Source organism: Salmonella sp. 741265073_HBA, assembly GCF_046569105.1.
Classification (GTDB): Bacteria; Pseudomonadota; Gammaproteobacteria; order Enterobacterales; family Enterobacteriaceae; genus Salmonella; species Salmonella enterica.
In genome coordinates this window covers 57216-114886 of record NZ_JBKFRY010000005.1, presented here as the reverse complement: position 1 = coordinate 114886, position 57671 = coordinate 57216, and the positions used below count along the sequence as shown (strand labels likewise).

Below are 57671 nucleotides of genomic sequence, written 5' to 3'. Positions count from 1 at the left end.
GTACTCATCAATTTGCGCTGCAATCCGTACGGCGCAATACCTTTCCCTACCATTGCCAATGCCAGCAACATCAACTCACCGTCCGCCGCCATAATCGGGTAGTACGCGGCGAAGCGGTTTATCGTTGCGTTCACTGCGGCGAACCACTGGTCGCCGGGTAGTTCCCGAAACGTCCGGGAACTTTCCTGAGCGGACTGATTGCATACAGACACAACTTTCGTTACGTTGCGGGCTCGTTTTGCTATGGAGTGTGCAATGTACCGTAATTTTTCTTTTGCCGCTGCGTTGCTGGCCGCAGCGTTTTCAGGCCAGGCCCTGGCCGACGGCATTAACAATTTTTCTCAGGCCAAAGCGGCGAGCGTCAAAGTCAATGCCGACGCGCCCGGCAGCTTTTACTGCGGGTGCCAAATCCGCTGGCAGGGTAAAAAAGGCGTCGTAGACCTGGAGTCCTGCGGCTATAAGGTGCGTAAAAACGAGAATCGCGCCAGACGCATTGAGTGGGAGCACGTTGTCCCCGCCTGGCAATTCGGTCATCAGCGCCAGTGCTGGCAGGACGGCGGGCGAAAAAACTGCGCTAAAGATCCGGTCTACCGCAAAATGGAAAGCGATATGCATAACCTGCAGCCCGCGATTGGCGAAGTGAATGGCGATCGCGGCAACTTTATGTATAGCCAGTGGAACGGCGGCGAAGGTCAGTACGGGCAATGCGCCATGAAAGTGGATTTTAAAGCGAAAATCGCCGAGCCGCCCGCCCGCGCCCGTGGCGCAATCGCCCGCACTTATTTTTATATGCGCGACCAATACCAACTGAAACTTTCCCGCCAACAAACGCAGCTTTTTAACGTCTGGGATAAGCAGTACCCCGTTACCGCCTGGGAGTGCGAGCGCGATGCGCGTATCGCGAAGGTCCAGGGTAATCATAATCCCTATGTGCAACGCGCTTGCCAGGCGCGAAAGAGCTAACCTACACTAGCGGGATTCTTGTTAACCCATGCCCTGGATAGCCAAACGCCGGGGCCATGACGCGGATTTTTTTATTATGCGTATTCCCCGCATTTATCACCCTGAATTGTTGACGTCCGGTACGCAGATTTCGTTATGCGAAGATGCGGCCAACCATATTGGTCGTGTACTGCGCATGGGACCGGGACAAGCGTTACAGCTGTTTGACGGCAGTAATCAGGTATTCGATGCTGAAATCATTAGCGCCAGTAAGAAAAGCGTTGAAGTGCAAGTGATGAAAGGCGAAATTGACGATCGTGAATCGCCGCTGCATATCCATCTGGGCCAGGTGATGTCGCGCGGTGAAAAAATGGAATTTACTATCCAGAAATCGATCGAACTGGGTGTAAGCCTCATTACGCCACTGTTCTCTGAGCGCTGCGGCGTTAAACTGGATAATGAACGTCTGAACAAAAAGCGCCAGCAGTGGCAAAAGATCGCCATCGCCGCCTGCGAACAATGCGGGCGTAACCGGGTGCCGGAAATTCGCCCGCCGATGGCGCTGGAGGCCTGGTGCGCCGAGCAAGATTCCGGGCTGAAGCTCAATCTTCATCCGCGCGCCCATGCCAGCATCAACACTCTGCCGCTGCCGGTTGAACGCGTCCGACTGCTGATCGGCCCGGAAGGCGGGCTGTCGGCGGACGAAATCGCGATGACCGCGCGCTATCAGTTTACTGATATTCTGTTAGGACCTCGCGTTCTGCGTACTGAGACAACCGCGCTCACCGCCATTACTGCGCTACAGGTGCGTTTTGGCGACTTAGGATGAAGCGTTAACGGAGAAAATAATGATCAAGCTCGGCATCGTGATGGACCCCATCGCACACATCAACATCAAGAAAGACACCAGTTTCGCTATGCTGCTGGAAGCCCAACGTCGTGGTTATGAACTTCATTATATGGAGATGGCCGACCTTTATCTGATTAACGGCGAAGCCCGCGCCCGCACGCGAACGTTGAGCGTGGAGCAAAATTACGATAAATGGTACGAGTTCGGCAGCGAGCAGGAGATTAAACTCGCCGATCTGGACGTCATTTTGATGCGCAAAGATCCGCCGTTTGATACCGAGTTTATTTATGCGACCTATATTCTGGAACGCGCTGAAGAGGAAGGGACGCTTATCGTCAACAAACCGCAAAGCCTGCGCGACTGTAATGAAAAACTGTATACTGCCTGGTTTGCCGACCTGACCCCGGAAACGCTGGTAACGCGCAATAAAGCGCAGCTCAAAGCGTTTTGGGAAAAGCATGGCGATATCATTATGAAACCGCTGGACGGTATGGGCGGCGCGTCCATTTTCCGCGTTAAGGAAGGCGATCCTAACATAGGCGTTATTGCCGAAACGCTGACCGAGCTGGGCAACCGCTACTGCATGGCGCAGAACTATTTGCCCGCGATCAAAGATGGCGATAAGCGCGTCCTGGTCGTCGACGGCGAGCCGGTGCCTTACTGCCTGGCGCGTATTCCGCAGGGCGGCGAAACCCGCGGCAACCTGGCGGCTGGTGGTCGCGGCGAACCCCGTCCGTTGAGCGAAAGCGACTGGGAAATCGCCCGCCGCGTTGGGCCGACGCTTAAAGCCAAAGGGCTTATTTTCGTCGGTCTGGATATTATCGGCGACCGCTTAACGGAAATTAACGTGACCAGCCCAACCTGCGTGCGTGAAATTGAAGCGGAATATCCGATCTCTATCACCGGGATGTTGATGGACGCCATCGAAGCGCGTCTGGCGAAGTAAAGGTTTATTGCCCGGTGGCGTGCGCTTACCGGGCCTGAGCAATCACGCCGCCCCGGTCGGATAAGGCGGCGCATCAGCATCGCCATCCGGCAGTCTATTGCCCGATAAGGCAGCCGTTCTTTGGCAAAAGACGGCTTATATGAGTGACAACCGTCCGCTTTCCCCACATACTGAACGCTGTCGTTTTTTTGAACCAGGAAACAGAACCTCTGACAATGAATTTACAGCATCACTTTCTTATTGCCATGCCTGCGCTCCAGGACCCGATTTTCCGCCGTTCCGTGGTGTATATTTGCGAGCACAACCAGGACGGCGCTATGGGGATTATTGTTAATAAGCCTTTGGAAAATCTGCAAATTGAAGGGATTCTGGAAAAACTAAAAATTACGCCGGAACCGCGCGATTCGGCAATTCGTCTTGATAAAGCCGTGATGCTCGGCGGCCCGCTGGCGGAAGATCGCGGATTTATTCTCCATACTCCGCCGTCACGTTTCGCCTCCAGCATTCGTATCTCAGACAATACCGTGATTACCACTTCCCGCGATGTGCTGGAAACGTTAGGTACCCAACAACAGCCTTCCGATGTGCTGGTCGCGCTGGGCTACGCCTCCTGGGATAAAGGCCAGCTTGAACAAGAGTTGCTTGATAACGCCTGGCTTACCGCGCCCGCCGATCTCAATATTTTGTTCAAAACGCCCATTGCCGAGCGCTGGCGCGAAGCGGCAAAACTTATTGGCATTGATATTCTGACCATGCCTGGCGTTGCGGGGCACGCCTGATGAGCGACACCTTACTGGCCTTTGACTTCGGCACAAAAAGCATTGGCGTTGCAATAGGACAACGCATTACCGGCACCGCCCGTCCGCTTCCGGCAATCAAAGCACAGGACGGCACGCCCGACTGGACGCTCATTGAACGTTTGCTGAAAGAGTGGCAGCCGGACGAAATTATTGTCGGGCTACCGCTCAATATGGATGGCACTGAACAACCGCTGACGGCGCGCGCACGTAAATTCGCTAACCGTATTCATGGGCGTTTCGGGGTAACTGTCACGCTGCACGATGAACGACTCAGCACCGTTGAAGCACGCTCCGGTCTGTTTGAACGAGGTGGGTATCGCGCGCTGAACAAAGGCAAAGTGGACTCGGCCTCCGCCGTGATTATCCTCGAAAGCTATTTTGAACAGGGGTATTAAAGCCGTTTTTGTCAGCAGGCGGATAACGCGGTCACGGTTGCCAGGCTTACTGGGCAATACGCTGGTTTAGTGCCTTCAGCGCCTGTAAACGCGCAGCCGCCTCCGCCTCATCAATCCGCCACATTCCCGCAAAGGCCAGCGCTGCGGCGTGCTTGTCTAGCGGTTGCGCCATAGAAACTTCACCATCAGCGTGATGCCACAGCACGTATCCCCGCTGGCGCTGCTGCGCCACATGCGGCGCCAGATTACGCCACTGCTCCGGAGTAAAACGCTGCATTAGCGCCTCATCGCTTTCTGCCGCCAGTAACGCCACTCCTGTTACCGACTGCCAGGCCGGGCACATGCGAAACCCCGCCAGCGCCTGACTTCCCTGCGACCCCGGCGTAGAGTGATAAATATAGATAATCTGGTCCTCCCATAGCACGCCTAATGCCACCACGATGTCTTTGGGCGCATGGCGCTCAAGGATAGGCAACGCATGGGAGAACAGCGCTGAACCGCGAATCGCCTGCGCCGCCAAAGCATGAATGCCTGGCCCGGGTAAATAGCGTCGGTGCTCATCCTGCATCGTGAGTCCAATAGAGGCCATCGTCATTAACAGGCGATTAACGCGCGTGGTATTAATATCCATCAGCCGGGCAAGCTCGCGACATCCGATAGCACGGTCGCTGGAGACCAGATATTGCAGACAGCGAATGCCATCTATCAGGCTTTGATTCGGTTGTGATGACATCGTTAAATGGCTTCGCTGTGGTTTTAACAAAGCTGCGATTTTAACGCCGGTTCGCCAGGATACAAGCCTGTATGCCGTTCAATCCACCGCGCCAGTCAACACTTTACCCCCCACTACGCCGCCATCTTCGCTACAGCCGTCCCTGCGCCTGACGCCATTGCGCGCTCTGGGCGAATGTCATCATCCCCTGCTGCTGCCCGGTTTGTATCACGTGGGCCAACTGATGGAGTTTGCCTTCACGGATCAAATTCCCTGTGGCTGGCGTATTAATCAGTAATTCAAACAACGCCACGCGCCCCTCCTGCCTGTCGGCCTCCAGTTTTTGCGATAGTACGGCGCGCAGACTACCCGCCAGTTGACTGCGTACCGGTTCTTTTTCCTGCGCCGGAAAACTATCCACTAATCTTTCCACCGCCTGCGCCGCACCGCGAGTATGCAGGGTTGCCAGTACCAGATGCCCCGTTTCCGCCGCCGTCAGCGCCAGGCGAATGGTCTCGCTGTCACGCAGCTCTCCCAGCAAAATGACATCGGGATCTTCACGCAACGCCGCGCGCAGCCCGGCGGCAAAAGTGGCGCAATGCTGGCCGATTTCCCGCTGCTGTATCAGGCAACGCTTGCTGGTGTAACGGTACTCAATAGGATCTTCCAGCGTCAGGATGTGTTTATCGGCATGTTGATTAAGATATCCCACCATCGCCGCCAGCGTGGTGGACTTCCCGCAGCCAGTAGCGCCAGTGACCAGAATCAGTCCGTTCTCGCTGGCAAGCAGTGCGGGTACTATCGGCGGCGTCTGGATTTCCGCCAGATCAGGACAACGCTCGGGCAATAGCCGTAGCGCCAGCGACGTTCCCTGTTGATGTGTGAACGCACTGGCGCGCAGGCGCCGCGTGCCAGACAGCGAGACGGCGAAATCAAGCTGGCCGTGCGTTCGCCACTGATATTGTTGCGCGTCATTAAGCCAATCAAGCAGAAGCCTGTCGACATCTGGCGCGGTAAAAGGCGCGATCTCCATGCGTCCTTGTTTGCGCCATCGCGCAGGCCAGGCGTTACACAGGTGTAGATCCGAGACGTTATGCTTTACACTAAGCGTCACAATTTCTTCCATATTCATATAAACATCCTCGGAAAATGAACGATATCGCGCATAACCTGGCACACATCCGGGACAAAATCTCCGCCGCGGCGACGCGTTGCGGCCGCTCTTCAGAAGAAGTTACGTTGCTTGCAGTGAGTAAAACCAAACCTGCGAGCGACATCGCAGAAGCCATTGCCGCCGGACAACGGGCATTTGGTGAAAATTATGTACAAGAGGGGGTGGAAAAAATCCGCCACTTTCAGGAAGCGAAAGTGGAAGGCCTGCACTGGCACTTTATTGGCCCTTTACAGTCCAACAAAAGTCGGCTGGTGGCCGAGCATTTTGACTGGTGTCATACCATCGATCGCCTGCGTATCGCCTCGCGGCTGAGCGAACAGCGTCCGGATAATCTGCCGGCGCTAAATGTTCTGATCCAAATTAATATCAGCGATGAAAACAGCAAATCAGGCATTCCGCTGGCGGAACTGGATGAGCTGGCCGCGGCGGTGGCTACACTGCCGCGTCTGCGGCTTCGCGGACTGATGGCGATCCCGGCCCCAGAGTCAGATTATGTAAGGCAGTTTGAAGTCGCACGTCAAATGGCTGTAGCATTTGCCGGGCTGAAAGCGCGCTACCCTGACGTTGATACCTTATCTCTGGGTATGAGCGACGATATGGAAGCCGCGATTGCGGCAGGTAGCACAATGGTGCGCATCGGCACCGCTATCTTTGGTGCTCGTGATTACACAAAAAATTAAGGAAAACTGAGGAACGCCATGAATACGTTGACCTTCCTGCTCTCAACGGTAATTGAGCTGTATACCATGGTGCTATTATTGCGCGTGTGGATGCAGTGGGCCCGCTGTGACTTTTACAACCCTTTCTCCCAGTTCGTGGTGAAAATTACGCAGCCCATCATCGGACCGCTGCGTCGTATTATCCCGCCAATGGGGCCGATCGACAGCGCTTCCCTGCTGGTGGCGTTTATTCTTAGCGTTATTAAGGCGATAGTGCTGTTTAAGGTCATTACGTTTCAGGCGATTATCTGGATTGCCGCGGTGCTTATCTTACTTAAAACAATCGGTCTGCTGATCTTCTGGGTGCTGCTGGTCATGGCTATCATGAGCTGGGTGAGCCAGGGTCGTAGCCCGATTGAATATGTATTGATTCAGCTTGCCGAGCCGCTGCTCAGCCCGATTCGCCGTATACTGCCTGCGATGGGCGGCATCGACTTCTCGCCGATGGTTCTGGTGCTGCTGCTGTATGTCGTTAATATGGGAATCGCTGAAGTCTTACAAGCGACAGGCAACATGTTGCTGCCGGGGCTGTGGATGGCGTTATGAGTGCTGTGACTCGCTGCGAAGACGGTCTGGTGTTACGGCTTTATATTCAGCCGAAAGCCAGCCGCGACAGTATTGTGGGCTTACATGGCGACGAGGTGAAAGTCGCCATTACTGCCCCGCCGGTTGACGGTCAGGCAAACAGCCATCTGATCAAGTTTCTCGGTAAACAGTTTCGCGTGGCGAAAAGTCAGATCGTCATCGAAAAAGGCGAGCTGGGCCGTCACAAACAGGTAAAAATTATTCACCCGCAACAGATCCCGCCGGAAATTGCGGCGTTAACTGAGTAGGTATTCCATGCAAAAAGTTGTTCTCGCAACCGGCAACGCCGGTAAAGTGCGCGAGCTCGCGTCGCTGTTAAGCGATTTTGGGCTTGATGTGGTAGCGCAAACGGAACTGGGCGTTGACTCCGCGGAAGAAACCGGCCTGACGTTTATTGAAAACGCGATTCTCAAAGCGCGCCATGCCGCTAAAATGACCGGTCTGCCCGCCATTGCCGATGACTCCGGTCTGGCCGTTGACGTTTTAGGCGGCGCGCCGGGTATCTATTCCGCGCGCTATTCTGGCGAAAACGCGACAGATCAGCAAAATCTGGAAAAACTGCTGCATACTCTACGGGATGTTCCGGACGACAAACGCCAGGCGCGATTCCATTGTGTGCTGGTTTATTTGCGTCATGCCGAAGATCCCACACCGATAGTCTGTCACGGTAGCTGGCCTGGCGTCATTACTCGCCAGGCGGTCGGAAATGGCGGATTTGGCTATGATCCCATTTTCTTCGTACCGTCTGAAGGCAAAACCGCCGCAGAACTGACCCGTGAAGAAAAAAGCGCGATTTCCCACCGTGGACAAGCGCTCAAGCTGCTGCTGGATGCGTTACGCAATGGCTAAACTACCGCCGCTCAGTCTTTATATTCATATTCCCTGGTGTGTACAAAAATGTCCATATTGCGACTTCAATTCCCATGCGTTGAAGGGCGAGGTGCCGCATGACGACTACGTCCAGCATCTGTTAAGCGATCTGGACGCCGATGTCGCCTGGGCGCAAGGGCGTGAAGTAAAGACCATTTTTATTGGCGGCGGTACGCCAAGCCTGCTTTCCGGGCCGGCGATGCAAACGCTGCTGGACGGCGTGCGTGCGCGCCTGAATCTGGCGGCGGATGCGGAAATTACCATGGAAGCGAACCCCGGCACGGTCGAAGCCGACCGCTTCATCGACTATCAGCGCGCCGGCGTAAACCGGATCTCCATTGGCGTGCAGAGCTTTAGTGAGCCTAAGCTGAAACGTCTTGGCCGTATTCACGGTCCACAAGAGGCGATGCGGGCAGCAATACTGGCAAATGGGCTTGGGCTACGCAGCTTTAACCTCGACTTGATGCATGGATTGCCGGATCAAACGCTGGAAGAGGCGCTGAATGATTTGCGACAGGCGATTGCGCTTAATCCGCCGCATCTCTCATGGTATCAATTGACGATTGAACCCAACACTCTGTTCGGTTCGCGTCCGCCGGTTTTACCGGACGATGACGCACTGTGGGATATCTTTGAGCAGGGCCACCAGTTATTAACCGCTGCTGGCTATCAGCAATACGAAACGTCGGCCTATGCCAAACCCGGTTATCAGTGCCAGCATAATCTGAACTACTGGCGCTTTGGCGACTATCTGGGGATTGGCTGCGGCGCCCACGGTAAAGTCACCTTCCCGGGCGGCAGGATCCTGCGCACCACCAAAACCCGTCACCCACGCGGTTATATGCAGGGACGTTACCTGGAAAGCCAGCGTGACGTGAGTGATGACGATAAACCCTTTGAGTTCTTTATGAATCGTTTTCGGTTGCTGGAGCGCGCGCCTCGCGCCGAATTTGTCGACTATACCGGGCTTACGGAAGCGGTTATTCGTCAGCCAATCGACGAGGCTATTGCCCAGGGCTATCTGACCGAATGCGAGCAATACTGGCAGATTACCCGGCACGGTAAACTGTTTTTAAACTCTCTTCTTGAGTTGTTTCTCGCGGAATAACAAGGAATAAGCCTGTCGCGCCAGCGGGTAAAATACCTGATGGCGCGACGCTTACCGACCTGTGGCGGTTAATGCGCCGCCGGCAAGCGCATTATTTAATAACGCCTTTACGACGTAAATCGTCCGTATCTTTTTTCCAGCGCTCGTAACCGTCATTAATATCCATGATTTTCATGCGGATATCACTCTGTTGCATCTGAAGTTTCTGTACCGCTATATTCAGCGGATATTGTCCTTTCTCTAACGTTATCCAGTCATTCTGCGCTTTTCGACGCAGCTCTTCTGATTTCAAAAATACCTGCCGCCGTTGCTCGTGTATGTCTAAATCTCTTTTCTGCTGAATAGCCGCTTCATTGCACGGCTCACTCTGCTTACGGCACGCGTCTAATGCCGGTTGATAGACCTCTTTTTCGTATTTCTCGGCATATACGCTGCTATCGTTGGCTTTTACATAATCATCGCGCTCTTTTAACGTCTTTTTAAACGCCTCGGCGCGGGTCAACGGTTTCCCATCAGCGCCTTTTCCCCAATATGCGTCCGCTTCTTTTTTAGCTACCGCTATTTTCTTATCCAGGGCAGAGAGTTGTTCTTCAAGACCGGGGATCGACGCTTTCTGCGCACGCCAGGAGGCTTCAATGTTGCCAAACCGATAGTTAAAGTCATCACTGTTGACGATCAGGTATTTATCATTCGTTTTAATGTCGTCAATAGCCCGGCCCTGATCGCTGGCTGCCATTTGTAATGAGTAATAGTTCACCGTCCAGCCAGAGGCTGGCGTCCCTTTACTGGTTAACATGGCAGAAAATTTAACGGGACGCTCTTTGGTCCAGGTTTTTTCAACAAAATAATAATCCGCCGCCATACCAACGCCGGTATACATATCTTCACGGGAAGAAATATCCCCTTCGGCAGACCAGGTGGCCTGATTGCCCGTCGAATCAAGATTTTTTAAGGTAATGGAATCCAGTTTAAGTATGCCGTGGTACTGCTTACTAAACTGTTCTTTTAAGATGTTATCGGAGGGTTGAGCAACCTCTGCCCAACTATAGCCTGAAATCAGGGCAAACAGCGCTGCGCCAGCAATCCATTGTCGAACCACTTGTGGACCTCCCGTCCAGAGACATGACGCCCACGATTATCATAACCAGGATGATAATTAGCAAGATAATAGTGTTGGTTGTGCGAGAGGTCTTCCAAAGATGGCCCCGGCCTTCCGACCGGGGCATTATCTTTAATACTGATTGAACATCGTCTGGATCTGTTTTGGATCTTTAGTCTGGGTTAACGCCAGTTGCAGTAAGACACGCGCTTTTTGCGGGTTCAGCGTGCCGGAAGCGACAAAGCCGTATTTTGCATCGTCAACTTCCGCATCCTGCGTGGTTGCGCCCGTCGGCACACGTGAAGAACGCACCACTACCGTACCGTTGTGCGCGGCGGTCGCCAGGGTATCAAAGACCGTTTTATACAGGTTGCCGTTACCCACGCCTGCGCTCACGATCCCGTCATAACCCGCGTCTACCAGCGCTTTTGCCGGCAGATCGGACGCATTCGCATAGTTATAAACGATACCGACTTTCGGCAACGCGGTCAGCTTCGACACGTCGAACGGGGTGGAGGTGGTATGTTTACGCTCTGGTGTACGCTGGTAGTCAATTTTACCGTTGTGGATATAACCCAGCGGGCCATAGTTAACCGCTTTAAACGTCGCCACGTCAGTCGTATTGGTCTTAGTGACGTCGCGTCCGTCCATGACGGTATCATTCATTACCACCAGCACGCCGCGGTTGGCAGACTGTTTATCAGCCGCTGTTACTACCGCATTATAGAGGTTGAACGGGCCATCTGCGCTCATTGACGTGGAGGGACGCATCGCGCCGACCAGTACCACCGGTTTATTGCATTTCACGGTCAGATCGAGGAAATAAGCGGTCTCTTCCATCGTATCAGTACCGTGGGTGATCACGAAACCGTCGGTGCTGTCGCACTCGGTGTTGATTTTTTTCGCCAGCGTGAGCCAGACTTCATCGTTCATATCCTGCGAGCCAATGTTAACGACCTGCTCGCCTTTCACTACCGCAATGTCCTTCAATTGAGGAACGGCATCCACCAGATTTTCGACACCGACTTTACCTGCCGTATAATTTGATTTTGTTGCTGAATCACCGCCGCCAGCGATCGTTCCGCCGGTCGCTAAGATGGTGATATTCGGTAAAGCGAACGCTGCGCCGCTGAAACCCATTACCAGAGCAGCTAATGCCGTTTTCCTGAAAAACTCCATGTTATATCTCCAGTTATGTCAACTGGTCGCATTATCCCTATATTGCAGACGAATAATGTGACGCCATACGATTAACCAGCGATATATATCCAACAGAGAGTATTTTTTAGAGATGGATAACAAAATGCAGGAAAAAACAGAATAAAAAGGCGCAGATACGATCTACGCCATTGTTTAAAAAGGAAAGATTACTTCAGGCTGCCAACCAGCGCTTTGCGGCTATCTTCTAAGGTTACTACGCGGCTACAGACATCTTTGCCAAACTGCTGGAAATCTTTCTCCTGATTTTTCCATTCGTTCTGGATAGCGGTTTGCAAACCACCGAGGCTGCCCATCACGCCCTGTAAAGGATTGCCGCCGCCTTTAAGCACCGCTTTGGCGCCCATTTCGTTAATGCTGTCCTGCAAAATACCGCCCATCGCCTGATTCACCAACTGCTGACCGTCGGCACGCACCTGGTCGATAGCCTTATAGTGGAACGTCAGGCCGTCCGTACGATGTTCAATAATGCGGTTCATTTGCGCTTTTAATTGCGCATCAAGCTTCGTCAGACGGCTACGCATGTTGCTGCTTTCGCCCACCTCTTTAGCGATGATTTTATCCAGCGCCACGCGGCCTTTTTCGACGCGCGATCGGGCGCCCTCATCAATCCACGGCAGCGCGCTTCGCAGCTCCGCCTGGTAATCTTTCGCCTGCTCGCGCTGCGCGGCGCTAAGGGTGTACTGCTTACCGTTGTACATCACATTGCCGTCCGGCGTGATCACCAGGTTGCCGTTTTCACCTTTCACCTGCACCGTTTGTGGACTCAGGATCACATCGTCACGCGGCGTGACGCTGCATTTGTAATCTGCATGAGCGGCCATCGCCGTAAACGTTAGCACTGCCGCCAGCAGCGTTTTGCGCATCATAACTTTCCCTCAAGACAAAGCGGGCCGGCATTTGCCGACCCTGTACTTATTAGTCCCACCAAACGTCGAAAAGTTCGCTGGTTCGGACTTCCTCAAGGTTGCGCGCTTCCAGCCACTTACGCACAATCGCCTGATGTTCTTCGGTACATTTACCGATTTCCTGCATACAAATCAGCCCTTCCCAGGCCAGGTAGCCGCTGCCGTCAAACGCCAGTTTATTAGGCTCAATAACGTCATTAATAAAGTCATCGACAGTCTTATCGATCTGCTCTTCAGATGTACCTTCCGGAAAACGCCATGCCACCGAAAATCCTAATTCCTGGAATTCGTCAATGTGCATTTTTTTACGCAGACGACGACTACGGTTCTTTGCCATTATTTCACCCTCTCGAACATTAAGTCCCATACGCCATGACCAAGACGATGGCCACGTTGTTCAAATTTCGTTACCGGGCGCGATTCCGGGCGCGGTACATAATCATTGCTCTCTGACAGATTTTTGTACCCGTCGATAGAAGACATGACTTCAAGCATGTGTTCCGCATACGCTTCCCAGTCGGTCGCCATATGGAAAACGCCGCCCAATTTCAGCTTGCTCAATACCAGTTCAGCAAACGGCACCTGAACGATACGGCGTTTATTATGACGCGCTTTATGCCACGGGTCAGGGAAAAAGAGCTGAACCATCGATAAAGAATTGTCAGGAATCATTTTATGCAACACTTCTACCGCGTCGTGGCACATGACGCGCAGGTTTTCAACGCCCTCTTCATGAGCGGACGCCAGACACGCGCCGACGCCGGGCGAATGCACTTCAATACCGAGGAAATTCTGCTCCGGGCGCGCTTTCGCCATCGCCACGAGAGACGCCCCCATGCCAAAACCAATCTCCAGCGTCACCGGCGCTTCGCGACCAAACAACGTGGCGAAATCTACCGGCGCCTCGCTGAACTCGACGCCCATCACCGGCCAGTAGTTTTCCAGCGCGTGCTCTTGCCCCTTTGTCAGTCGCCCCTGGCGACGAACAAAACTACGAATACGGCGCAGCGGGCGACCGTTTTCATCAAATTCCGGTGAAATGACGTCGTTTTTCATAAAAGTGTAGTCTGCTGTGTTTGAGTTCTGAAAACGGGCATTATCCAAAGTTAGTTGCCGGATGCAAGCATGAAGCGCACTGCGGAAAGTTCCGGTTTACACCCTGCGGCCTCTGTGCTGCAATCTTGCCCCCGGCAATAATGAATGAGTTTCCATGCAAGCGTCTCAATTTTCAGCCCAGGTTCTGGACTGGTACGACAAATACGGGCGGAAAACGCTGCCCTGGCAAATTAACAAGACGCCTTACAAAGTATGGCTCTCGGAAGTCATGTTGCAACAAACGCAGGTGACGACGGTGATTCCTTACTTTGAGCGATTTATGGCGCGCTTTCCGACGGTAACGGATTTAGCGAATGCGCCGCTGGATGAAGTACTCCATTTATGGACCGGGCTCGGCTATTACGCCCGCGCACGTAATTTGCATAAAGCGGCGCAACAGGTGGCGACGCTTCACGGTGGAGAATTCCCGCAAACTTTTGCCGAAATCGCCGCGCTCCCCGGCGTCGGACGTTCAACCGCCGGCGCAATTCTCTCCCTCGCGTTAGGTAAACATTATCCGATTCTTGATGGAAACGTTAAACGTGTGCTGGCTCGCTGTTATGCTGTTAGCGGCTGGCCTAGAAAAAAAGAGGTGGAGAATACGCTGTGGACGTTGAGCGAGCAAGTGACGCCCGCACGCGGCGTGGAGCGTTTTAATCAGGCGATGATGGATCTGGGCGCGATGGTTTGTACGCGTTCAAAGCCAAAGTGCACCCTGTGTCCGCTGCAAAACGGTTGTATCGCCGCTGCGCATGAAAGCTGGTCACGCTATCCGGGCAAGAAACCGAAACAGACGTTGCCGGAGCGGACGGGTTACTTTTTATTGTTACAGCATAATCAGGAGATTTTCCTGGCGCAGCGCCCTCCCAGCGGTTTATGGGGCGGACTCTACTGCTTCCCGCAGTTCGCCAGCGAAGATGAATTACGTGAATGGCTGGCGCAACGGCATGTTAACGCTGATAATTTGACCCAGCTTAACGCGTTTCGCCACACATTTAGCCATTTCCACCTGGATATTGTGCCTATGTGGCTTCCCGTGTCGTCACTGGACGCCTGCATGGATGAAGGCAGCGCGCTCTGGTATAACTTAGCGCAACCGCCGTCAGTCGGACTGGCGGCCCCCGTGGAGCGCTTGTTACAGCAGTTACGTACCGGAGCGCCAGTTTAACGCCCCGGTCGATGAAGAGGATGACTTATGAGCAGAACGATTTTTTGTACTTACCTGCAACGCGACGCTGAAGGGCAAGATTTTCAGCTCTACCCTGGCGAACTGGGAAAACGTATCTATAACGAGATCTCTAAGGACGCGTGGGCGCAGTGGCAGCATAAGCAGACCATGTTGATTAACGAGAAAAAGCTCAACATGATGAACGCCGAGCACCGTAAGCTGCTGGAACAGGAGATGGTGAGCTTCCTGTTCGAAGGCAAAGACGTTCATATCGAAGGTTATACGCCAGAAGATAAAAAATAGGCCCGTTGCTGAATGACGCTGCGCTTATTCGGCCTGTGAGTTATGCCGGATAAGCCCTTAGCGCCGCTGCCCGGCAACATGGCATAACGACAACACAACATGCACTCCCGGAATGATGAAAAAATTACTCGCGCTTGCTGTTATTGCGCCGTTGCTCATCTCCTGCTCCAGTTCGACCAAAAAAGGCGAGACGTATAATGAAGCCTGGGTCAAGGATACCAACGGCTTTGATATTTTGATGGGGCAATTTGCCAACAATATTGAAAATCTGTGGGGATATAAGGAAGTCCTGATCGCCGGGCCGAAAGACTACGTCAAATATACCGATCAGTTCCAGACCCGCAGCCACATCAACTTTGATGATGGGACCATTACCGTTGAAACCATCGCCGGGACGGAACCTACCGCACATCTGCGCCGGGCCATTATTAAAACGTTGCTCATGGGTGACGACCCAACCTCCGTCGATCTTTACTCCGATGTCGATGACATAAAAATTTCTAAAGAACCCTTCCTGTATGGTCAGGTCCTCGACAATACCGGCCAGCCTATTCGCTGGGAAGGCCGCGCCACGACATTCGCGGGTTACTTGCTGAAAACGCGGCTCAAAAGCCGCAGTAACGGCCTGCGTATTATTTACAGCGTCACCATTAATCTGGTGCCGAACCACCTTGATAAACGCGCGCATAAATATATTGGCATGGTACGCCAGGCCTCCCGTAAATACGGCGTTGACGAGTCGCTGATTCTGGCGATTATGCAAACGGAGTCCTCGTTTAACCCGTATGCGGTCAGCCACGCGGATGCGCTGGGCCTGATGCAGGTGGTGCAACACAGCGCCGGGAAAGATGTTTTCCGTTCTCAGGGTAAGTCCGGCACGCCAAGCCGTAACTTCCTGTTCGACCCCGCCAGCAATATCGATACCGGCACAGCGTATCTGGCGATGTTGAATAATGTCTATCTGAGCGGTATTGAGAATCCGACGTCGCGGCGCTATGCGGTCATTACTGCCTATAATGGCGGCGCAGGCAGCGTATTACGCGTATTCTCGAACGATAAGATTCAGGCCGCGAATATGATTAACCGCATGTCGCCGGGGGATGTGTACCAGATATTAACCACCCGACATCCATCTGCGGAGTCGCGCCGCTATCTGTATAAGGTGAATTCCGCCCAGCGATCGTATCGCCGCCGATAAACCATCGCATCCCGCCTCTGGCCGACAAATGACAGAGGCGGGAAAGGCAAAAGTGTTAACTCCGTCACCATTTTGCTTTGCAATCAGAAATTGTTTGCAAATATTTGTCACAGGTAACAAAAAAAGCCCGCCTCTCATTGATAGAATCACACCAAATCACAACGGCAAATGTGCCTTTTAAAACATTCATCCGCTCTCAGGTGTGAGGAAATTAACATGAATCTTAAGCTGCAGCTTAAAATACTCTCTTTTCTGCAGTTCTGTCTGTGGGGAAGCTGGCTCACTACCCTGGGCTCGTATATGTTCGTCACCTTAAAATTTGACGGCGCATCTATTGGCGCAGTTTATAGTTCACTGGGGATTGCCGCCGTCTTTATGCCGACCTTGCTAGGCATTGTGGCTGACAAATGGCTGAGCGCGAAATGGGTCTATGCCCTGTGTCATGTTGTCGGCGCCATCACGCTATTCATGGCCGCGGAAGTCACTACGCCTGGGGCGATGTTCTTTGTGATCCTGCTTAACTCGTTGGCCTATATGCCGACGTTGGGCTTGATCAATACCATATCGTATTACCGCCTGCAGTCTGCCGGCATGGATATTGTGACTGACTTCCCGCCTATCCGTATCTGGGGCACCATTGGCTTTATTCTGGCGATGTGGGGCGTGAGTTTCTCCGGTTTCGAGCTGAGCCATATGCAGCTTTATATCGGCGCGACGCTTTCCGTTCTGCTGGTACTGTTTACCTTTACCCTGCCGCACATTCCGGTGGCGAACCAACAGAAAAACCAGAGCTGGACATCAATGCTGGGCCTTGACGCTTTTGCGCTGTTTAAAAATAAGCGGATGGCGATTTTCTTCATCTTCTCCATGATGCTGGGCGCGGAACTGCAGATCACCAACATGTTTGGCAACACCTTCCTGCATAGCTTTGATAAAGATCCGCTATTCGCCAGTAGCTTTATCGTGCAGCACGCCTCGGTGATGATGTCGATTTCGCAGATTTCTGAAACGTTATTCATCCTGACCATTCCGTTCTTCCTGAGCCGTTATGGTATTAAGAACGTTATGCTTATCAGTATTGTGGCGTGGATGCTGCGTTTCGGCCTGTTCGCTTATGGCGACCCGACGCCGTTCGGTACCGTTCTGCTGGTACTGTCGATGATTGTGTACGGCTGCGCCTTCGATTTCTTCAACATTTCTGGCTCGGTGTTTGTCGAAAAAGAAGTACGCCCGGAAATCCGCGCCAGCGCGCAGGGGATGTTCCTGATGATGACCAACGGCTTCGGCTGTATCCTGGGCGGCATTGTGAGCGGTAAAGTGGTGGAGTATTACACTCAAAACGGCATTACCGACTGGCAGACCGTGTGGCTCATCTTCGCAGGCTACTCGCTGGTGCTGGCCTTTGCGTTCGTAGCCTTGTTCAAATACAAACACGTTCGCGTTCCGGCAAGTTCGCAACCCGTTGCACATTAATTCTTGCCCTGTTTCGCAGGTCGGATAAGGCGTAAATGCCTTATCCGGCCTGCAGGCAACGTTACTTTAAAACATATCCGTACAAGCGTTGAATTCCATCGGCATCAGTCTCGCTATATACCCCCTGCAATTCAGGCGAAAAACCGGGCAACAGATTGATGCCCTCTTCCAGCGCCAAAAAATAACGCTGCGCCGCGCCGCCCCAAATCTCCCCCGGCACCACGCACAGTACGCCCGGCGGGTATGGCAATGCCCCCTCGGCAGCAATACGCCCGCCCGCTTCGCTGATACGCACCAGCTCTACATCGCCGCGAATAAAGGCGCTGTTGGCGTCCTGTGGGTTCATCGCCACATGCGGCAGGCTTTCTTTGCGGAACATCGCTTTTTGCAGATCCTTAACGTCAAAGCTAACGTACAGGTTGTGCATCTCCTGACATAGCTCACGCAGGGTGTAATCGCGGTAGCGCACCGGGTATTTCTGAAAAACCGTCGGCAATACATCCGCAAGCGGCGTATCGTCTTCAATGTGTCGTTCAAATTGCGCCAGCATCGCGACCAGCCGCGCCAGTTTCTCTTCGCTCTCGGCGGGTGTCAGCAAGAACAGAATCGAGTTGAGATCGCACTTCTCAGGCACAATACCGTTCTCACGCAGATAGTGGGCGAGAATGGTCGCCGGGATGCCGAATTCGGTGTACCGACCACTATCGGCATCAATACCTGGCGTGGTCAGTAACAGTTTACAAGGATCGACAAAATACTGGTCATCCGCATAACCCTCAAAACCATGCCATTTCGCCCCAGGTTCAAAACTGAAGAAACGACGATTGCTGGCAATGGTCTCCGTCGGATATGCCTGCCACGGCTTGCCGTCAACCACCAGTGGGATAAAGGGCTGAAGCAGTTTGCAACGGGCGAGAATGGCTTTACGTGCGTCAATGCCCAGCGCAACGCACTCCGCCCACAGGCGGCGACCGCTCTCCCCTTCGTGGATTTTGGCATTGATATCCAGCGCCGCAAACAGCGGGTAGAACGGACTGGTCGAGGCGTGCAACATGAAGGCGTTGTTCAGGCGTTTGTGCGGGCAAAAACGCGCCTGGCCGCGAATATGGTTATCTTTTTTGTGGATCTGCGAGGTTTGTGAGAACCCCGCCTGTTGCTTATGTACCGATTGGGTCACAAAGATCCCAGGGTCGTTTTCATTAAGCTCCAGCCGCAATGGCGAGGTATCCGCCATCATATTGATAAACTGCTCATAGCCTACCCACGCGGAGTCAAACAGAATGTAATCGCAGAGATGTCCGATTTTATCCACCACCTGACGGGCGTTGTAAATAGTGCCGTCATAGGTACCCAGCTGAATGATCGCCAGGCGGAACGGACGCGACGCATCGGCGCTTTCCGGCATCACGTCACGAATCTGGTCGCGCAGGTACGTTTCATCAAAACAGTGCGCATCAATACCACCGATAAAACCAAACGGGTTACGCGCCGCTTCAAGATAGACCGGCGTCGCCCCGGCCTGAATCAGGGCACCGTGGTGGTTGGATTTGTGATTATTACGATCAAACAGCACCAGATCGCCGCGCGTCAGCAGGGCGTTGGTGACCACTTTATTCGCCGCCGAAGTTCCATTCAGCACAAAGTAGGTTTTATCCGCATTAAACACTTTTGCCGCAAATTTCTGCGCGTGTTTGGCAGAACCTTCATGTATTAGCAGATCGCCAAGTTTCACATCGGCGTTACACATATCCGCACGAAACAGGTTTTCACCAAAAAAGTCATAAAAATGACGGCCTGCGGGATGTTTTCTAAAAAACTCGCCATGCTGGTGCCCCGGGCAAGCAAAGGTACTATTCCCCATGTCGACATACTGGGTCAGGGTGCCATAAAAGGGCGGCAGAAGTTCCGCTTCGTAGCGACAGGCTGCGTTTTCCAGCTCCAGCCATTCCTGCGCGTTCCCGCCTATTACCGCCGTAACGCCGGCAGGCGCGCTGACGGGTTCATCCGCAAGCATAAACACCGGCAGGTGAAAACCGGTGCGTTTAAGCAACGCCAGAATACCGCTACGGCTGTCGGCAGTGGTAATGACGACTGCGGCCACATCGGTAAAGTCGGTACTGTCCAGCGCCACTACGTTTCGGTGGGTGGAGAGACGGGGGATGAGTTCACCGCTGGCGGCAATATTCATTGATTTCATAAGCGCAAATACCCGTTTCGGGAGTAGAGTAACCCCGGACAAGGCCGATGCCTTGCCCAACGAGATGCCGGGTCAAACTGGATACCAGCTCCGACCGCCAGACATCAGTAAAAACAGACTGTTTCTGATTTTACTGTTGTCCTGCAGTGAGCGTGCGCTGCCCTCACCGCATAGCGAGGATGACAAAAAAAAGGAAAGAAAGGGGCAAACCTCGCGCAGTCAGGCGACAGTGAAGACAATATAAAGGCGCTATGTTCATCCCGGCGAGCCCCATGCTGGCAGGAGAAATTTCGCGCAATCATGGCACCTTTCACCAGACGGCGCAAGGTAAAATCAGCGCTCTATACGTCACAGATAGTCAAGCTATTAACAGCTTAATCGCGTGATAATAAGGCAATTTGAAAGACAAATAACAGGAGTCATTGTGGTAATTGGACCTTTTATTAACGCTGGCGCAATTTTATTCGGCGGCGTTATTGGCGCGCTGTTAAGTCAGCGTCTGCCAGAACGGATTCGCGTCTCAATGACGTCTATTTTTGGTCTATGCTCTCTGGGAATTGGCATTCTGCTGGTGATGAAATGCGCTAATCTTCCGGTGATGGTGCTGGCGACGCTGGTCGGCGCGCTTATCGGCGAGTTTTGTTTGCTGGAAAAAGGCATTAATGGCGCAGTCGCGAAAATCCAACAATTATTTATGGCATCGGGTAAGAAGCCGACACACGACTCATTTATTCAAAGTTACGTCGCTATCATTGTACTTTTTTGCGCCAGCGGCACCGGTATTTTCGGCGCGATGCATGAAGGGATGACTGGCGATCCAAACATTTTGATCGCTAAATCTTTTCTGGATTTTTTCACTGCCATTATTTTCGCCTGTTCGCTTGGCATCGCCGTTTCGGCGATTTGCGCGCCGATGTTGATTATCCAGTTAACGCTTGCCGCCTGCGCCACCCTCATTCTTCCACTGACCACGCCGGCAATGATGGGCGACTTTAGCGCTGTAGGCGGACTGCTGCTGGTGGCGACCGGCTTGCGTGTATGTGGAATCAAAATGTTTCCGGTAGTGAATATGCTCCCGGCGCTGTTGCTGGCGATGCCGATTTCCGCCGCATGGACGATGTTTTTTGCCTGATTCTGCGTGCAATAGCAACAAAGTGGTGATAGATTGTGCAGTCTACGTTGATTTGAAGAAATTTCGTTGACGAAGCGAGGCGATTACGGTTTAATGCGCCTCGTTGCCCGGATAGCTCAGTCGGTAGAGCAGGGGATTGAAAATCCCCGTGTCCTTGGTTCGATTCCGAGTCCGGGCACCACCTTTCCTTTTTATGCTTCCTGATAAATCCCCTTGTGTTTTTAATTCAATGAGTTAGCGTGGAAATCTTTTCAGGTGCGTTTTGATTTATCCCTACGTATCCGGAAAATTGTGGGTCAGATTAAGGGTTCATTCACTTCGATGAACGGAGAGACCCTCATGTTAACTGATAGCAAGATCTGCGCCGCGCCCCTCGAAAAACCCTACAAAAATCACCGATTCACAAATTCTGTACCTGACGGCTCTAAGCTATGGTATTTCCGCTATCGCTTCGGCGGTAAAGAAAATCGTCTGACTTTCGGCCCCTATCCGCAGGTTACGCTGGCAAAAGCCCGCGAAAAGCGCAATGCCGCGCGTAAGCTGCTGGTATCGGGTATCTGCCCTTCTCTGATGCCAGTGAGCGTCAAGGAGCGCAACGGCGTGCGGGCGGCGTATGTACATGGAGGCGCGTATGGAGATGATGCAGTGGTGGTCAGATTATCTGGACGTGAGCCGCGAGGGGGACGTTGCGCCCTATATTTATGCCCGGCAACATAGCGTATATTTAAGACTTATGAACTGATTGCAGAATGTCTAAGCCGGGATTATCTGCCACAGTCATGTTTGGTCATTTGTTACAACAACACGGCGACAGTTTTCTGCCGCTATGAATTAACCTTTTTAATGTCCTGAATTTAGTTTCTCCTGCCGCATGGTTAACTCGTCCATAAAATAGCGTGCAACTGCGGGCATTCCTTTGTTCGCTGGGAATAGTGCATAAATCTGTCTTGGCTGGCCAGACCACTCGGGGAAAAGTTGTACCAGTCCCCCGTTTTGCAATTCTTCCTTGCAGGCCGGAAACGGTAACAAAGCCACACCATTGCCGCCAGCAACTGCCTGTAACAGAACCCGCAGATTATTGGAATACAAACGGGGGGAAAGTGACAGGGTGATTTCCTGACTCCCATTGATTAAATGCCACGGTTGCATACGGCCGTCGGCCAGTCTCACCATTGCCGGAGCCCTGTGAAGATCTCCAATGGTCTTTAAATCAGGATATTGCTCGACCCACTGGGGGCTGGCAACCAGAATATCGTATAGCGTATTGATTTTTTTATAGTGCAACGAAGAATCAGGCAATGCCCCTGAACTTACTGATAGCGCAATATCAATACCTTCTGCAATCATATCCACCGGGCGATTGACAGCAAGGAGCTGCACATTTGCCAGCGGCCAACGGGCAATAAATTCGTTGATGAGTGCTCCCAGCCACGTTTCTGCCATGAATACCGGCGCACTGATCCGTAATGTCCCCTGTGGATACTCCTGCACCGCCTGAACAACAGCGCGGGCTCGCTCACTTTGATTTACCAGCTTCTGACACTCCTGCGCAAATTGCTCGCCGACTTTGGTCAGCGCAAGGCGTCGGGTTGTCCGCTGAATCAGATGTACACCAAGCTGTTCCTCTAATGCCGACATCCGCCGACTTAGCACCGATTTGGACACTTTCGCACGTATTGCCGCCCGGCTGTAGCTTCCTTCTTCTGCAATCAGGGCAAAATACCAGTAATCATTCCAGTCAATCATGATTGTTCTTTTATCGCAACAATGAAGTTCAATTTCGTCTATTTAAACATCATTTTAAGAACGGTTAAACTAGCCACACGTTTTAAATGAGACGAACACCATGAAGATCCTCCACATTGACAGCAGCCCTATGCTCTGCAACTCCAGCTCACGAAAGCTGAGCCTGGCGCTGACAAAAGCTATCTGCCAGCGCTTTCCGAATGCCAGCGTGACATACCGCGATCTCGGACGGACACCGCCACCCCACTTACGCGAAGAGACATTTCTGGTGCTTGGGGGAAAGTTAATGTCTACAGACGCACAAACGCAAAGTGAAGTGGAGGGTATCAGAAACGCGATCGCGGAGTTGAGCCTCTGCGATATATTAGTAATAGGTGCACCGATGATTAACCACTCTGTCTCTTCGGGTCTGAAAACCTGGATAGATCAGGTTTGCCAGGCTGGTCTGACATTTCGTTTTACCTCTACGGGTGCAACGGGGTTACTGGTCGACAGGCCAGCATTTATTGTCTCCACGCGAGGTGGAATTTATTCAGATACCAGGCATCGGGAATTGGATCATCAGGAAAGCTATCTGCGGTCAACGTTAAATTTGATGGGGATCACTAACGTTCATATATTGCCCACCGAAGGAGTGGATAAAACCGTACCAGGCAGATCTCTGGCAGAAAAAAACTCGCTGGCGCAAATTCCCTGTATGCTGGCTCATGCTTTTAATCGATAAGTTTATTAATATGAAAGGAATTCTTATGAATATCAGTAAAAAAATTGTCACCTCTTTTTTCTTACTCTCTTTATTTGGGCAGACATCCATTGCTGCAACAGAAATTAGTCATCCAGAAACAGACATGAAAGAAATTGCTCATGTTAGTGTATCATCCATAAATACAAATCCTGAAAGCATCATACAACTCCTTCAGAATAAAACTGAAGCGTCAGGTGCTCATTATTATCGAATCACTTCATTTCATATCGATAATCAATCACACGCCACCGCTATTCTTTATAAATAATCACAATTACAATCAATCGTAATTATTATCCAGGACACGGGTAATTGCCCGTGCCTGCTAAAAAACAGGCCATTATGAAAATAACGTATTTTGTGAGTAGCTTAACATTACTCACAGCAAGTCTTATTTTTGTCTTATCAGGTGAAATATTCCACGCTGAAACATCTAAAATCTTTTGGCTGTTTCGGCAAAACTTTCTATTTTTTAGTGGGTGCGTCGCATGGTGTTTTATGACATTAGCTATGTGTCTGATTTTGCGTTCACCCTGGTTGAATCGAATTCTGAAAGGTCTGGATAAATCGTGGGGTTTACACAAACAAGCTGGTATTATCGCGACAGTCTTTACGCTGGCGCACTGGCTGGACGAAAAAATACCTCACTGGCTGGTGCAAAATGGCTGGCTTGCTCATCCAGGATCACTGGGAAGTGTTCAGATAAGCTCATGGCAATCTCAACTGATCTATGCAGGATTGTTAGCTGCTGAATGGTCTACATACCTGATGATAGGGTTGGTGCTGGTTTCTCTTGTAAAAAAAATCCCTTATAACATTTTCCATTTTATACATCGTCTGTTTCCTGTTTTTTACCTGGCTACTGCTTTCCATATTTTTACCGTTCTATTTAAAACATATTGGTGGAATTCACCTTCGGGCATTCTGCTGGTAATTGTGAGTATTCCAGGTGTTTATGCTGCTGGCCTTTCACTATTTAATATGATTGCTTATAAAAACAAACGCGTTGCGATCATCACAAACATCGACTATTACCCAAATGATATTATAGAAATAACTCTACATACTGACACTCCTCTATTGCATACACCTGGGCAGTTTTCATTTTTAACATTTCAACATGATGCAGAGGCACACCCATTCACTATAGCCTCTTATTACCAGGATAAAAAACACTTGCGTTTTGCCATTAAAGCATTAGGGGATCATACACATTCACTAAAGAAAGAATTAAAAACTGGACAGGACGTGATTGTTGAGGGCCCTTGGGGTTATTTAGACTTTAATATTCAATCTGAGCGTCAGGTCTGGGTTGCGGGAGGGATCGGTATCACTCCTTTTATATCTCAGCTGGAATATTTAAAAAACTCAGACCACCAACTCTGCCCTATTGATTTATGGTATTGCGTTGGTCAGCATGATGATTTGCAGTACCCTGTAAATCTCGATTTATTATGTACAGCAGCAGGTGTGACTTTACACCGTATCGATGCCGGGAAGAAACTGGAAGCCAAACATATTATGATGGAAAGCGATAATAGCCAAAACGTTCACGTCTGGTTTTGCGGGCCAGCAGGTTTTGCGAAAAGTCTACTATCCGGACTACAAAAGTACGGGATATCAGAGAAAGCCTTCCATTATGATCGTTTTAATATGCGTTAATTATTGATGAGAAAATTCATATACATATTTTTCGCAGGCCACCTCGGCATTGGTTTACAACAAATCGAAGAAACTGAATCTCAGAAATAGCACTGTAATTCATTTTCCGGACTACTGGCACAATGCGCTCCGGATGTTGAGATAAGTAAAGAAGTTCATGAGTGGGTTAATACTCCTCTGGTCAGAAAAGGGATTATGTAAATAATTAAGGGACGCCACTGCGGCGTCCCTTAGATATGAAAAAGAGGTGCGCCCCTCCACACCGTTTCCATTACTACGTCATGATGGTTAAATAGGGGTTATCTTCCGGTACATTGCTACTAAATATATCCTCTGGCTTATCCAGAAGATAGCCTTTTACCTGACGAATTTTACGTGGCCCTTTGACCTCACAGTTAAAAATATTAATCCCGTCGTCGCCCCGTATATGCAGACCCAGCCGCTGAAAGCTCAGCTGTACTTTTTTCCACTCCGTCCCAGTCTCACCCGTAACCGACTGAACATATAGCTGAAAAATACCAGGCGATACCAGAAACACTTTTCCCTGAACCATATGCACGCGAGCCATCACGTCATTCGTCACAATTTTTCGTGCCTGCACCACCTGACACAACCAGTCGTAAAAATGTTGCCCGGAGTGTTATTTTGCTGTCTGCCTGCGATACTACCGGACGGGACGGTGGAGGCGATGGATAATCGGGACTATCAATATCACCGGATAATGCCGCAGCCGCTTTTTCCGGTACAGCGGCAGGCAAAACAGGACGGTTATCTTCACAGGGTATTTCCGGCTGGAAAGTATGGGCTGCTGGCGCGGCAGTTTCCTGTGGGGCAAACAGCGAAAAAGCCAGATCGGTTAATTCTTTTTCTGGTGCAGGTAATGACGGTACAGATTGCTCACTGCCCACATTAAGCATCTCTGACGGATTATTCGTCACAGGCACCACGCTTCCTGTAAACGGTGCTGGGCGTTCTCCTGCGGTGCTCCAGAACCGTGATGGTGATCATTTTCTTGCCCCGGAAGGTACGATGGCGATCGTCCTGCCGCACGGCGTTCTGTTTCGCGGCGGCGCGGAAGAGCGTATTCGTCGTAAGCGGCTCGAAGACGGCAATATCGATACCGTCATTGGCCTGCCCGCCAACCTGTTTTTCTCAACCGGTATTCCGGTGTGTATTCTGGTATTGAAAAAGTGCAAAAAGCCGGATGACGTGCTGTTTATTAACGCCAGTGAATACTTCGAGAAAGGTAAGCGGCAGAACCGTCTGAATAAAGAGCACATCAGCAAGATTGTCGATACTTACCAGTTCCGCAAAGAGGAAGATCGCTATTCCCGCCGCGTACCGCTGGAGGAAATCAAGGCTAACGAAATCTGAATATTTCCCGCTATATCAGCACCGCCGTGCCGGAGGAGAAAATCGATCTGGCAGCAGTCAATAGCCAGCTAGTCGAGTTAGAGCAGGAAATAGCGAAAGCGCGAGATACGCATAACGCCTTTCTTAAAGAGCTTGGTCTGCCGCCACTGCCCTGAATCACACTTATAAATCTGCCCCTGCGCTAACAGGGGCGGTTTGCTCTAATGGTTTATTTTTTATCGCTAAAGTCGATTTAAAAACGACATGAATACCAAAAGATAAACCAGATTGAGGATCACAAATCAGGAATAAACCCTTCTTCCCGCAGCACCTTAATCACCCCACGTATCAGATACGAGTTAGAAAACTTCGCCGTATAGGTACGCGCCCCCTCTTCTACTGGTTGAAGCAATCCCCGCTCAATCAACTTACCAAGCTGATAAGTCACCTGCGTCGGTTTCAGATCAGGCAAAACGGTACGTAGATCGCCCGCTTTGATCGTCCCCAACTCGACGGCGCGTTTCAGTACCTTCGATTCCAGCGGATTTATCAACCCTCGCTCCGACGAAAAATCGATAGCCGGATACAGGATCTTTTCGCTCAGAAAAGCGTGGCTTGTCAGTTGATCGACTTTCTTCAGCTCAGAGGAGATCCCCGAAAGCACATATAAGCACCATTCTTCCAGCCCCTGCTCAGTGCCTTTATCGGCTAACGAAAGCATGGCGTAATAGCGCTCACGATCATTACAGAATACCGCAGTCGGATTGAGAACCCGCCCACCAGCCTGAACATTAAAACCATACTTGATAAGCAACGCATAGGTCAGCAGTCTGACCGTTCGGCCATTACCGTTGCCAAAGGGATGTATCCAGCCAAAGCGGTGGTGCACCAGCGCAATCTTCATCAGATCGTACTTTGGCTTATCGGCACGGTTAATAAAGGCGGTTAGTTCCGCCATATAATCAGCAACGCGAATGTGGTCCGGCGGCAAATGGTCAGACTGAGCAATGCTGACATTATGTTGTCGATATGCGTCGGGCGTTCTGTCGCCTTCCTGTTGCAGCCCGGCTACCGCCAGACTATGCAACTCGCGGATAAAATATTCCGTTATCTCATCACCATCGCTCAGGTATTCGTCGATGTACTCCATCGCGGCTTCAATATTGTTGATTTCTTTGAGCTGATCCGTCGAACTCTGCGTTCCTTCAACCTTGCTTTCAACATAGTCGGCAAGCGTGGTGTGATTTCCCTCAATTCTTGCAGAGCCAAGACTCTCCAGCATGTGGAAAACGGCCTTCAACTGCGCAAATAGGATAGGGTGAACATCGGTTTCCAGCCGCAGGTGCCGGAATAACTCCAGCTCCGTCAGCGCATCGACCAAAGGGGAGTCAAAGCTGGGGTTCAGAAGCGAGAGTTCAAAGTGATTAAATTGAGCCATGATGTTTAGTTATCTCAACTGGTGCATGAAGGCATCTCAAAAGTATAGAAAAAATACTAATAGAATCTATAAATTAGAAAACACACCAATTTTTATTATCTCAAAAACCTTTGTTCCAACATATCAAATGTAAGTTTGAAAGATGTTCAATGCGAAGAGGGATGAAGTTTTGCCTGCGTAATGCAGCATGGATTTTTTAGCGCCGCTATGTGTGGACCCCGAACCATTATGTGTGGAATTCCATCTGCTATATGTGGACCTCAGACCGTTATGTGTGGACCTGACTCCACACATAACGAAGCCCCATTAGCTAAATAACGATTTTTCGTGATAACCATCACAAAAACAAAGTGATTTTTTATGGGGGCCTTCGTGGGGGCGCTATTTGAGAGAAACACCAACAAAACCAATAACAAACAGCATATTAATCGTGGATACGATTCCGAGTCCGCCACCTTTCCTTTTTTACGCTTTCTTATGAATTCCTCGATGTCTTCAAGTCAATAAGTTTGAACATAGACTCTTTCCTGAAATTATTGTCATATGATCTCCATTAGACCAATATAAACAGATGCGTGATCATAATAAAGGCAGTAATAGTAAGTTTTAACATTAAACATACTGCGAAATTTCAATTAAGTTTCCATCAGGGTCTCTGATGTAGATAGACATTATCTCGCCTGTGGCTCCAGTTCTCTCAACCGGGCCTTCAACAATGGGAATGCCTGCCTGTAAGATCTCAGACACAACATCATTTATCGGTGTCGATGTAATAAAACATAAATCGGCAGATCCCGGCGTTGGTCTACTCGCTTTTGGTTCGAACTCCATTTCTTGCTGATGGAGGTTAATTTTTTGCGCTCCAAATATTAACGCTTTTCTATTTTGTTTAAATGTTACCGCAGAAAAACCAAGTACCTCTTCGTAGAATCTTATTGTGGTTGATATATCAGATACCGTTAATACAAGGTGATCAATTCTGTCAATTATCATTTGAATAGACTCATGATGTTTATATTTTGGGGATGCTACATTAAAAAATAGCATTAACCTACTTTTAAATCAGATGCATTTTTTTTGCATCTACTCTAAGTTGCTGCCGAAAATTGGGATGCGCCAATTCAATGATCCTGAGCGCACGCTCGGTTGAAGAGAGCCCCTTCAGGTTTACGGAGCCAAATTCAGTGACTATCCAGTGCGTATCCGTTCGTGGGGTTGTTACAGGCCCCTCAAGGCGGGGAACAATACGAGAAATCGTATCATTCGCGGCCGTTGAGCGTGTCGTAATAATGGAACGACCTCCTTTAGATGCATATGCGCCTCTGACAAAATCCAATTGCCCTCCTGAAGCGCTGTACTGGTGTCCAAGCAAATGTTCAGAGTTACAGGCACCAGTGAGATCGATTTGTAAGGTAGCGTTAATGGAGACAACATTCTCATTTTGCGCAATGATCCCCGGATCGTTAACATAATCGACAGGCCGACTAAAAAAAGAGGGGTTGTCGTTGAGATAGTCATACATATCCTTTTGTCCCATAGCAAAAGTAAATACAGACATTCCCCGGTCGATATTTTTACGCTGGTTGGTAACGACGCCTTGTTGAATCAAACTTACCAACCCCGGATTCAGCGCCTCTGTATGGACCCCCAGATCATTATGTTCCTTGAGCGCATTACAGATGAGCTCCGGTAATGCGCCGATCCCCATCTGGAGACAAGCGCCATCTGGCACAAGAGAGGCGATAATCTGACTGATAGCAATATCTTCAGCTACGGCAGTACGTATTGGTAATTCAATTAAAGGGACATGGTTTTCAACAATGGCGTCAATTTCTGAAATATGGATTGCAGCACCTTCTCCATGAACGCGCGGCATATATTTGTTAACTTCGACAATAAGCTTTTTAGCTGTCCTCGCAATCCGGGTGGAATAATCGTTTCCAGTTCCAAAATTAAAATAGCCATACTTATCCATAGGGGACACGGTGTGAATAAAAGTATCAATACCAATATCATCAGCCAGTAATCGCGTCGCCTGATGAAAATTTGAAGGAACATAGTTAACTATTTTTCGCCCGGAACTCTCAATCCCCTGACGTATTAAAGCCCGTTCAATACCGGTAATAAACATACTGTAGAGATGAATATAGTCACTTAGCTCATAACGGAAAATAGTGTTCCCGGCAATGCTGGCTGTTTCATAACAGTAAACCCGCAGATCGTTGATTTCTCCCCTTTTCGCTCGCTTTGCCAGCGCATTCAGCAAAGCTGGAGGCTCTGCTGCAAACATTCCCATAGAGAGGTGACTGCCGGAGGTAATTAAAGTAACCGCCTCGTCAGGCGTCACGCATTTTTCGGCATACGCTGCATTAACATTCATCATGACTCTAAACCTCAGGGCGATTTCTCAATAAGCGGCGTCTTCTTCAGGCGAACATCCACAGCAATAAACTAACATTGTTCGTTCGAAGCGCATGACCTCTACACCATTCTGGTTAATACCACATGTCCGAACGGTAACGATGCCTTGTCCCGGGCGACTATTTGACAGGCGTTTGCTGAGTACAGTGCTTTCAGCATAAAGTGTATCCCCTGCGAAAACCGGGTGGACGGCTTGTACCTTATCCCAGCCAAGATTGGCCACGACCCTGGCGCTGACAGTACGCACGCTCATACCGGTTAAAAGCGCCAGAGTGAACGTTGAATCAACCAGTAACTTTTTCCATTCCGTTTTGCTGGCGTAAGCCGCATCGAAATGGACCGGCTGCACATTGAGAGTGAGCAGGGTAAACCACACATTATCGGCGTCCAGAACCGTCCGGCCGGGACGATGTTCAAAAACATCACCGGGATGAAAATCCTCCCAGTAAAGACCCGAAATTTCTCGGTAGCGCCCCTCGCTAATGGTTTTATAAGCGGGTAATAACGTGTTCATAATCAATTCCTCTGTTAATAAAATCAGGAAAAGATCCCTGCCCGGGCGAGTAATCTCCGGGCCTGACGGGCAACGGCTGCATCTATCATCATGCCGCTAACGATCCCGACGCCTTTGGCATTCTCTGTCAGTACTGCACGAGCATGATTAATTTCTGCCGTTGTAGGAGTAAATGCGGCGTTGATTACACTAATCTGAGCGGGGTGAATAGCCGATTTTGCAGAAAAACCAAAACTGAGCGCCTGCAGCGTTTCCTCTTTCAGACCTGAAAAATCGCCTATATCAAAGAAGGGAGCATCTATTGCAAGAAGCCCTTTCATAGCGCAGGCAGCCACTATTCTGGCCCGCGCCAGCGCAAGAGGCTCCCAGGCGGGTGTGGCGCCAATGTCAGCCGCCATATCTGCGGCGCCAAACATCAACCCGCAGAGTCTGGGGGTGGCGTCCGCAATAGACTCTACGGCATTAAGCCCGACAACTGACTCAATAATGCCAATAAGGCGAGTATCAGAACCAGCCATCATGATAAGACTATCCACGATTTGCAGGTGCGCGGCTGACTCTGTTTTCGGAAGAATAATGTAATCAGGAAAAAAACGGCATTCCAGTAACATATGCAGGTCTTCAATGCCAGCATGAGTATTCATTCCATTAATTCTTAATGCTATTTTCAGCGATGAGTTTGGTCGGGATGAAAGGAACTGCATCGCAATTTTCCGGGCCTGCGTCTTGTCATTCGGGGTGACGGAATCTTCAAGATCGATAATAGAAATGTCCGCCGCACTTTCAACTGCGTTTATGAAACGTTCTGGTTGAATTGCTGGAGTAAAAAGCCAGCTACGTGTCGGTGTATGAGAAATATCGGGCATATTGCACCTCCTGTTAACCTCACTATGCGCTCGCCGGTTTCATTCTTACAATATATGATAGTGCCATTCTTAATTGCTTTTGGAGATGAGGATGGAACTGCGCCATATTCGCTATTTTCTCGCCGTCGCTGAAGAGCGGCATTTCACGCGGGCTGCGACAAAAGTAGGCATAGGTCAGCCGCCGCTAAGCCAACAGATTAAGGATCTGGAAAGAGAGCTGGGAGCGCAGCTATTCCGGAGAGTGCCTCATGGCGCGGAATTAACCGAGGCTGGAAAAGCATTTTATGATGTTGTTAAAGGGATGCCTGCTACCGCGACAAGAGCCGCGCTGGCGGCGCAGCGTGTTGCCAGGGGGGAGTCGGGCGTGTTAAGGGTAGGTTTTACTGCCTCTGCGGCATTTAACAGTGTGGTGCCCGGCGCAATCCGTACTTTCAAGCGGGCTTATCCTGACGTTCGTTTGCAGCTTGAGGAAGGAAATACAACCCAACTGGCTGATGAATTGAATGAAGGATCGCTGGATGTTGCCTTTCTGAGACCCGGTTTTACAGGCAATGAACGGTTCCAGCTTAGGTTACTGTCTGAAGAGCCGATGGTTATTGTGCTGGCAGAAACGCATCCTGCTGCGGCGTGTAAACAGATTGCACTCTCGATTCTCAAAGATGAGTTTTTTTTACTCTTCCCACGTGAAATCGGCCTGTCGCTTTATGACGCAGTGATCGAGGCCTGCGGTAAAGCGGGCTTTGAACCGAAAATTGGTCAACTCGTGCCGCAAATTTCGTCAGTCATTAACCTTGTGTCGGCAGAGATGGGTGTGTCGATGGTTCCAGATTCAATGAGACAGGTTAATGTCAAGGGAGTAGTATACCGCCCCGTTGCAGACCAGATGCCCGTCGCAAAGCTGGCTCTGGCATACCGGCGCGGCGATACATCGCCAACGCTGAGAAACTTCATCCTGAAAGTCACTGGCTGAATGCGGTTATGTGAGCGTTGAATAATCATTTGAAACGTAACCAATAATTATTGGTCCGATTTTGTGTCTAAAGGAATCGCTAACGGAGCAGGAACTGGCTGCAATGTCTGTGGATCGACAGCCAGATAACGCCCGGTTTTACTGTCGATACCCACATAATCGATAAGCTTGCCTTTGGCATAAAGCACCATTGTCTGTTTTGCAAATGCCTCATATGCACTGCTCAGTATTTTCACTTTATCCACATAATCTGCTGCGAGATTATGCGTTTCCAGGGGGTCTCGTTGCAGGTTGAATAATTCCCATGGCGCATTACCCGCCTGTGGGAATACTGTGACAAGACGACGCAATTTCCATTCCCCATCTATCCAGGCCGCCTGATTATGGAGTTCAACACCATATTGTGTGCGAGGCGCGTGCAGACTTTCACCGGTCAGATAGCGTTTAAAACTCACGCCGATCATTGGCAGTGTCGGTCTTTCAGATAATGATTTACTGACATCAATACCTGCAAATTCATAGAGCGTGGGCGCGACATCATACGCCGCCATTGTGGCGTTATCTATGGTGCCATTATGGATGATACCAGGACCGGAAATCATAAAACTGGTATTAATTCCCCCCTGACCGCTGGTCGTTTTGTGATAGCGACCATAAGGCGCATTGCTGACATCAGCCCAGTGGGGACCATAAGAGATAAATGAATTTTTACGACCAATATTTTCGTAACGATTATCGAATTGCTTCCAAAAATCCGGTTCAGATTCATAGTGAAAGCCCTCTGCCGGATTCACCCCATTATCACTTAAGAAGACCAGAATCGTGTTTTTATCGCGCCCGGTCTTTTTTAACGTCTCAATAACGGTACCAATCTGTGCATCCATATTGGCGATCATAGCAGCGTAAACCTGCATCACCTTCGCCGTATATTTCTGCTGTTCCGGGGTCATCGCCTGCCATTCTTTATCAAGTTCCAGTCCTGGCAGAGGTATATCATCACGCAGGAAACCCAGTTTCTTCAAACGAGCAATACGCTGACGATAGACGTCTGCATAGCCCTGTTCATACTGACTTTTAAAACGACTAATCCATTCATCCGGCGCCTGCAGAGGATCATGTGGCGCAGTAAAGGCCAACCACGCGAAGATAGGTTGTTCCCGTGGCGTCTCGCTGATCCAGCGATTAATCTGGCTGGCATAGGCTTCGCTGGAGTAAAAACTGGAGGGCAGTGAAATGCGCTGATTGTCACGGGTATAATAGGTATGAAATATCTCCACGGTTCCCAGCGGCACGGCATCATCAAAGTGACTGGCGCCTCCCCCCATCAAGGCGAAAGAATGACGAAAGCCCCGATCTTTTGGCGTCGAGCCTGGCGTAAAACCAAGATGCCATTTACCCGCCATCAGCGTATTGTAACCAGCATCTTTAAAGCGTTCAGCCATGGTCGTCACCCGATCAGTCAGGCGCAATTCATAGCCTTCCTTACCTATGGTATTTTCATACCACCACATACCGCCTATACCCGCTTGCTGACTGGTGTTCCCGGTTAATAGCATCGCACGGGCGGGAGCAGACATGGGAGACGTGTAATATTGACTCATCCGCACACCGTTCTCAGCCATCGCCTGCAAATTAGGCGTTGGGATTTCCCCACCGAAGGGAGTGATATCAGAATATCCCATATCATCAGCGATAATCACGATAATATCAGGACGTTCGTTTTGCGTACTGTGCGCCGTACCGGAGAAGATAATGCTGAGTGTGGCAAGTGTTACTTGTTTTTTCACGGCTTATTCCCCATTTCAGACTACGGATGTTGTACAAGAGCGGCGGGCAAATGCGGCAAGAGGGACCATCAGCCCGAAAATCTACCCATAACGTCAGCACGCCAGGCTTTCAGTCCATTCAGATTCCGGGGCCAGGCGCGTAGCGGAGCCAGAATCTCCGTGAAAAAAGAGTAATAGCCGCTACAAAGTCGGTTGTAGCCGGCACTGTTGATATGTGCGGGGCAGCCTCCCTGGCAGACTATTTTCACAGAACACCGTTGACACTCCCGGCGCTGGCTTTTCTTAATACCAAAGGGAAGCCGGGTTGCGGTATCTACGGCTGGCGCTAACGTATTATTAGCAAGCTGTCCCAGGTAATGCTGGCTATTAATCAGATGATCGCAGGCATAGAGTTTGCCGTCCGGCTCCATGACCAGATTCGTTCCGCAGCGGGCGGAATGGACACAGGTGGCGCTGATATGCGTAAAATATTGTGCCCATGCCTGTTCAATGTTGATCACAAAAACCCGTCCCATATCGCCGCGTTTGCGCCATTGACGCCAGATATCAATCATGAAACGCCCCCAGTTATCCGCACTCAATTGGTAATTTTGCTGTAGGGCGTTGCCTTCGTTCATCAGTGGCTGAAATTGCAGATAACGAGCGCCAAGGCTAACAACATGATCGTAGATGGCTGCCGCATGGCGAGCCATGTCATCATGCACGACAATCAGTACGTTAAAATCGACTCGATAGTGTTGTAACAATGTGATTCCCCGCAACACCGCCGGATAACTGGACTCGCCGCGTTTGCCCGGACGATGGTAATTTTGCAAGTCTTCACTGCCCTCAAGACTGATGCCAATAGTAAAATTATTGTCGCGAAACAGACGACACCAGGCATCGTTTAACAACGTCGCGTTCGTTTGCAGACTATTACTGATCGTCACGCCGTCAGGCGCATATCGTTGTTGAAGCGCTATTACCTTTTTATAAAAACCGATTCCGGCTAAAAGCGGTTCACCGCCTTGCCAGACAAAATTAATTTCACGCGCACTGGCAGGTTGCGCCGCAATATAGCGACAAATAAAAACCTCCAGCGTTGATTCATTCATTTTTTCTACGGGCGTTTCGCCCTGTGGGTAATAACAATAACGGCAGGCCAGATTACACGCAGGGCCTATGGGTTTTGCCAGAATATGAAAGGGTATCTGCGCGCGATATTCAGTCATTACGGGGATTTGTTGTTGCCGTAATGTGTTGAGATTCAACATTATTCTGTCCTGTAATTATCATTTCTGATGCGGAGACATGACTCACATTTCGCAATAGCGTCCGTCTGGTGCTGCGGGCAGAATGCCGAAAGCGGGCTGTATCTATTGATACACCGGTTTTCTGCATAGCGCATGACGCTATTGAAACGTTATTTAGCAAATCCTGTCTGAACCAGAAATTAAGTCTCTGTTAACCTGCGCTATTACAGAAAATCATAGAACAGGCATCTCAAAAGAATATCGTCCTGAAGGACGAGAACCCACGGCATTTTCAGGAGATGAGTCAACCGCGACAGAAAAAATTATATTAATAATTTTAAATTATTTTTTAGAAAACCAAACAGGATTTAAATTAAAACTGTTTTATTTCAAATAGTTATAAAAAATACCGTAACACGCGTCACATTATTAACATGTGAATGATTGTGTTAATCAAATGTAAATTGTATGTTTCAACATACCACTATTTTACTGCGTCCCGGCGCGCTCATCCGGATGGAAGGAGATAACATGTCAGCCTTATCAACTACTGGCCATAATGACGGGATCACTCTCCATTGCTTACAGAGCATTGCGCAACTCATTCCTCTGTCGTCGGCGGTTTTTTATCGTGTTAATGCTTATTTAAAGCCGGAAGCCTATGTTTTACATAACATTTCTAATAGCACACACCAACAATATCTGGAGCATTTTCAACCATTAGACCCGCTATCGCCTTCCCGGTTCGGCCAGCAGGTTATTACCGTAGCGACGATGACGCCCGGTATCTGTGCCCGTCATCGCCATTATTATCATGAATTTATGCTACCTAATCATGTGTGCGACATGATTGAGATCTTTATTCGTCGGGGCCATCGTATTATCGCGGGCATTTCATTAATGCGCGATATACCTTTTTCCAGCGAAGAGCGTTTGCGAGCCCAGGCAGTACAACCATTACTGGGACTGGCAATTCATGATTCTCTTCAGGAAGACAACAATCTGGCGTCAATATTGACCGCAAAAGAGCGTGAAATTGTGGGAATGGTCTGCGAAGGGGCCAGTAACAAATTGATTGCCCGTCAGTTGAATATATCTCTCTCAACAGTGAAAACGCATTTACGTAATATTTTTGCTAAAACAGAAGTGATAAATCGCACGGAACTGGTTTCCCGAACCAGAATGTCCTCGATACAACATTCACAGCATATGTGAAAGCGTGCTTTTTACCCCGCGTCAATTGCGGGTCTTTTCCCCATGTGTCATATATGCCTGAATTAATACCACTCTCTGAGCTGATGCCTCAATAAAATGTCATATTATCTGGCGTCGGTATCCTGTTGCAGCCATTGATTCATGGCCTGATTGATCATATTTATCACACTAAGCAGAAGAACACGCTGGTGCCGCTCAAGCCGCAGATAACGGCGCAGCGGCGGCATTTTACAAACCACTTCGCTCGCAGCCCATAGCTCAATGCTGCAATACCATTCCTTATGATGTAAAACCAGCGTGAACCGACGATAATCCAGTTCACTCAGTGCCTGTTGTAAATTGGGGAAACGATTAAGATAGTTAATCAGCCCGGCGGTACTTTTGCTGCCAGTAAAAATGACGGGATAACGTTTCAGCCATCCGGGCTGATGAACGCGAATTTTGCCCTGCAAAGGATAATTGATTGTGCCTTTCACCCTGAATTCACAACTGTGAATACTGGCCATGAATAATCGTTTTTGCTGAACATGGCAGATAACCTGGGTAAATGCATTCAGATGCAGCACGGCGCTATGTTCGGTCAATTTTTCACAACGCCAGCCGCTCAAATCACGTAACACCATGTTCATTAATGTGCTCTTAAACCAGGGGACGGAGGACATCTGGCGTCATCTCTTCATTGTTTCGCTTTTCATAATTGCCCATCGCCCGTTCCACGACCTCTTCTACCGGAAGTGGGAGGAAAGGATTAACCCGTTGCACACATAATGTCCAGAATAAGGCATAGGCGGCAGTCAATCCAAGCATAATACCGAATGGTATAAGTACATCCCGACTGTTCATTCCTGGAGGCGCGATATTAATAATGGCGATAATAATACCCACGCTCGAAATAATCTGAGGTAAGGGAAACCAGGGGGCCCGGTAAGCGCGTGGCAAATCGGGGCGCCGAATACGTAAGATAACGACCGATAACGTTACCAGCAGATAAGCTACTCCCCAGGCGCAGACCGCAGCGAGGATCAGCGGAACAATGTGGTCGATATCACCATTCAGATACCAGGCATGTAAACAGGGAATCGCAACACCGAATGCGATGGCGATGACCGGTGTTTTAAAGCGGGGGTGCAACCAGGTTAGAAACCGCGGCAAAGCGCCGTCCAGCGCCATGCCGTATATAATACGCGGTACTGCCGCCATCAGCGTATTAATTGTCGCACATCCCGCTAACAACAACCCCACGCCCAGCCAGTATTGCCCGACATGTCCCATGACACGATTGGCAAAGGCGGGAATAGCCATCGGCGTATCCAGTAAAAAGATATGGTTTGCCGCATCGACAACCACATTATTTACCTGCCGGTTAATCGCAGCGCCATAGAGGAACATACAACCTGCCACCGCTAAAAGGCCAAGCGCCATCGCTCTGGGAATCGTACGATGCGCTTTTTTAATTTCCGGCGCCATTGGCGTTACCAGTTCACAACCGACGAACATAAACATCGCCATGCCAATATAACCAAACAGGCCAGAAAGATTACTGACATCAAGCGGTGCGCCAAACCACCCAGAATGATGAGTGACCGGGGATAACAGGATCCCGCATAAACCGAAGATGGTCAGGGTAGTCCACATACCGAAAGTAAGAAATACTTCCACCTTGCCAAATACTTCAACACCAATGGCATTCAGTAACCCGAAAACCACTACCATGCCAACGCCAACCATCCAGGTATTGTGCTGCATGGCCACGTGTTCGCTAACAGACTCAAAGTTCACCAGCGCCATGACGCCAGCGAGAATCGTTTCTGCCGTGCCGGCAAAAATGTGTACGATCAGATAAGCGCAAAGCGCACCGGTGATAGCGAAAAAACGCCCCATCCCGCAGGAAATATAGTCGTAGACGGAGCCAGTCGTGGGAATGAGCGTTGCCGCTTCGGCAAAGGTGGTAATCTGCGCTTGCATCATAATAAATGCCAGTAATACCGCAAGAGCAAAGGTATCTCCCCCTGAGCCAAAACCACTGGTCACGGTCAGGATCACCGGGCTTGCCATAATCAGCCCGACGGAGCTGGCAAGCGTCGTGGGGAAACCAATAACGCCACGTTCAAGATGGCTGGCAAGTCTGTTTTTAAACATGGTCAACCTCTTCACTATTATTACAACAATAAATTACCGCTCCGGAATAACGCTTATTTATGGCAGGCAGCGCATCTAACAGGTATCGTCCTGAAGAGGGATAACGGTAAATAACGTTGTGACGCCGTCCCCCGCATGCGCTAATAGCAAGTGGGGAGAGCGCTATTCTCCCCAGTGATGCCAACGCTACTGACGAACAATTAAAGGATTCAACCCTGTTTGTGGCTTTCAACGTTTGCCAGATAATGTTTTACAAAACGGGGCGTTAAAACTTTCCATGCCACTTCGGTTCCCTGTTCAACAAACCAACTATCGCCCGGTGAAAAACGTATCGGTTCCTGACCCGCGACAGTGAGTTCCACTTCCCCTTCCAGCACGGTTGCGTGCTCAGTAAAGGGATAAATCATAGTGAAACCGCCGCGGGTCGATGAAAACAGTCCACAGGTAAATACGTCCTCAGGTTTACCGTAAATCATCGCAACGGCGACCTGGGGATCGCCTTCTGTTGGCAACGCCCCTAACAGGCTGACACTCCCGACTGGCTGTAATTCAGGAACAGGTTGATTGAGTTTAAAAGCGTGCATTAATGTTCTCCTGGTTAATTCCGGCCTTTCCAGAAACCGGCTGTTTGATGTATCAGTTTTCCCGCACTGACCAGCAATAGACGTAGACTGTCGCGACCATAAATTGTCGCGTGGGGAATGCTACTCATCAGACGATACCGCTCGGAACCGCCATTTATTCCTTCGGCCAGGATTTTGCATACAATATGGGAAGGCGTGACGCCAAATCCGGAATAACCCTGAACATAAAAAACATTATTGTGTTCACGAAGCGTGCCAATCTGCGGAAACAGATTCGCGCTACAGGCCATCGGTCCGCCCCAGGCAAAATCGATTTTAACGTCTTTCAAATAAGGGAAGACCTCCGTCAACAGAGTGCGGTTCCAGGCAGCAAAATCGTGCGGGGTATATTCAAGAAACCTTGTGGCGCTGCCAAACAGCAGACGGTTTTCTTTTGTGAGACGGTAGTAATTTATCACCGGGCGGATATCACTAAAAGCCCCGCGCAAGGGACTGATCCGCTCAACAAGCTCGCTGGAGAGAGGTTCTGTAGAGACCTGATAAGAATAAGTAACCAGCGTTTTCTTATAAATTTCTGGTTCCAGATTATTGAGAAAACTATCACAGGCCCACAGCAATTTGGCTGCTTTTACGCTGCCCATCGCAGTACGTACCCGCACAGTTTTACCGTAACTGACCTCAACCACAGGTGAATATTCGAATATCTTCACCCCCAGCGAATTCGCAGCCTGAGCGGAGCCCAGCAATAAATTCAGCGAGTGGACATGCCCTCCCCCCATATGCTTGAGAACACCGCAGTAGACGTCGGAACCGATAACCTGCTGCACGTCTTTACCGGTATAGAGTTCAATATCGTCTTCCGGCGTAGCGGCTTTGAATTCTTTTTCCCATTGTTGCAGCGTTTTTAACTGCCGCTGGTTGTAGGCCAGATAACCATATCCGGGGACAAAATCAGCATCAATATGGTATTTACGAATTCGCTCCCGAATAATGCCTGCGCCGAGGTTCGAGATTTTAAACAGCGTCTCCATTCCCGCTGCGCCTACATATTTTTTAACGGCTTCGATGTCGTGACCTATACCGGCCATTACCTGACCGCCGTTTCGTCCGGTGCCGCCATACCCAAGATGACGGGCTTCCAGAACGACAACATTAGTGATCCCCTGCTCCGCCAGTTCCAGCGCGGTATTGATGCCTGAAAAGCCACCGCCAATGATCACCACATCGGCATCAATATCCTCTTGCAGAGCAGGAAAATGCAACGGGTATTTTTTCGTCGCGCCGTAGTAATTCAACGCATCGATTTTTGTATTCATCGCGTTACCTTGTCATCACGCTTGACTAAGACCGCTATCACAGCACGGTAACGTTTTACAAAATATCGTCCGGAAGAATGACGTTCTTTGGAACGATATTCAGCTCCGAAAAAGTATGTTGGGATGGAAAAACGTACATTCCTGACCTACAGGCACTTCTGATGAGCGATGTGACATTACTTGCCGAAGTAACGACTTTTTTACGCCAACGACACGGACAATTTATTGCAGGTGAACGTCAGGCCGGAAACGGCACGAACTTTTCGGTCACTACCCCAGCCACCGGCAAAATCATCGCCGACGTTGTGTCGGCAACCCCTGCGCAGGCAGAAGAGGCCATGCAGAGCGCCAGACGGGCGTTTGATGTCTGGCGTAAAATGCCAACGTTACAACGCGGCGCATTACTGCTGAAACTGGCTGATACTCTTGCCGCTCATCGTGAAGAGTTAGCTCAACTGGAAAGCGTCTGTTCAGGTAAAACGATTATGCTGTCGCGCGGTCTTGAACTCGATCAGTCAGTGGCCTTCCTGCGTTACTTTGCCGGTTGGGCAGGAAAAATAACCGGTGAAACGCTGAATGTCTCCCTGCCATCAATGGGAGAAGAGAGATACACAGCGTTTACCCAACGCCAACCCATTGGTGTGGTCGTCGGTATTGTGCCGTGGAATTTCTCAATTATGATTGCTATCTGGAAGCTGGCCGCAGCGCTGGTATGTGGCTGCACCATCGTCATTAAACCAAGTGAATATACCCCGCTGACACTGCTGCGAGTCGCTGAACTGGCTAAAGAGGCAGGTTTCCCTGATGGCGTGATTAACGTGGTAAACGGTGCTGGCGGTGAGATAGCGCAACAGCTGATCGCGCATCCAGATTGCGCCAAAGTGAGTTTCACCGGGTCAGTTGCGACAGGTGAGAAAGTCCGGCGTTCGGCAACATCGTCAGGAAAACGCGTTACCCTCGAACTGGGAGGGAAAAATGCGGCGCTGTTTCTCAATGATCTCACGGCACAAGCCATGGTCAACGGTATTCTTGAAGCCGGTTATCTGAATCAAGGACAGATTTGTGCTGCCGCAGAGCGTTTTTATCTGCCCCAGGAAAAACTGGATACGGTCATGACGCTCCTCAGGCAACGGTTATCGGAGATCGTGCCCGGCTCGCCTTTAGATGAAAAAACGGTGATGGGCCCGCTGGCGAATCAGGTTCAGCTTGAAAAAGTGCTGCGTCTGATTCAACGCGCACGGGAAGAAGGGGATACCATTGTTTACGGCGGTGAAACTTTACCCGGCGAAGGGTACTTTTTACAGCCGACAGCGGTAAAAGTGCGTAATAAAAACAGTACGCTGATGCACGAGGAGACCTTTGGCCCTGTCTGTAGCTTTATCGGTTATCAGAATGAAAAAGAGGCGCTTTCGCATATCAACGATTCGCCATTCGGCCTTGCTGCAAGTGTGTGGTCGGAAAATATGTCTAAGGCATTACGCTACGCTGAAGATATTGATGCTGGCATGGTGTGGGTCAATATGCATACCTTCCTCGATCCCGCGGTACCCTTTGGAGGGATGAAAGGATCGGGCATTGGTCGTGAATTTGGCAGCGCGTTTATTGATGACTATACCGAACTTAAATCTGTCATGGTCCGTTATTAACCATCCTGAAAATGATGCAGGCAGATCAACCATACCGAAAGGTGGACTGCCTGCCTGATTATCAGGTTCTTTCGCTGCGTTTTATTGCTTGTGGGTAATGTTAAACGCCCGGCCCGGCGTTCCTTCCTGCATTACTAGCGCCATCTACCGTTAGAGTAGGCTATCTCCAGTCTTAACGGTTCAGACTCATCCTGTAACATCACTTCCAAAGACAACGCCAGCGTCTGATGATAGGCATCTTTTACACTGACTTTCAGCATGTTGATGCTCGGTTCATAACGTAAAATAGCAGCGCGAAGCTCACGGCAAAACCAATTGAGAACCCGTTTGTCACCCACATTCACCTCGTGCCATTCCGGCATACCCCGAGTGAGCAGCGGCGGTAATGTCTCGCCACCTGGCACGGCGCAAGAGTTGAATAAACACATTAACTTGCGGCGTACCAATTCATGTGGGCTTATCCCCTCAACCAAGAGCCTGTCGAATAGCGCGACCGGAATGGTTGGCGTCATCATCATTTCCCTATCTGGTCCATCGCCAGATCCCATACTGACGTTCTGGACTCCTGTTGAGCGCCGTCTGATTTCTCGGCAGTGATTTGCCATTCGATTTTCGTGAAGTTCAGCGACATCGTTTCCACCGGCTTACCGCCGGCGCCGCCGCTAACACTGAGTTGTGATATCAGCACGTTTGTCAGGGTATAAACGATAAGCGACCGCATTTTGCCGTCGTCATTGCGGCACAACGTCAGCACCGCTGTTCTAATTAGCCTCCCGCTACAGCAGTACTCATTGAGCACAGGCGTGGCGAGGTCGACAAATTTGGTGAGCGACATTTCACCAACATGCGCACGCCCGGAAGTCCGCTCAGTGAGGCTAACATCGTTATTTACCTGCATTGCCACATTGTGGCTATAAGACATGATCTCTATCTGATCTTCAAAGCCTTCAACCTGGCTTTCGCCTTTGATATTGTCGAGCTTTAAAAAAATCGCATCCATGATTTATCTCCTTGTTGATCAGGTGGCAGTTCAGCAGCCAGACGAATACCGGCGGCCAACGCTTGTGACTCTTATTAAAAGCGCAACTACCAAAAAACACAGCGTGAAAAGCGCCAGGTTTGCAGGGATTTTGCCAACGTTTACCCGCGTCTGATGAACGTTATTCCGCTGGTTGCAATGCAATAGAGGGTTTTGGCCCGCTGTGGCCAAATACAATTGAGGTTATACTGAACGCTCTCTGCCATATTCAATCCCTTTTATCGCAAAGTATCCCTGGTGCCGGTATCACAGCGTCGTTATTCAAAAATTGACATTTCAGAATAATAATCAGCTATATATAAAAAACACATCAAAAAGCAAATATCAACTTAATTTTTACTTATTTAATAAAAAACCCCAAATTGATTTACATCAATTAACACATACAAAAACACTAAAAATCAAAGCGTTAAATAAAAATTAATCACTATGGAAATTTTATTTTTCTTAATACTCACATTATAAATGTTATTTGCTTATTTTCCTGTGAACACTAAAAAATGATTTAAATCAAAAAACAAACTATTCTCGTTGATTAACGTTTTGACCGAAATAAAAAAGATTTTATACGTCCCGGGATAGTCTCCCTTTCTGATGGACAATATGCATTACCGAGCGGGCAAACAGGTAACTTCTGCCCGGGTAATCCGTTACCCGACTGATATTAACATTGTCATGAGGTGATATCATTTGCCTGGCCAGCCATAATCATCCGGAACCGGCGCTACGCCACGAACATCAGGACGGAGCATTTTTTGTCGATCCTCTTCGTCATCCACCCAGACACTGGCTATCTCTTCACAGGTTGCAAACCATACGCCATCATGCCCTTTAATATGTTCAATCAAACGTGACAACATCATCATATGATGCCCATGACCGATTATCTGCGGATGAAGGGCCATCGCATATAAACCGTTTTCCTGATGGTTATAAGCATAGGTAAAAATATCCTTCCAGCGTCGCAGAACACCGTCAGTATCGCTCATCCCCTCCTGGTTGCCGGTATACGCCAGTGCGGGAAAATCATCCAGATACCAGCTAACAGGAATTTCCAGAATCGCGCTGGCCGGGCCTGCGATATTTCCCGTCTCCCAATTCACCTGCCAACGTTGAGGATGGTAAGGCACAAGATCTCTCGCCATCAGGCTACTGTCATAGAGAAAACCGGCTTCCTCCAGAAGATCCAGCGTATTCTCGCTATAATCCCAATAGGGAGAACGGTATCCCACAGGACGTATGCCGAAATGTCTTTTATAACAGGCGAACGCCAGATCCATAAGTCGGCGCTCTGTATCACGATTCACCAGCGTCGGATTTTCATGATAGTAGCCATGGTGAGCGATTTCATGCCCGGCATCAAAAATCGCTTTACTGATTTCCGGGAAGGTGTCTACAGTGTGTCCGGGAATAAAAAAGGTGGTTTTGATATTATTTTCTTTGAACAATTTCAGAAGCCTTGGTACGCCAACTTGTGCACCAAACTCTCCTCGTGACATAAAGGATGGCGACGGTCGATTAAATCCGCCCAGCCATAAAGACTGAGCATCTACATCGACACCAAGATTGACCGCAATCCTTTTACCCTCAGGTAATTTTAAATATCCCATAACGACCTCCAGCTAATACATAGAAGGGACACATTCTGTTATTTAATGTGTGATGGCCAGATATTATATATGCCTGCTTTTCTGCGTCTGTCCTTGAACGTTGTTGCTGCCCCCCCAAGTCTATTTTCATATAGAACATCGAGGTTAATTTCTCCTGAAATGACATCCTCTTGATTGACGTGCGCCTCTGCGATAATACCTTGTGGATTTTTCCACACGACATCACAGGGGCTTAAAATTGAACTTCGGGCCCAGCAGCCTGGCAGTGGTCCACCCGGGTTTCCGCCCAGGCAACAGTGAACAAGATAAATTTGATTTTCAATACAACGTGCGTGGCAACAATGCCTGACTCGCCAAAATCCCTGTTCAGTAAACGTAGCGGAAGGCGTTAAAATTAACTCCACACCCTGTTCCACCAGCGTCGCGGCACACTCCGGTATTTCTGCTTCATAACAAATATTAAAACCCACCTTTGCAAATGGCAGTTGAAAAACAGCCATTTTATCGCCTTCCTGAGTATACCAACCCCGTTCAGCCGGAAAGATATGCGTCTTACTGTGAGCATAATGTTCGCCATCGGGTCCCCATATATGCGCAACATTCTCATAGCGATCTGCTCCGGTCTGCTCCAGATGAGAGCCAGCAATAATGAACTGTCCTCTTTCTTTCGCTTCCTGTTGAAAAAGCTGCTTATAGGCATCCGTGAACTGATCAATTAAAGTAAGGTGTGAAATGGGTCTTTCTTGCCATTTTTTCAATAATGTAAATAGCTCAATGGTAAATAACTCCGGGAAGATAACGACATCAGCACCCTGACTTTTATTAAGAAGTATCCTTACCTTTGTTATGAAATCTTCAAAAGTGTTTATTTCAGTAACAATATACTGACAGGCTGAAACAGTAAAATTACGTGACATCGTGATATCCCCGACATGAAATTTAAACTTAAATTAACGTATAGCGCATGGAGAATATTAGGGAGTGGGCATTACGACATCAGGTTATTTTTTGTGAAGCTGCGCAAAATATATGGAGAAAAGAGTAGAAGCATTGAACCTTTATTTACATAAAGGGGACTTTATCGATGATCGCAGCGGACAGAGAGTCGATAAAAATCCAGGCGAAAAACAATAACCCTTACCACAATATTATTTTCATCATCTAAAAATAATCAGGCAAACTAAATGATAACGCGCTGGTATAAAACCAACGCGTATTTTTACCGACACTAGCTTGCAGAGTTGCATTTTAGTAGCCCGGTTAACATAGTTCTTAACGTCGTCGCAAAACTGACGTGCCGGGCATTCTCAGCAGAGCTGCTATCCGATAAAACACCATACGTGGTAGCTAATAATAGCCTTGCCGCCATTTCTTTATCCACATCGGCGCCAATTTCCCCCTTCGCCTGCGCATCGTTAAAACGTGCAACCAGCGAGGCGATAATAGTGTGGTATTTATTGGTTAGCATTTCCGCGACCTGAGGATTACGCATCCCTTCAGCCATAATCTCTACGACCAACGCCCGCTGCGCGCAGTCTTCACGCGTGACGGCAATAGTTGACTCCACCAGATAATCCACCAGCCCAACGCCCTCCAGCGGCTCACGAAAATGGGTTAGTGCTCTTTCCTGATCTTCTAAAATAATGGCTTCAATCAGGGCCTCTTTAGAGGGGAAGTGATGATAGAGTGTGCCGGGGCTCATGTCGCTGGCCTTACAGATCGTTTTCATTGATGTACTGTGAAAACCGTTTTCAGCAAAACACTGCCTGGCGGCGCGTAAAATTCGCATCCGCGTCGGTAGCGATTCGGTAAGTTTATTCTCCATTACGTTGACCCATTTTTCACTCTGCGTGGTGGCAGTGTACCCGGGCGCACTTCAGGCGCCTACTCTTCATCCTATTTTCTTTGATCCTCATGATATCCCTCCCGCCCCCTCCCCCTCACTTCCTGTATAAAAAACAGTAGAACGAACGTTCGATTGAACATTTTTTGCCATATGTCAACGGATGAAAATGGTTTTATGTGACAAAAGAAACAAAAATCAGGTTGCAATCCTGTTTTTTTTGATCCGCCTTAAGATCCTTCCTTTCTGCATTTTCCCTCTCGATCGCTGCGTGATAACTATTGCCTCAGACAACTGGTTAACTTGTTTTATTGCTGGTTGACCAATGAAAATTCATCAGGATTAAGGAGTGAACAATGTTACGTCCCGTAGAAACCCAGAGCCGCGAAATCAAAAAACTTGATGGACTGTGGTCGTTTTGCACGGATGCAGACGATTGCGGTATCGCGCAACAATGGTGGCGACAACCGCTCCCCCAAAGCCGCGCTATCGCCGTACCGGGTAGTTATAACGATCAGTTTGCCGATGCAGAGATCCGCAACTATGTCGGCAATGTCTGGTATCAGCTCAACGTCCGCATCCCCAAAGGCTGGGAGCATCAACGCATCGTTCTACGTTTTGATGCCGTCACGCATTATGGAAAGGTATGGGTAAATGACCACGCCGTGATGGAACACCAGGGAGGCTATACACCTTTCGAAGCGGATATCAGCCACCTGGCGGCAGCCGGAGAGAGCATACGTATCACAGTATGCGTCAATAACGAGCTGAGCTGGCAGACTATCCCTCCGGGGGTGGTGACCCGTGATGAAACGGGGAAAAGGCAGCAATCATACTTCCATGATTTCTTTAATTACGCCGGTATCCACCGTAGCGTCATGCTCTACACCACACCAAAAACGTTTGTTCAGGATATTACGGTGACGACGGAGGTCGCGAACGATCTCTCCCGGGCCACGCTTAGCTGGCGGGTGGAGGCCAACGGTGAAGTACGCGTAGAACTGCGGGATGCCGGGCAGCATATTGTCGCCTACGGCGAAGGGGCAAAGGGCGAATTACAGATAGCAGCGCCACGATTATGGCAACCGGGCGAAGGATATCTGTACGAGCTGCGGGTTATCGCACAGCATCAGGACGAACGTGATGACTATCCGCTTCGGGTAGGAATCCGTAGCGTAGCGGTAAAAGGCGAACAGTTTCTGATAAATCATAAACCTTTTTATTTTACCGGCTTCGGTCGCCATGAAGATGCCGATCTACGAGGGAAGGGATTTGATAACGTGCTGATGGTACACGATCACGCGCTAATGTCGTGGATTGGCGCCAACTCTTATCGCACGTCGCACTATCCTTACGCCGAAGAGATGCTCGACTGGGCGGACGAGCATGGCATTGTCGTCATTGATGAAACAGCAGCTGTTGGTTTCAATCTCTCTTTAGGTATCGGCTTTGATTCCTGCGAAAAACCGAAGGCGCTATACAGCGAGGAAGGCGTCAATGATGAAACACAGCGGGCGCATCTCAAGGCTATTCAGGAATTGATCGCCCGCGATAAAAACCATCCCAGCGTGGTGATGTGGAGTATCGCGAATGAGCCGGATACCCGTCCAGAAGGCGCCAGAGACTATTTTGCGCCACTGGCGCAGGCCACGCGCGAACTGGACCCGACCCGCCCTATAACCTGCGTGAACGTCATGTTTTGCGATGTGGAAACCGACACCATCACCGACCTCTTCGATGTGGTGTGCCTGAACCGCTATTACGGTTGGTATGTACAAAGCGGCGATCTTGCGAAAGCAGAAAAAGTGCTGGAGAAAGAGTTACTGGCCTGGCAGGAGAAACTCCACCGCCCCATCATCATGACGGAATATGGCGTCGATACGCTGGCAGGGCTGCATTCGATGTACAGCGACATGTGGAGCGAAGAGTACCAGTGCGCCTGGCTGGAGATGTATCACCGAGTATTCGATCGCGTTAGCGCCGTTGTCGGCGAGCAGGTCTGGAACTTTGCCGATTTCGCGACTTCACAGGGCATTATGCGCGTCGGCGGTAATCGAAAAGGGATTTTTACCCGCGACAGAAGACCAAAATCGGCGGCCTTTATACTGCAAAAACGCTGGACCGGTATGACCTTCGGCGAAAAGCCACAGCAGGGAGAGAAATTATGAACCAGCCGCTTTCCTGGCGCGTTATCGTAGGCTACAGCCTGGGTGATGTTGCCAATAATTTCGCCTTCGCCATGGGGGCGCTGTTCCTGCTAAGTTATTACACCGACGTCGCAGGCGTCGGTGCCGCCGCTGCCGGTACGATGCTCTTACTGGTACGAATATTTGACGCCTTCGCCGATGTGGTGGCGGGACGCATAGTAGATAGTGTAAATACCCGCTGGGGGAAATTTCGCCCGTTCCTGCTGTTCGGCTCGGCGCCGTTAATGCTGTTTAGCGTACTGGTATTCTGCGTCCCGGCAGAGTGGAGTCATAGCAACAAAGTTATTTACGCATATCTCACCTATATGGGACTTGGGTTCTGCTATAGCATGGTCAATATTCCCTATGGATCGCTGGCGACGGCAATGACTCAGGAACCGCGTTCGCGCGCCCGTCTCGGCGCGGCGCGCAGTATTGCGGCCTCGCTAACGTTTGTCTGTCTGGCCTTCCTGATCGGGCCGCGTATTACTCATTCCGGCCCGACAGAAATGGCGTCGGTCTACCTCTTCTGGACCATTATCCTGGCCATTGCCGGTATGGCGCTGTATTTCATCTGTTTTAAATCTACCCGCGAAAACGTGGTGCGTATCGTCGCGCAGCCGTCGTTAAAAATCAGTCTGCAAACGCTTAAACAGAACCGCCCGCTAATGATGCTTTGTACCGGCGCGCTATGCATTCTGATCTCGACCTTCGCCGTCAGCGCATCGTCACTGTTCTATGTACGCTATGTTTTGAATGATACCGCCCTTTTCTCGGTTATCGTGCTGGTACAAATGCTGGTAGGTTCTGTGGCGTCAGCACCTCTGGTTCCCCGTCTGGTGGCGAAGATAGGTAAGAAGAATACCTTCCTGGCGGGCGCCTTAATGGGCACCCTTGGGTATTTGCTTTTCTTTTATATGTCTGACCATTCAGTGCCCGTGGCCTTAACCGCTCTGGCGATTGCCGCTATTGGCCAGGGGATCACCATGACGGTAATGTGGGCGCTGGAGGCGGATACCGTGGAGTACGGCGAATATCTCACGGGCGTGCGCATAGAAGGTCTGACTTACTCGCTATTTTCTTTTACCCGTAAATGCGGCCAGGCTATCGGCGGTTCTATTCCGGCCTTTATTCTTGGGTTAAGTGGCTATATCGCCAATCAGACGCAGACGCCGGAAGTCATTACCGGTATCCGGATGTCTATATCGCTCATACCGTGCGGCTTTATGTTACTGGCTTTTATTATTATTTGGTTTTACCCATTAACGGATAATAAATTTAAGGAGATTGTTCAGGAGATAGATAAACGAAAACAGTCACAGCAACAACTTATTAAAGATTTTAATAAATAGCTTTTCGATAACAATAATATACAACAGGTTAAACAATGAAAAAATTCGCGAAGATAGCGGCTATTCCAATAGCAGTAGTCGCGGCCTGTCCTTCTGCCCTGGCCCTACAAATTTCTGATGATGAGTCCGCCTTACGTTTTAGACTGAAAAATGAGTTACGAAGAGCTGATAAGCCCAGCGCGGGCGCAGGCAGAGATATTTATGCCTGGGTTCAGGGTGGGTTAATTGATTTTAATAGCAGCTATTATTCACAACGGATCGGCGTCGAGGGTAGCGCGTATTATGTTTATAAACTCGGTGCTCGCGATAATATGAGTACGCGCTGGTACTTAGACGGACACGAGAGTTTCGGCTATGTGCTTGGCGCAATAAAAATAAAGCCAACAGAAAATAGCCGCTTAAAAATAGGTCGTTTTGGCACCGATTATAGTTATGGCAGCCTCCCCTGGCGAATTCCACTCATCGCCAGCAGCTCACAACGCACGCTACCGACCGCTTCCGAAGGCGCGCTGGGCTACCTGGCGCTGACGCCAAATGTAGAGTTCTGGGCAATGTGGCGTACCCGCGTTTTTCAGTGGACAGACTCAACGACCGGTATTCGCAATGAAGGCGTCTACAACAGTAAAACGGGTCAATATGATCATCATCGTCCACGCGCATTTTTCGCCGCCAGCTGGCACGACGAGAGCAGCCGCTATTCCATAGGCGGCTCGCAGCAAAACGATGTCTCCCGTCAGGTACAGGGTATCTTTGAAAAACGGATACCACTAGACGATGGTTATGCCCTGAAAGGTGAGCTGCTCGGTTTTTACGCCCGGCTGGAGGGGCTAAGTCGTTCATCCACCCAGCCTAATGAGACCGGGTTGGTTAGCGCTCAGTTTACCTGGAGCGCCCCCTGGGGCAGCCTGTTTGCCAGCGGCGGCTATCTGCAACACGCCATGAACGGCGCAGTGGTCGATACCGATATTGGTTATCCCTTCTCTTTAAGCCTCGATCGCAACCGGGAAGGCATGCAGTCCTGGCAGGCGGGCGTTAATTACCGTGTTACGCCACAGCTCACCATGACATTCGCGCCTGTCGTCACGCGCGGTTATGAGTCCAGCCAGCGCGCTGTTCAAATTAAGGGGTTGGGTCTGCTGGGAGCCATAAATTATCGTATTGAAGAGGGGCCGCTAGAGGGCATGAACATTTTTCTTGCCGCTGACAAAGGGCGCGAAAAACGCGACGGTAGCGCGCTGGGCGATCGCTTGAATTACTGGGATGTGAAGATGAGCATCCAGTATGATTTTATGCTCAGGTAAGATGAAGACGGCCACCCGGAGGTGGCCGTTAGAGGCCGGCAGCGCTTTCGCTTATCAGGCCTGTGAAAACGAGACAGCTTTAGTGGTGAGACGCCAGCGGCTGTTCCGTCATTGGCGGGTGGTGCTTTTCCGGATCTTTAATCAGTACCCACAGGATGATGGCGCCGATAATATCGAACAGACTGAGTGCAATGAAGAACGGGCCGTAACCGATAATAGCGACCAATGCCCCCATAAACAGGTTGAAGCTTAACTGTCCCATCCATGCCGCAGATCCTGCCAGACCGGCAACCGTCGCGACCTCATTTTTCTTGAACAGGTCAGCGCTCATGGTAATCACAACGGTAGACAGCGTCTGGTGCGCAAAACCGCCAATACTCATCAATGCAATGGCGACATACGGGTTAGTCGTAATGCTGACAAAACCGATCGAAATCATCAAAACAGCGCCGATGGTAAAGCTACAACGACGCGCATTGATCGTGGTCATGTGCATCTTTTCCATGAAGAACTTCGCCAGGAAACCGCCTGCAACGCAGCCAAAGTCCGCCGCCAGGAACGGCAACCAGGCAAACATGGCGATCTCTTTTAACGGCAGATGCATCACGTTAATCAGATACAGCGGCATCCAGAAACTCAGCGTTCCCCATGCCGGGTCAGCCAGAAAACGGGTAATCGCCAACGCCCAGAAGTTACGCTTTTTAACGATCTCTTTAACGGCCGGTTTTTTATTATCGTCCTGGAGATAGCTTTCCTGGCCGTCTTCGATATAACGCAGCTCTTTGTGGGTGATCCACGGGTGTTTATTTGGCGAGTTATAAATCAGGAACCAGGTGATGGCGAACAGCACGCCGATCCCACCGGTAATCACAAACGCCATTTCAGTACCGATGCCGCTATCAGCAAAGGTCAGCATCGCCCAGACCACCAGCGGCGGCGCCAGCATCGCGCCAATCGAAGTACCGATATTAAACAGTCCCCCCGCAATACCGCGTTCTTTCGTCGGGAACCATTCGGCGCTGGCTTTAATCCCGGCAGGAATCGCTGACGCTTCGGTTAGCCCCATCAGACCACGCAGAAATGCCAGACTTATCCAGCCGCCGGCCAGCGCGTGCGCCATGTTGATCAGCGACCACAACAAGGCAAAGATAAAGAAGCCGATTTTCAGTCCGATGACATCCATCAAATAGCCGGTGATCGGCTGCGCAATGGTGTAACAAAGCTGGAAGGCGCTCACCACCCAGGAATATTGTTGCTCATCAAAATGGAGTTCTTTCATCATCGCTGGCGCCGCAACGCTAAGCGAGCTACGGGACAGGTAGTTTACGATGGTCCCTACGCAGACCAGGCCGATAATCCACCATCTTAATTTTGTCATCTTCATGATAAAGCCTCGTTAAAAAACATTAGCTCCGCGCCGTCTGACCTGTAGCGGGAAAACTGAAATCACAAAAATTGGTTGACCAATCAATATTTTCTCATCCGGACCGGTCAAAATCTGGCGGCAACTCCCGCCCTTAATATTCTTGAAATAAATACATCAACTCATTTCAAGTTGAATGGTGAATGCTTTTCACCCAGCAAAAATTGACGCAGATCAAATAAATAAAATTGGCAGACCGTGAATGATGATATTTGTGATTTGGTTAGCCAATTTAGACAATAAGGTTGACATGAGAAAAATTTTGGTTGAATTTAGGGAGCAGAACGGGTTTACAAAGCACGTTTCGATGTTGGCTGGCAATGGGTCAACCACGAAGACGTTATCGCAAGAAGAGGAAACGAGATATGAAACAAACCTGGCGCTGGTACGGACCTAACGACCCGGTAACGCTGTCAGATGTACGCCAGGCTGGCGCAACCGGCGTGGTAACGGCGTTACACCATATCCCGAATGGAGAAATTTGGTCGGTAGACGAGATCCAGAAACGTAAAGCAATCGTTGAAGAGGCGGGTCTGGAGTGGTCTGTGGTAGAGAGCGTACCTATCCACGAAGACATCAAAACCCACACCGGTCAGTACGATTTATGGATCAAAAACTACCAGCAAACGCTGCGTAACCTGGCGCAATGCGGTATCTATACGGTTTGCTATAACTTTATGCCGGTGCTGGACTGGACACGTACGGATCTGGAATACGTATTGCCGGATGGTTCAAAAGCGTTGCGTTTTGACCAGATTGAATTCGCCGCGTTCGAACTGCACATCCTGAAGCGTCCGGGAGCAGAAGCCGACTATACGGCAGAAGAGATTGCTCAGGCAGAGCGGCGTTTCGCCACCATGAGCGAGGAAGACAAAGCACGTCTGACCCGCAACATTATTGCCGGTTTACCTGGCGCGGAAGAAGGCTATACGCTGGATCAGTTCCGTCAACACCTGGCGACGTATAAAGATATCGATAAAGCAAAACTGCGTGAACATTTTGCCTATTTCCTGAAAGCCATTATTCCGGTTGCCGACGAGGTTGGCGTGCGTATGGCCGTTCACCCTGACGATCCGCCGCGCCCTATTCTCGGCCTGCCGCGCATTGTCTCTACCATTGAAGACATGCAATGGATGGTGGAAACCGTTAATAGCATGGCGAACGGCTTCACCATGTGTACCGGATCTTACGGCGTGCGCGCCGACAACGATCTGGTTGATATGATCAAGCAATTTGGTCCGCGCATCTACTTTACGCATCTGCGTTCTACGCTACGCGAAGAGAATCCGAAGACCTTCCACGAGGCCGCCCATTTGCACGGCGATGTGGATATGTATGAAGTCGTTAAAGCGATTGTGGAAGAAGAGCACCGTCGTAAAGCCGAAGGTAGCGACGATCTGATCCCGATGCGCCCGGACCACGGTCATCAGATGCTGGACGATCTGAAGAAGAAAACGAATCCGGGTTATTCCGCCATTGGCCGTCTGAAAGGGCTTGCGGAAGTCCGCGGCGTCGAACTGGCTATCCAGCGCGCTTTCTTTAGCAAATAACCTTCTTTCGCATGGCGCGACGCGTCATGCGATTTCCCCTACTCAATGCAATAGCAACATGCCTCGCCCCGGAGATCGCGGGCGAAGACGTCGAATGACAGGAGTTTGCAATGGAACAGAATATCGCCACCGCCCAGGTTTCCGTCGCCCGCCCAAACTGGGACAAATCACGTCTGGTATCCCGTATTGTGCATCTGGGCTGCGGGGCGTTTCACCGCGCGCACCAGGCGCTCTTTACTCATCATCTACTGGAAAAGAGCGACAGCGACTGGGGCATTTGTGAAGTGAACCTGATGCCGGGTAACGACGCACGGCTGATCGCGAACCTGAAAGCGCAAAATCTGCTGTACACCGTTGCAGAACGCGGCGCAGAAAGCACCGAACTGAAAATTATCGGTTCAATGAAAGAAGCGCTGCACCCTGAATTCGACGGTCATGCAGGGATTCTGGCGGCAATGGCGCGCCCGGAAACCGCCATCGTCTCCTTAACCGTGACCGAAAAAGGCTACTGCACCGACCCCGCCAGCGGCGAGCTTGATGTCAATAACCCTCTGATCCAAAACGATCTTGCCCATCCACAGCAGCCTAAATCCGCCATTGGCTATATTGTCGAAGCGCTAAACATGCGCCGGGAGCAAGGACTGAAAGCTTTTACCGTGCTGTCGTGTGATAACGTGCGCGAGAATGGTCACGTCGCGAAGGCTGCCGTCCTCGGTCTGGCAAAAGCTCGCGATGCCGCCCTCGCCGCATGGATTGCCGACAATGTGACCTTCCCCTGCACCATGGTTGACCGCATTGTTCCGGCAGCGACCGAAGAGACGCTACAACTGGTTGCCGACCAGTTAGGGGTTTATGATCCCTGCGCTATCGCCTGCGAACCCTTCCGCCAGTGGGTCATCGAAGATAACTTTGTGAATGGTCGCCCGGACTGGGACACCGTCGGCGCGCAATTCGTTGCAGATGTCGTACCGTTTGAAATGATGAAGCTGCGTATGCTTAACGGCAGTCACTCTTTCCTCGCCTATCTGGGTTATCTCGGCGGGTATGACACTATCGCCGATACCATGACCAACCCGGCTTACCGTCGCGCGGCGCTGGCGCTGATGCTTGATGAACAAGCGCCGACGTTGTCAATGCCGGAAGGCACCGATCTGGAAGGGTATGCGAATTTGTTGATCGCGCGTTTCACTAACCCCTCGTTGAAACACCGCACCTGGCAGATCGCGATGGATGGCAGTCAGAAACTGCCGCAGCGTTTGTTGGACCCGGTACGTCTGCACTTGCAACAGGGCGATGACTATCGCCGCCTGACGCTGGGCGTCGCCGGATGGATGCGTTACGTCGGCGGTATCGATGAACAAGGTAAAACCATTGATGTCGTCGATCCGCTGCTCGCGCAGTATCAGGCGATTCATCAGCAATATCAGACGCCGGAAGAACGCGTTCGCGGGCTACTGGCCATCGAGTCTATCTTTGGCAACGACCTGCCGAAGAACCACGAATTTGTGCAAGCCGTTACCGACGCTTACCAACAGCTATTGCAGAATGGCGCGAAAGCCACGGTAGAAGCGCTGGCTAAGTAAGGAGATAAATCATGGCTACGTTTATGACTGAAGATTTTCTACTTAAAAACGACATTGCCCGCACGCTGTACCATAAATACGCCGCGCCCATGCCGATTTATGACTTCCACTGCCATTTAAGTCCGCAGGAAATCGCCGACGATCGCCGTTTCGATAACCTCGGTCAGATCTGGCTGGAAGGCGACCACTATAAATGGCGAGCGCTACGAAGCGCAGGCGTGGATGAATCGCTGATCACCGGCAAAGAGACCAGCGATTATGAAAAATATATGGCCTGGGCCAATACCGTACCAAAAACGCTGGGCAATCCGCTGTATCACTGGACGCACCTTGAACTACGCCGTCCATTTGGCATTACAGGTACACTGTTCGGACCGGATACTGCGGAAAGTATCTGGACGCAGTGTAATGAGAAACTGGCGACGCCGGCCTTTTCCGCGCGCGGTATTATGCAGCAGATGAATGTGCGGATGGTCGGAACCACCGACGACCCGATAGATTCTCTGGAATATCACCGCCAGATAGCCGCCGACGACAGCATTGATATTGAAGTCGCGCCAAGCTGGCGCCCCGACAAAGTTTTCAAAATCGAACTGGACGGCTTTGTCGATTACCTGGGGAAACTGGAAGCGGCGGCAGATGTCAGCATTACCCGTTTCGACGATTTACGTCAGGCGCTCACTCGCCGTCTCGACCATTTCGCCGCCTGCGGCTGCCGCGCGTCGGATCATGGCATTGAAACGCTGCGATTTGCGCCAGTACCCGACGACGCACAGCTTGACGCCATTCTGGGCAAACGTCTGACTGGCGAAACGCTGAGCGAACTTGAGATCGCCCAGTTTACCACGGCGGTGCTGGTCTGGCTGGGCCGTCAGTACGCCGCACGCGGCTGGGTGATGCAGCTACATATTGGCGCGATCCGTAACAATAATACCCGGATGTTCCGCCTGCTGGGGCCGGATACCGGCTTTGACTCCATTGGCGATAATAACATTAGCTGGGCGCTCTCCCGTTTGCTCGACAGTATGGATGTGACCAATGAACTGCCCAAGACTATCCTCTATTGCCTGAACCCACGTGATAACGAAGTCCTGGCGACCATGATCGGTAACTTCCAGGGGCCGGGAATTGCCGGAAAAGTGCAGTTTGGTTCCGGCTGGTGGTTTAACGATCAGAAAGACGGGATGCTGCGCCAACTGGAGCAACTGTCGCAAATGGGACTGTTAAGTCAGTTTGTCGGGATGCTGACCGACTCCCG

The 57671-nt window shown here is 50.2% G+C and carries 57 protein-coding genes, 1 tRNA gene and 1 pseudogene (2 of these 59 cut by a window edge); 31 read left to right on the top strand and 28 right to left on the bottom strand.

The features are described from left to right. The 6 genes from ACLD3P_RS09470 to ruvX all read left to right on the top strand — a co-directional run. On the top strand, positions 1-161 hold the end of the coding sequence (locus ACLD3P_RS09470) for a SprT family zinc-dependent metalloprotease (RefSeq protein WP_001528097.1). The gene continues 337 nt to the left of window position 1, outside the view; 161 of the gene's 498 nt are visible here — the last part of the coding sequence; the start codon falls outside the window, past its left edge; the stop codon is at positions 159-161. Between the two features lie 94 nt (positions 162-255). Next, complete coding sequence (gene endA / locus ACLD3P_RS09465) at positions 256-963, top strand: deoxyribonuclease I (RefSeq protein ID WP_000286123.1); 708 nt, start codon at positions 256-258, stop codon at positions 961-963. Positions 964-1039: 76 nt separating this feature from the next. Further along, the gene (rsmE, locus tag ACLD3P_RS09460) at positions 1040-1771 is read left to right on the top strand and encodes a 16S rRNA (uracil(1498)-N(3))-methyltransferase (RefSeq protein ID WP_001222488.1); all 732 of its coding nucleotides are present in this window, start codon (positions 1040-1042) and stop codon (positions 1769-1771) included. A gap of 19 nt (positions 1772-1790) precedes the next feature. Then, positions 1791-2738, top strand: coding sequence for a glutathione synthase (gshB, locus tag ACLD3P_RS09455; RefSeq protein WP_000593248.1), 948 nt, complete (start codon positions 1791-1793; stop codon positions 2736-2738). A 215-nt stretch (positions 2739-2953) separates the two neighbouring features. Beyond that, positions 2954-3517, top strand: a complete 564-nt coding sequence (locus ACLD3P_RS09450; RefSeq protein WP_001053171.1) for a YqgE/AlgH family protein — start codon at positions 2954-2956, stop codon at positions 3515-3517. Then, entirely contained in the window at positions 3517-3933 is a 417-nt protein-coding gene (gene ruvX / locus ACLD3P_RS09445; RefSeq protein ID WP_001285491.1) for a Holliday junction resolvase RuvX, read from the top strand. Before ACLD3P_RS09450 ends, ruvX begins: the two co-directional genes overlap by 1 nt. Positions 3934-3979: 46 nt before the next feature. Here the strand turns inward: ruvX and ACLD3P_RS09440 are convergent, their stop codons facing one another. Beyond that, entirely contained in the window at positions 3980-4666 is a 687-nt protein-coding gene (locus ACLD3P_RS09440; RefSeq protein WP_052944283.1) for an IclR family transcriptional regulator, read from the bottom strand. 130 nt (positions 4667-4796) lie between these two features. Then, positions 4797-5777, bottom strand: a complete 981-nt coding sequence (locus ACLD3P_RS09435) for a type IV pilus twitching motility protein PilT (protein ID WP_131046537.1) — start codon at positions 5775-5777, stop codon at positions 4797-4799. A gap of 17 nt (positions 5778-5794) precedes the next feature. On the opposite strand from ACLD3P_RS09435, the gene ACLD3P_RS09430 reads away from it, so the two are divergent. The 5 genes from ACLD3P_RS09430 to hemW are packed head-to-tail and all read left to right on the top strand — an operon-like array spanning position 5795 to position 9101. Continuing rightward, positions 5795-6499, top strand: coding sequence for a YggS family pyridoxal phosphate-dependent enzyme (locus ACLD3P_RS09430; RefSeq protein WP_000997790.1), 705 nt, complete (start codon positions 5795-5797; stop codon positions 6497-6499). 18 nt (positions 6500-6517) lie between these two features. Next, the gene (locus tag ACLD3P_RS09425) at positions 6518-7084 is read left to right on the top strand and encodes a YggT family protein (RefSeq protein ID WP_001094848.1); all 567 of its coding nucleotides are present in this window, start codon (positions 6518-6520) and stop codon (positions 7082-7084) included. Then, entirely contained in the window at positions 7081-7371 is a 291-nt protein-coding gene (gene yggU / locus ACLD3P_RS09420; RefSeq protein ID WP_001277203.1) for a DUF167 family protein YggU, read from the top strand. The genes ACLD3P_RS09425 and yggU overlap by 4 nt, the downstream gene beginning before the upstream one ends. A gap of 7 nt (positions 7372-7378) precedes the next feature. After that, positions 7379-7972: an XTP/dITP diphosphatase gene (locus ACLD3P_RS09415; RefSeq protein WP_023195148.1), complete on the top strand. Its 594-nt coding sequence runs from the start codon at positions 7379-7381 to the stop codon at positions 7970-7972. Then, positions 7965-9101, top strand: coding sequence for a radical SAM family heme chaperone HemW (gene hemW / locus ACLD3P_RS09410; RefSeq protein WP_061371885.1), 1137 nt, complete (start codon positions 7965-7967; stop codon positions 9099-9101). Before ACLD3P_RS09415 ends, hemW begins: the two co-directional genes overlap by 8 nt. A gap of 91 nt (positions 9102-9192) precedes the next feature. Here the strand turns inward: hemW and ACLD3P_RS09405 are convergent, their stop codons facing one another. The 5 genes from ACLD3P_RS09405 to trmB form a co-directional block, all read right to left on the bottom strand. Next, the gene (locus tag ACLD3P_RS09405) at positions 9193-10200 is read right to left on the bottom strand and encodes a DUF1202 domain-containing protein (RefSeq protein WP_131046538.1); all 1008 of its coding nucleotides are present in this window, start codon (positions 10198-10200) and stop codon (positions 9193-9195) included. A 132-nt stretch (positions 10201-10332) separates the two neighbouring features. Further along, a complete protein-coding gene (ansB, locus tag ACLD3P_RS09400) occupies positions 10333-11379 on the bottom strand; it encodes an L-asparaginase 2 (protein WP_000394189.1) in 1047 nt (348 codons plus the stop codon). A 188-nt stretch (positions 11380-11567) separates the two neighbouring features. Beyond that, the gene (locus tag ACLD3P_RS09395) at positions 11568-12287 is read right to left on the bottom strand and encodes a DUF2884 domain-containing protein (protein WP_000984827.1); all 720 of its coding nucleotides are present in this window, start codon (positions 12285-12287) and stop codon (positions 11568-11570) included. A 49-nt stretch (positions 12288-12336) separates the two neighbouring features. Next, on the bottom strand, positions 12337-12663 hold the full coding sequence (locus tag ACLD3P_RS09390; protein WP_001107559.1) for a YggL family protein: 327 nt from the start codon (positions 12661-12663) through the stop codon (positions 12337-12339). Then, a complete protein-coding gene (gene trmB, locus ACLD3P_RS09385) occupies positions 12663-13382 on the bottom strand; it encodes a tRNA (guanosine(46)-N7)-methyltransferase TrmB (protein WP_000786890.1) in 720 nt (239 codons plus the stop codon). Before trmB ends, ACLD3P_RS09390 begins: the two co-directional genes overlap by 1 nt. A gap of 154 nt (positions 13383-13536) precedes the next feature. On the opposite strand from trmB, the gene mutY reads away from it, so the two are divergent. The 4 genes from mutY (at position 13537) to ACLD3P_RS09365 (ending at position 17563) form a co-directional block, all read left to right on the top strand. Continuing rightward, a complete protein-coding gene (gene mutY, locus ACLD3P_RS09380) occupies positions 13537-14589 on the top strand; it encodes an A/G-specific adenine glycosylase (RefSeq protein WP_060635816.1) in 1053 nt (350 codons plus the stop codon). Positions 14590-14616: 27 nt separating this feature from the next. Continuing rightward, the gene (locus tag ACLD3P_RS09375; RefSeq protein ID WP_000091706.1) at positions 14617-14892 is read left to right on the top strand and encodes an oxidative damage protection protein; all 276 of its coding nucleotides are present in this window, start codon (positions 14617-14619) and stop codon (positions 14890-14892) included. A gap of 112 nt (positions 14893-15004) precedes the next feature. Next, complete coding sequence (gene mltC, locus ACLD3P_RS09370; RefSeq protein ID WP_198893954.1) at positions 15005-16090, top strand: membrane-bound lytic murein transglycosylase MltC; 1086 nt, start codon at positions 15005-15007, stop codon at positions 16088-16090. Positions 16091-16306: 216 nt separating this feature from the next. Further along, positions 16307-17563 (top strand): nucleoside permease, encoded by a 1257-nt coding sequence (locus ACLD3P_RS09365; RefSeq protein WP_001049804.1) that lies wholly within the window; start codon positions 16307-16309, stop codon positions 17561-17563. 61 nt (positions 17564-17624) lie between these two features. On the opposite strand, the gene ACLD3P_RS09360 is transcribed toward ACLD3P_RS09365, so the two are convergent. Further along, positions 17625-19760 carry an ornithine decarboxylase gene (locus ACLD3P_RS09360; RefSeq protein ID WP_079943913.1) on the bottom strand — a complete coding sequence of 712 codons (2136 nt, stop codon included), beginning with the start codon at positions 19758-19760 and terminating at the stop codon, positions 17625-17627. Positions 19761-20184: 424 nt separating this feature from the next. Here ACLD3P_RS09360 and ACLD3P_RS09355 point away from each other — a divergent pair, with 424 nt between their 5' ends. The 3 genes and pseudogenes from ACLD3P_RS09355 to ACLD3P_RS09345 form a co-directional block, all read left to right on the top strand. After that, positions 20185-20892 (top strand): DUF554 domain-containing protein, encoded by a 708-nt coding sequence (locus tag ACLD3P_RS09355; RefSeq protein ID WP_024797643.1) that lies wholly within the window; start codon positions 20185-20187, stop codon positions 20890-20892. Between the two features lie 105 nt (positions 20893-20997). Next, positions 20998-21073 (top strand) — tRNA-Phe (locus ACLD3P_RS09350). A 158-nt stretch (positions 21074-21231) separates the two neighbouring features. After that, positions 21232-21459, top strand: a pseudogene (locus ACLD3P_RS09345) (Arm DNA-binding domain-containing protein); the annotation flags it as partial. A 273-nt stretch (positions 21460-21732) separates the two neighbouring features. Here ACLD3P_RS09345 and ACLD3P_RS09340 read toward each other — a convergent pair. Next, positions 21733-22638, bottom strand: a complete 906-nt coding sequence (locus ACLD3P_RS09340) for a LysR family transcriptional regulator (protein WP_131046540.1) — start codon at positions 22636-22638, stop codon at positions 21733-21735. A gap of 100 nt (positions 22639-22738) precedes the next feature. Between ACLD3P_RS09340 and ACLD3P_RS09335 the strand changes: the two genes are divergently transcribed. The 3 genes from ACLD3P_RS09335 to ACLD3P_RS09325 are packed head-to-tail and all read left to right on the top strand — an operon-like array spanning position 22739 to position 25045. Further along, entirely contained in the window at positions 22739-23362 is a 624-nt protein-coding gene (locus tag ACLD3P_RS09335; protein WP_023254044.1) for an FMN-dependent NADH-azoreductase, read from the top strand. Positions 23363-23387: 25 nt separating this feature from the next. Then, positions 23388-23651, top strand: a complete 264-nt coding sequence (locus tag ACLD3P_RS09330; protein WP_024797641.1) for a YdgH/BhsA/McbA-like domain containing protein — start codon at positions 23388-23390, stop codon at positions 23649-23651. A 50-nt stretch (positions 23652-23701) separates the two neighbouring features. After that, the gene (locus tag ACLD3P_RS09325; protein WP_253777074.1) at positions 23702-25045 is read left to right on the top strand and encodes a ferric reductase-like transmembrane domain-containing protein; all 1344 of its coding nucleotides are present in this window, start codon (positions 23702-23704) and stop codon (positions 25043-25045) included. A gap of 274 nt (positions 25046-25319) precedes the next feature. On the opposite strand, the gene ACLD3P_RS09320 is transcribed toward ACLD3P_RS09325, so the two are convergent. Both ACLD3P_RS09320 and ACLD3P_RS09315 read right to left on the bottom strand, forming a co-directional pair. Next, positions 25320-25628 carry a conjugal transfer nickase/helicase domain-containing protein gene (locus ACLD3P_RS09320; RefSeq protein ID WP_253777077.1) on the bottom strand — a complete coding sequence of 103 codons (309 nt, stop codon included), beginning with the start codon at positions 25626-25628 and terminating at the stop codon, positions 25320-25322. Beyond that, positions 25618-25983, bottom strand: coding sequence for a hypothetical protein (locus tag ACLD3P_RS09315; RefSeq protein WP_126523837.1), 366 nt, complete (start codon positions 25981-25983; stop codon positions 25618-25620). Before ACLD3P_RS09315 ends, ACLD3P_RS09320 begins: the two co-directional genes overlap by 11 nt. 91 nt (positions 25984-26074) lie before the next feature. Here ACLD3P_RS09315 and ACLD3P_RS09310 point away from each other — a divergent pair, with 91 nt between their 5' ends. Continuing rightward, complete coding sequence (locus ACLD3P_RS09310; protein ID WP_024134177.1) at positions 26075-26419, top strand: N-6 DNA methylase; 345 nt, start codon at positions 26075-26077, stop codon at positions 26417-26419. Positions 26420-26693: 274 nt separating this feature from the next. Here the strand turns inward: ACLD3P_RS09310 and ACLD3P_RS09305 are convergent, their stop codons facing one another. The 5 genes from ACLD3P_RS09305 to ripC form a co-directional block, all read right to left on the bottom strand. Then, complete coding sequence (locus tag ACLD3P_RS09305; RefSeq protein ID WP_001534160.1) at positions 26694-27836, bottom strand: Fic family protein; 1143 nt, start codon at positions 27834-27836, stop codon at positions 26694-26696. Positions 27837-28448: 612 nt separating this feature from the next. Then, entirely contained in the window at positions 28449-28829 is a 381-nt protein-coding gene (locus ACLD3P_RS09300) for a VOC family protein (protein ID WP_000582672.1), read from the bottom strand. Positions 28830-28893: 64 nt separating this feature from the next. After that, complete coding sequence (ripA, locus tag ACLD3P_RS09295) at positions 28894-30219, bottom strand: itaconate CoA-transferase RipA/Ict (RefSeq protein WP_077914056.1); 1326 nt, start codon at positions 30217-30219, stop codon at positions 28894-28896. 24 nt (positions 30220-30243) lie between these two features. Beyond that, positions 30244-30771, bottom strand: a complete 528-nt coding sequence (ripB, locus tag ACLD3P_RS09290; protein ID WP_001094308.1) for a (R)-specific enoyl-CoA hydratase RipB/Ich — start codon at positions 30769-30771, stop codon at positions 30244-30246. Between the two features lie 23 nt (positions 30772-30794). Further along, positions 30795-31637, bottom strand: a complete 843-nt coding sequence (gene ripC, locus ACLD3P_RS09285; RefSeq protein WP_411006281.1) for an itaconate degradation C-C-lyase RipC — start codon at positions 31635-31637, stop codon at positions 30795-30797. Between the two features lie 91 nt (positions 31638-31728). Between ripC and ripR the strand changes: the two genes are divergently transcribed. Further along, positions 31729-32607 carry an itaconate degradation transcriptional regulator RipR gene (ripR, locus tag ACLD3P_RS09280; protein ID WP_000423176.1) on the top strand — a complete coding sequence of 293 codons (879 nt, stop codon included), beginning with the start codon at positions 31729-31731 and terminating at the stop codon, positions 32605-32607. Positions 32608-32654: 47 nt separating this feature from the next. Here ripR and ACLD3P_RS09275 read toward each other — a convergent pair whose 3' ends face one another. Both ACLD3P_RS09275 and ACLD3P_RS09270 read right to left on the bottom strand, forming a co-directional pair. Continuing rightward, a complete protein-coding gene (locus ACLD3P_RS09275; RefSeq protein WP_134944545.1) occupies positions 32655-34394 on the bottom strand; it encodes an arylsulfatase in 1740 nt (579 codons plus the stop codon). A gap of 68 nt (positions 34395-34462) precedes the next feature. Beyond that, positions 34463-35647, bottom strand: a complete 1185-nt coding sequence (locus ACLD3P_RS09270; RefSeq protein ID WP_001635564.1) for an anaerobic sulfatase maturase — start codon at positions 35645-35647, stop codon at positions 34463-34465. 510 nt (positions 35648-36157) lie between these two features. On the opposite strand from ACLD3P_RS09270, the gene ACLD3P_RS09265 reads away from it, so the two are divergent. After that, positions 36158-36841: a response regulator transcription factor gene (locus ACLD3P_RS09265; protein WP_411006303.1), complete on the top strand. Its 684-nt coding sequence runs from the start codon at positions 36158-36160 to the stop codon at positions 36839-36841. Between the two features lie 104 nt (positions 36842-36945). Here ACLD3P_RS09265 and ACLD3P_RS09260 read toward each other — a convergent pair whose 3' ends face one another. From ACLD3P_RS09260 to ACLD3P_RS09245, 4 genes are all read right to left on the bottom strand, one after another. Then, positions 36946-37503, bottom strand: coding sequence for a DUF3156 family protein (locus ACLD3P_RS09260; protein WP_000100109.1), 558 nt, complete (start codon positions 37501-37503; stop codon positions 36946-36948). Continuing rightward, a complete protein-coding gene (locus ACLD3P_RS09255) occupies positions 37481-38980 on the bottom strand; it encodes an APC family permease (protein ID WP_000475960.1) in 1500 nt (499 codons plus the stop codon). Before ACLD3P_RS09255 ends, ACLD3P_RS09260 begins: the two co-directional genes overlap by 23 nt. Positions 38981-39189: 209 nt before the next feature. After that, the gene (locus ACLD3P_RS09250; protein WP_000542984.1) at positions 39190-39564 is read right to left on the bottom strand and encodes a cupin domain-containing protein; all 375 of its coding nucleotides are present in this window, start codon (positions 39562-39564) and stop codon (positions 39190-39192) included. A 14-nt stretch (positions 39565-39578) separates the two neighbouring features. After that, a complete protein-coding gene (locus ACLD3P_RS09245; protein ID WP_001092825.1) occupies positions 39579-40880 on the bottom strand; it encodes an NAD(P)/FAD-dependent oxidoreductase in 1302 nt (433 codons plus the stop codon). Between the two features lie 161 nt (positions 40881-41041). On the opposite strand from ACLD3P_RS09245, the gene ACLD3P_RS09240 reads away from it, so the two are divergent. Next, positions 41042-42526 (top strand): NAD-dependent phenylacetaldehyde dehydrogenase, encoded by a 1485-nt coding sequence (locus tag ACLD3P_RS09240; RefSeq protein ID WP_411006280.1) that lies wholly within the window; start codon positions 41042-41044, stop codon positions 42524-42526. A gap of 134 nt (positions 42527-42660) precedes the next feature. Here the strand turns inward: ACLD3P_RS09240 and iraD are convergent, their stop codons facing one another. The 5 genes from iraD to ACLD3P_RS09215 form a co-directional block, all read right to left on the bottom strand. Next, positions 42661-43041, bottom strand: coding sequence for an anti-adapter protein IraD (iraD, locus tag ACLD3P_RS09235; protein WP_076936445.1), 381 nt, complete (start codon positions 43039-43041; stop codon positions 42661-42663). Continuing rightward, positions 43041-43526: an Hcp family type VI secretion system effector gene (locus ACLD3P_RS09230; protein WP_000338753.1), complete on the bottom strand. Its 486-nt coding sequence runs from the start codon at positions 43524-43526 to the stop codon at positions 43041-43043. Before ACLD3P_RS09230 ends, iraD begins: the two co-directional genes overlap by 1 nt. Positions 43527-44251: 725 nt before the next feature. Then, complete coding sequence (locus tag ACLD3P_RS09225) at positions 44252-45175, bottom strand: polysaccharide deacetylase family protein (protein ID WP_000540892.1); 924 nt, start codon at positions 45173-45175, stop codon at positions 44252-44254. A gap of 38 nt (positions 45176-45213) precedes the next feature. Next, positions 45214-46092, bottom strand: a complete 879-nt coding sequence (locus ACLD3P_RS09220; RefSeq protein ID WP_000089257.1) for a carbon-nitrogen hydrolase family protein — start codon at positions 46090-46092, stop codon at positions 45214-45216. Between the two features lie 311 nt (positions 46093-46403). Next, on the bottom strand, positions 46404-47000 hold the full coding sequence (locus ACLD3P_RS09215; protein ID WP_000428463.1) for a TetR/AcrR family transcriptional regulator: 597 nt from the start codon (positions 46998-47000) through the stop codon (positions 46404-46406). A 374-nt stretch (positions 47001-47374) separates the two neighbouring features. Between ACLD3P_RS09215 and uidA the strand changes: the two genes are divergently transcribed. Genes uidA through uidC form a run of 3 tightly spaced genes read left to right on the top strand, consistent with a single transcriptional unit; the run spans position 47375 to position 51857 of the window. Then, positions 47375-49186 carry a beta-glucuronidase gene (gene uidA / locus ACLD3P_RS09210; RefSeq protein WP_023207656.1) on the top strand — a complete coding sequence of 604 codons (1812 nt, stop codon included), beginning with the start codon at positions 47375-47377 and terminating at the stop codon, positions 49184-49186. Then, a complete protein-coding gene (gene uidB, locus ACLD3P_RS09205; RefSeq protein ID WP_001075548.1) occupies positions 49183-50556 on the top strand; it encodes a glucuronide transporter in 1374 nt (457 codons plus the stop codon). The genes uidA and uidB overlap by 4 nt, the downstream gene beginning before the upstream one ends. Before the next feature lie 35 nt (positions 50557-50591). After that, positions 50592-51857, top strand: coding sequence for a glucuronide uptake porin UidC (gene uidC, locus ACLD3P_RS09200; RefSeq protein ID WP_000712675.1), 1266 nt, complete (start codon positions 50592-50594; stop codon positions 51855-51857). 79 nt (positions 51858-51936) lie between these two features. On the opposite strand, the gene ACLD3P_RS09195 is transcribed toward uidC, so the two are convergent. Then, entirely contained in the window at positions 51937-53241 is a 1305-nt protein-coding gene (locus tag ACLD3P_RS09195) for an MFS transporter (protein ID WP_000784370.1), read from the bottom strand. Between the two features lie 404 nt (positions 53242-53645). Here ACLD3P_RS09195 and uxuA point away from each other — a divergent pair, with 404 nt between their 5' ends. The 3 genes from uxuA to uxaC all read left to right on the top strand — a co-directional run. Next, positions 53646-54830, top strand: a complete 1185-nt coding sequence (gene uxuA, locus ACLD3P_RS09190; RefSeq protein WP_000815487.1) for a mannonate dehydratase — start codon at positions 53646-53648, stop codon at positions 54828-54830. A gap of 110 nt (positions 54831-54940) precedes the next feature. Continuing rightward, entirely contained in the window at positions 54941-56413 is a 1473-nt protein-coding gene (locus ACLD3P_RS09185) for a fructuronate reductase (RefSeq protein ID WP_001620029.1), read from the top strand. An 11-nt stretch (positions 56414-56424) separates the two neighbouring features. Then, a protein-coding gene (uxaC, locus tag ACLD3P_RS09180) for a glucuronate isomerase (protein ID WP_058214656.1) crosses the window boundary here: on the top strand, positions 56425-57671 show its 5' portion. Its footprint extends 166 nt past the window's final position; 1247 of the gene's 1413 nt are visible here — the first part of the coding sequence; it begins with the start codon at positions 56425-56427; the stop codon falls past the right edge of the window.

What these genes read in the sequence shown, in the direction of transcription:
- endA (WP_000286123.1), top strand. Translation starts at nt 256, where the DNA reads ATGTACCGTAATTTTTCTTTTGCCGCTGCGTTGCTGGCCGCAGCGTTT.
- rsmE (WP_001222488.1), top strand. Translation starts at nt 1,040, where the DNA reads ATGCGTATTCCCCGCATTTATCACCCTGAATTGTTGACGTCCGGTACG.
- gshB (WP_000593248.1), top strand. Translation starts at nt 1,791, where the DNA reads ATGATCAAGCTCGGCATCGTGATGGACCCCATCGCACACATCAACATC.
- ACLD3P_RS09450 (WP_001053171.1), top strand. Translation starts at nt 2,954, where the DNA reads ATGAATTTACAGCATCACTTTCTTATTGCCATGCCTGCGCTCCAGGAC.
- ruvX (WP_001285491.1), top strand. Translation starts at nt 3,517, where the DNA reads ATGAGCGACACCTTACTGGCCTTTGACTTCGGCACAAAAAGCATTGGC.
- ACLD3P_RS09440 (WP_052944283.1), bottom strand. Translation starts at nt 4,666, where the DNA reads ATGTCATCACAACCGAATCAAAGCCTGATAGATGGCATTCGCTGTCTG.
- ACLD3P_RS09435 (WP_131046537.1), bottom strand. Translation starts at nt 5,777, where the DNA reads ATGAATATGGAAGAAATTGTGACGCTTAGTGTAAAGCATAACGTCTCG.
- ACLD3P_RS09430 (WP_000997790.1), top strand. Translation starts at nt 5,795, where the DNA reads ATGAACGATATCGCGCATAACCTGGCACACATCCGGGACAAAATCTCC.
- ACLD3P_RS09425 (WP_001094848.1), top strand. Translation starts at nt 6,518, where the DNA reads ATGAATACGTTGACCTTCCTGCTCTCAACGGTAATTGAGCTGTATACC.
- yggU (WP_001277203.1), top strand. Translation starts at nt 7,081, where the DNA reads ATGAGTGCTGTGACTCGCTGCGAAGACGGTCTGGTGTTACGGCTTTAT.
- ACLD3P_RS09415 (WP_023195148.1), top strand. Translation starts at nt 7,379, where the DNA reads ATGCAAAAAGTTGTTCTCGCAACCGGCAACGCCGGTAAAGTGCGCGAG.
- hemW (WP_061371885.1), top strand. Translation starts at nt 7,965, where the DNA reads ATGGCTAAACTACCGCCGCTCAGTCTTTATATTCATATTCCCTGGTGT.
- ansB (WP_000394189.1), bottom strand. Translation starts at nt 11,379, where the DNA reads ATGGAGTTTTTCAGGAAAACGGCATTAGCTGCTCTGGTAATGGGTTTC.
- ACLD3P_RS09395 (WP_000984827.1), bottom strand. Translation starts at nt 12,287, where the DNA reads ATGATGCGCAAAACGCTGCTGGCGGCAGTGCTAACGTTTACGGCGATG.
- ACLD3P_RS09390 (WP_001107559.1), bottom strand. Translation starts at nt 12,663, where the DNA reads ATGGCAAAGAACCGTAGTCGTCGTCTGCGTAAAAAAATGCACATTGAC.
- trmB (WP_000786890.1), bottom strand. Translation starts at nt 13,382, where the DNA reads ATGAAAAACGACGTCATTTCACCGGAATTTGATGAAAACGGTCGCCCG.
- mutY (WP_060635816.1), top strand. Translation starts at nt 13,537, where the DNA reads ATGCAAGCGTCTCAATTTTCAGCCCAGGTTCTGGACTGGTACGACAAA.
- ACLD3P_RS09375 (WP_000091706.1), top strand. Translation starts at nt 14,617, where the DNA reads ATGAGCAGAACGATTTTTTGTACTTACCTGCAACGCGACGCTGAAGGG.
- mltC (WP_198893954.1), top strand. Translation starts at nt 15,005, where the DNA reads ATGATGAAAAAATTACTCGCGCTTGCTGTTATTGCGCCGTTGCTCATC.
- ACLD3P_RS09365 (WP_001049804.1), top strand. Translation starts at nt 16,307, where the DNA reads ATGAATCTTAAGCTGCAGCTTAAAATACTCTCTTTTCTGCAGTTCTGT.
- ACLD3P_RS09360 (WP_079943913.1), bottom strand. Translation starts at nt 19,760, where the DNA reads ATGAAATCAATGAATATTGCCGCCAGCGGTGAACTCATCCCCCGTCTC.
- ACLD3P_RS09340 (WP_131046540.1), bottom strand. Translation starts at nt 22,638, where the DNA reads ATGATTGACTGGAATGATTACTGGTATTTTGCCCTGATTGCAGAAGAA.
- ACLD3P_RS09335 (WP_023254044.1), top strand. Translation starts at nt 22,739, where the DNA reads ATGAAGATCCTCCACATTGACAGCAGCCCTATGCTCTGCAACTCCAGC.
- ACLD3P_RS09330 (WP_024797641.1), top strand. Translation starts at nt 23,388, where the DNA reads ATGAATATCAGTAAAAAAATTGTCACCTCTTTTTTCTTACTCTCTTTA.
- ACLD3P_RS09310 (WP_024134177.1), top strand. Translation starts at nt 26,075, where the DNA reads ATGGCGATCGTCCTGCCGCACGGCGTTCTGTTTCGCGGCGGCGCGGAA.
- ACLD3P_RS09305 (WP_001534160.1), bottom strand. Translation starts at nt 27,836, where the DNA reads ATGGCTCAATTTAATCACTTTGAACTCTCGCTTCTGAACCCCAGCTTT.
- ACLD3P_RS09300 (WP_000582672.1), bottom strand. Translation starts at nt 28,829, where the DNA reads ATGATAATTGACAGAATTGATCACCTTGTATTAACGGTATCTGATATA.
- ripA (WP_077914056.1), bottom strand. Translation starts at nt 30,219, where the DNA reads ATGATGAATGTTAATGCAGCGTATGCCGAAAAATGCGTGACGCCTGAC.
- ripB (WP_001094308.1), bottom strand. Translation starts at nt 30,771, where the DNA reads ATGAACACGTTATTACCCGCTTATAAAACCATTAGCGAGGGGCGCTAC.
- ripC (WP_411006281.1), bottom strand. Translation starts at nt 31,637, where the DNA reads ATGCCCGATATTTCTCATACACCGACACGTAGCTGGCTTTTTACTCCA.
- ripR (WP_000423176.1), top strand. Translation starts at nt 31,729, where the DNA reads ATGGAACTGCGCCATATTCGCTATTTTCTCGCCGTCGCTGAAGAGCGG.
- ACLD3P_RS09270 (WP_001635564.1), bottom strand. Translation starts at nt 35,647, where the DNA reads ATGTTGAATCTCAACACATTACGGCAACAACAAATCCCCGTAATGACT.
- ACLD3P_RS09265 (WP_411006303.1), top strand. Translation starts at nt 36,158, where the DNA reads ATGTCAGCCTTATCAACTACTGGCCATAATGACGGGATCACTCTCCAT.
- ACLD3P_RS09260 (WP_000100109.1), bottom strand. Translation starts at nt 37,503, where the DNA reads ATGTCCTCCGTCCCCTGGTTTAAGAGCACATTAATGAACATGGTGTTA.
- ACLD3P_RS09255 (WP_000475960.1), bottom strand. Translation starts at nt 38,980, where the DNA reads ATGTTTAAAAACAGACTTGCCAGCCATCTTGAACGTGGCGTTATTGGT.
- ACLD3P_RS09250 (WP_000542984.1), bottom strand. Translation starts at nt 39,564, where the DNA reads ATGCACGCTTTTAAACTCAATCAACCTGTTCCTGAATTACAGCCAGTC.
- ACLD3P_RS09245 (WP_001092825.1), bottom strand. Translation starts at nt 40,880, where the DNA reads ATGAATACAAAAATCGATGCGTTGAATTACTACGGCGCGACGAAAAAA.
- ACLD3P_RS09240 (WP_411006280.1), top strand. Translation starts at nt 41,042, where the DNA reads ATGAGCGATGTGACATTACTTGCCGAAGTAACGACTTTTTTACGCCAA.
- iraD (WP_076936445.1), bottom strand. Translation starts at nt 43,041, where the DNA reads ATGATGACGCCAACCATTCCGGTCGCGCTATTCGACAGGCTCTTGGTT.
- ACLD3P_RS09230 (WP_000338753.1), bottom strand. Translation starts at nt 43,526, where the DNA reads ATGGATGCGATTTTTTTAAAGCTCGACAATATCAAAGGCGAAAGCCAG.
- ACLD3P_RS09225 (WP_000540892.1), bottom strand. Translation starts at nt 45,175, where the DNA reads ATGGGATATTTAAAATTACCTGAGGGTAAAAGGATTGCGGTCAATCTT.
- ACLD3P_RS09220 (WP_000089257.1), bottom strand. Translation starts at nt 46,092, where the DNA reads ATGTCACGTAATTTTACTGTTTCAGCCTGTCAGTATATTGTTACTGAA.
- ACLD3P_RS09215 (WP_000428463.1), bottom strand. Translation starts at nt 47,000, where the DNA reads ATGGAGAATAAACTTACCGAATCGCTACCGACGCGGATGCGAATTTTA.
- uidA (WP_023207656.1), top strand. Translation starts at nt 47,375, where the DNA reads ATGTTACGTCCCGTAGAAACCCAGAGCCGCGAAATCAAAAAACTTGAT.
- uidB (WP_001075548.1), top strand. Translation starts at nt 49,183, where the DNA reads ATGAACCAGCCGCTTTCCTGGCGCGTTATCGTAGGCTACAGCCTGGGT.
- uidC (WP_000712675.1), top strand. Translation starts at nt 50,592, where the DNA reads ATGAAAAAATTCGCGAAGATAGCGGCTATTCCAATAGCAGTAGTCGCG.
- ACLD3P_RS09195 (WP_000784370.1), bottom strand. Translation starts at nt 53,241, where the DNA reads ATGAAGATGACAAAATTAAGATGGTGGATTATCGGCCTGGTCTGCGTA.
- uxuA (WP_000815487.1), top strand. Translation starts at nt 53,646, where the DNA reads ATGAAACAAACCTGGCGCTGGTACGGACCTAACGACCCGGTAACGCTG.
- ACLD3P_RS09185 (WP_001620029.1), top strand. Translation starts at nt 54,941, where the DNA reads ATGGAACAGAATATCGCCACCGCCCAGGTTTCCGTCGCCCGCCCAAAC.